44 protein-coding genes, 1 tRNA gene and 2 pseudogenes (1 of these 47 running past the window's edge) are annotated in these 57,671 nt (G+C 66.2%); 22 read left to right on the top strand and 25 right to left on the bottom strand.

What is annotated here, in order from left to right; translation table 11 throughout:
- Positions 1–865 carry the 3' portion of a tryptophan halogenase family protein gene (locus CVUC_RS01785; protein ID WP_096032746.1) on the top strand. It extends 686 nt beyond the left edge of the window, so 865 of the gene's 1,551 nt are visible here — the last part of the coding sequence; the start codon falls outside the window, past its left edge; its stop codon occupies positions 863–865.
- Positions 866–1,123: 258 nt separating this feature from the next.
- Entirely contained in the window at positions 1,124–2,779 is a 1,656-nt protein-coding gene (locus CVUC_RS01780) for a hypothetical protein (RefSeq protein ID WP_096032747.1), read from the top strand.
- 67 nt (positions 2,780–2,846) lie between these two features.
- On the opposite strand, the pseudogene CVUC_RS01775 reads toward CVUC_RS01780, so the two are convergent.
- Positions 2,847–3,212, bottom strand: a pseudogene (locus tag CVUC_RS01775) (acetyltransferase).
- 17 nt (positions 3,213–3,229) lie between these two features.
- Between CVUC_RS01775 and CVUC_RS01770 the strand changes: the two are divergent.
- The gene (locus tag CVUC_RS01770; RefSeq protein WP_164468080.1) at positions 3,230–4,843 is read left to right on the top strand and encodes a leucyl aminopeptidase; all 1,614 of its coding nucleotides are present in this window, start codon (positions 3,230–3,232) and stop codon (positions 4,841–4,843) included.
- 88 nt (positions 4,844–4,931) lie between these two features.
- Here CVUC_RS01770 and CVUC_RS01765 read toward each other — a convergent pair whose 3' ends face one another.
- Both CVUC_RS01765 and CVUC_RS01760 read right to left on the bottom strand, forming a co-directional pair.
- Positions 4,932–8,015, bottom strand: coding sequence for a glycoside hydrolase family 78 protein (locus CVUC_RS01765; RefSeq protein WP_096032749.1), 3,084 nt, complete (start codon positions 8,013–8,015; stop codon positions 4,932–4,934).
- A 69-nt stretch (positions 8,016–8,084) separates the two neighbouring features.
- Positions 8,085–8,702, bottom strand: a complete 618-nt coding sequence (locus CVUC_RS01760; protein WP_010918863.1) for a peptidylprolyl isomerase — start codon at positions 8,700–8,702, stop codon at positions 8,085–8,087.
- A gap of 199 nt (positions 8,703–8,901) precedes the next feature.
- Between CVUC_RS01760 and CVUC_RS01755 the strand changes: the two genes are divergently transcribed.
- The 5 genes from CVUC_RS01755 to ggt all read left to right on the top strand — a co-directional run bounded on the left by CVUC_RS01755 (position 8,902) and on the right by ggt (position 17,545).
- Positions 8,902–10,554 (top strand): MFS transporter, encoded by a 1,653-nt coding sequence (locus CVUC_RS01755; protein ID WP_096032750.1) that lies wholly within the window; start codon positions 8,902–8,904, stop codon positions 10,552–10,554.
- A gap of 86 nt (positions 10,555–10,640) precedes the next feature.
- On the top strand, positions 10,641–11,234 hold the full coding sequence (locus CVUC_RS01750; protein WP_024265652.1) for an RNA polymerase sigma factor: 594 nt from the start codon (positions 10,641–10,643) through the stop codon (positions 11,232–11,234).
- On the top strand, positions 11,198–12,193 hold the full coding sequence (locus tag CVUC_RS01745; protein WP_096032752.1) for a FecR family protein: 996 nt from the start codon (positions 11,198–11,200) through the stop codon (positions 12,191–12,193). Before CVUC_RS01750 ends, CVUC_RS01745 begins: the two co-directional genes overlap by 37 nt.
- A 263-nt stretch (positions 12,194–12,456) precedes the next feature.
- Positions 12,457–15,741 carry a TonB-dependent receptor gene (locus tag CVUC_RS01740; RefSeq protein ID WP_096032753.1) on the top strand — a complete coding sequence of 1,095 codons (3,285 nt, stop codon included), beginning with the start codon at positions 12,457–12,459 and terminating at the stop codon, positions 15,739–15,741.
- A gap of 67 nt (positions 15,742–15,808) precedes the next feature.
- Positions 15,809–17,545, top strand: a complete 1,737-nt coding sequence (ggt, locus tag CVUC_RS01735; protein WP_096032754.1) for a gamma-glutamyltransferase — start codon at positions 15,809–15,811, stop codon at positions 17,543–17,545.
- A 161-nt stretch (positions 17,546–17,706) separates the two neighbouring features.
- On the opposite strand, the gene CVUC_RS20745 is transcribed toward ggt, so the two are convergent.
- Together CVUC_RS20745 and CVUC_RS01720 are read right to left on the bottom strand one after the other, a co-directional pair.
- Complete coding sequence (locus CVUC_RS20745) at positions 17,707–17,892, bottom strand: DUF5808 domain-containing protein (RefSeq protein ID WP_101685776.1); 186 nt, start codon at positions 17,890–17,892, stop codon at positions 17,707–17,709.
- A gap of 426 nt (positions 17,893–18,318) precedes the next feature.
- Positions 18,319–21,179 (bottom strand): annotated as a pseudogene (locus tag CVUC_RS01720) (M14 family metallopeptidase).
- A gap of 106 nt (positions 21,180–21,285) precedes the next feature.
- Here CVUC_RS01720 and CVUC_RS01715 point away from each other — a divergent pair.
- Positions 21,286–21,642 carry a DUF2200 domain-containing protein gene (locus CVUC_RS01715; RefSeq protein WP_096032756.1) on the top strand — a complete coding sequence of 119 codons (357 nt, stop codon included), beginning with the start codon at positions 21,286–21,288 and terminating at the stop codon, positions 21,640–21,642.
- A gap of 18 nt (positions 21,643–21,660) precedes the next feature.
- On the opposite strand, the gene CVUC_RS01710 is transcribed toward CVUC_RS01715, so the two are convergent.
- Together CVUC_RS01710 and CVUC_RS01705 are read right to left on the bottom strand one after the other, a co-directional pair.
- Entirely contained in the window at positions 21,661–22,422 is a 762-nt protein-coding gene (locus CVUC_RS01710) for a FadR/GntR family transcriptional regulator (protein ID WP_096032757.1), read from the bottom strand.
- Positions 22,423–22,528: 106 nt separating this feature from the next.
- Positions 22,529–22,918 (bottom strand): VOC family protein, encoded by a 390-nt coding sequence (locus CVUC_RS01705; protein ID WP_096032758.1) that lies wholly within the window; start codon positions 22,916–22,918, stop codon positions 22,529–22,531.
- A 220-nt stretch (positions 22,919–23,138) separates the two neighbouring features.
- Here CVUC_RS01705 and CVUC_RS01700 point away from each other — a divergent pair, with 220 nt between their 5' ends.
- Entirely contained in the window at positions 23,139–24,455 is a 1,317-nt protein-coding gene (locus tag CVUC_RS01700) for an MFS transporter (RefSeq protein ID WP_096032759.1), read from the top strand.
- The gene (locus tag CVUC_RS01695; protein ID WP_096032760.1) at positions 24,452–26,092 is read left to right on the top strand and encodes a glycoside hydrolase family 43 protein; all 1,641 of its coding nucleotides are present in this window, start codon (positions 24,452–24,454) and stop codon (positions 26,090–26,092) included. Before CVUC_RS01700 ends, CVUC_RS01695 begins: the two co-directional genes overlap by 4 nt.
- Here the strand turns inward: CVUC_RS01695 and CVUC_RS01690 are convergent, their stop codons facing one another.
- From CVUC_RS01690 to CVUC_RS01680, 3 genes are all read right to left on the bottom strand, one after another.
- Complete coding sequence (locus tag CVUC_RS01690) at positions 26,093–26,227, bottom strand: hypothetical protein (RefSeq protein ID WP_096032761.1); 135 nt, start codon at positions 26,225–26,227, stop codon at positions 26,093–26,095. It abuts the gene before it with no gap.
- 562 nt (positions 26,228–26,789) lie between these two features.
- Positions 26,790–29,285, bottom strand: coding sequence for a TonB-dependent receptor (locus CVUC_RS01685; protein WP_096032762.1), 2,496 nt, complete (start codon positions 29,283–29,285; stop codon positions 26,790–26,792).
- Positions 29,282–29,467: a hypothetical protein gene (locus CVUC_RS01680; RefSeq protein WP_024265655.1), complete on the bottom strand. Its 186-nt coding sequence runs from the start codon at positions 29,465–29,467 to the stop codon at positions 29,282–29,284. The genes CVUC_RS01685 and CVUC_RS01680 overlap by 4 nt, the downstream gene beginning before the upstream one ends.
- 179 nt (positions 29,468–29,646) lie before the next feature.
- Between CVUC_RS01680 and CVUC_RS01675 the strand changes: the two genes are divergently transcribed.
- Positions 29,647–30,279, top strand: coding sequence for a TetR/AcrR family transcriptional regulator (locus CVUC_RS01675; RefSeq protein ID WP_096032763.1), 633 nt, complete (start codon positions 29,647–29,649; stop codon positions 30,277–30,279).
- Here the strand turns inward: CVUC_RS01675 and CVUC_RS01670 are convergent.
- Together CVUC_RS01670 and msrA are read right to left on the bottom strand one after the other, a co-directional pair.
- Entirely contained in the window at positions 30,272–30,616 is a 345-nt protein-coding gene (locus CVUC_RS01670) for an MmcQ/YjbR family DNA-binding protein (protein WP_096032764.1), read from the bottom strand. The genes CVUC_RS01675 and CVUC_RS01670 overlap by 8 nt on opposite strands.
- The gene (gene msrA / locus CVUC_RS01665; RefSeq protein WP_096032765.1) at positions 30,616–31,269 is read right to left on the bottom strand and encodes a peptide-methionine (S)-S-oxide reductase MsrA; all 654 of its coding nucleotides are present in this window, start codon (positions 31,267–31,269) and stop codon (positions 30,616–30,618) included. The genes CVUC_RS01670 and msrA overlap by 1 nt, the downstream gene beginning before the upstream one ends.
- A gap of 267 nt (positions 31,270–31,536) precedes the next feature.
- Here msrA and CVUC_RS01660 point away from each other — a divergent pair.
- From CVUC_RS01660 to CVUC_RS20740, 6 genes are all read left to right on the top strand, one after another.
- Positions 31,537–31,626: transfer RNA gene (locus CVUC_RS01660), tRNA-Ser, on the top strand.
- Positions 31,627–31,872: 246 nt separating this feature from the next.
- Positions 31,873–34,584: a TonB-dependent receptor gene (locus CVUC_RS01655; RefSeq protein WP_096032766.1), complete on the top strand. Its 2,712-nt coding sequence runs from the start codon at positions 31,873–31,875 to the stop codon at positions 34,582–34,584.
- Positions 34,585–34,773: 189 nt separating this feature from the next.
- A complete protein-coding gene (locus CVUC_RS01650) occupies positions 34,774–36,402 on the top strand; it encodes an ABC-F family ATP-binding cassette domain-containing protein (RefSeq protein WP_010918882.1) in 1,629 nt (542 codons plus the stop codon).
- Positions 36,403–36,847: 445 nt separating this feature from the next.
- Positions 36,848–39,955 (top strand): TonB-dependent receptor, encoded by a 3,108-nt coding sequence (locus CVUC_RS01645; protein ID WP_096032767.1) that lies wholly within the window; start codon positions 36,848–36,850, stop codon positions 39,953–39,955.
- Positions 39,956–40,044: 89 nt separating this feature from the next.
- Entirely contained in the window at positions 40,045–40,767 is a 723-nt protein-coding gene (locus CVUC_RS01640; RefSeq protein ID WP_096032768.1) for a SapC family protein, read from the top strand.
- Positions 40,692–41,474, top strand: coding sequence for a cupin-like domain-containing protein (locus tag CVUC_RS20740; protein WP_101685775.1), 783 nt, complete (start codon positions 40,692–40,694; stop codon positions 41,472–41,474). The genes CVUC_RS01640 and CVUC_RS20740 overlap by 76 nt, the downstream gene beginning before the upstream one ends.
- A 105-nt stretch (positions 41,475–41,579) precedes the next feature.
- On the opposite strand, the gene CVUC_RS01630 is transcribed toward CVUC_RS20740, so the two are convergent.
- Positions 41,580–42,869, bottom strand: coding sequence for a glycosyltransferase (locus CVUC_RS01630; protein ID WP_096032779.1), 1,290 nt, complete (start codon positions 42,867–42,869; stop codon positions 41,580–41,582).
- Between the two features lie 154 nt (positions 42,870–43,023).
- On the opposite strand from CVUC_RS01630, the gene CVUC_RS01625 reads away from it, so the two are divergent.
- Complete coding sequence (locus CVUC_RS01625; protein ID WP_096032780.1) at positions 43,024–44,559, top strand: class I SAM-dependent methyltransferase; 1,536 nt, start codon at positions 43,024–43,026, stop codon at positions 44,557–44,559.
- 688 nt (positions 44,560–45,247) lie between these two features.
- Here CVUC_RS01625 and CVUC_RS01620 read toward each other — a convergent pair.
- The 8 genes from CVUC_RS01620 to CVUC_RS01585 form a co-directional block, all read right to left on the bottom strand.
- Complete coding sequence (locus CVUC_RS01620; RefSeq protein ID WP_010918902.1) at positions 45,248–45,997, bottom strand: DUF599 domain-containing protein; 750 nt, start codon at positions 45,995–45,997, stop codon at positions 45,248–45,250.
- Between the two features lie 40 nt (positions 45,998–46,037).
- Positions 46,038–47,471 (bottom strand): MFS transporter, encoded by a 1,434-nt coding sequence (locus CVUC_RS01615; protein ID WP_096032781.1) that lies wholly within the window; start codon positions 47,469–47,471, stop codon positions 46,038–46,040.
- Positions 47,472–47,645: 174 nt separating this feature from the next.
- Positions 47,646–47,801 carry a DUF3309 family protein gene (locus CVUC_RS01610; protein WP_012640118.1) on the bottom strand — a complete coding sequence of 52 codons (156 nt, stop codon included), beginning with the start codon at positions 47,799–47,801 and terminating at the stop codon, positions 47,646–47,648.
- 103 nt (positions 47,802–47,904) lie between these two features.
- Entirely contained in the window at positions 47,905–48,297 is a 393-nt protein-coding gene (locus tag CVUC_RS01605) for a DUF983 domain-containing protein (protein WP_096032782.1), read from the bottom strand.
- 60 nt (positions 48,298–48,357) lie between these two features.
- Complete coding sequence (locus CVUC_RS01600; protein ID WP_012640119.1) at positions 48,358–48,495, bottom strand: entericidin A/B family lipoprotein; 138 nt, start codon at positions 48,493–48,495, stop codon at positions 48,358–48,360.
- A gap of 86 nt (positions 48,496–48,581) precedes the next feature.
- Positions 48,582–49,022, bottom strand: a complete 441-nt coding sequence (locus CVUC_RS01595; RefSeq protein WP_096032783.1) for a beta/gamma crystallin family protein — start codon at positions 49,020–49,022, stop codon at positions 48,582–48,584.
- A gap of 11 nt (positions 49,023–49,033) precedes the next feature.
- Complete coding sequence (locus CVUC_RS01590) at positions 49,034–49,645, bottom strand: beta/gamma crystallin-related protein (protein WP_012640120.1); 612 nt, start codon at positions 49,643–49,645, stop codon at positions 49,034–49,036.
- 85 nt (positions 49,646–49,730) lie between these two features.
- On the bottom strand, positions 49,731–51,833 hold the full coding sequence (locus CVUC_RS01585) for an acylase (protein WP_096032784.1): 2,103 nt from the start codon (positions 51,831–51,833) through the stop codon (positions 49,731–49,733).
- A 163-nt stretch (positions 51,834–51,996) separates the two neighbouring features.
- Between CVUC_RS01585 and CVUC_RS01580 the strand changes: the two genes are divergently transcribed.
- Positions 51,997–52,749 carry a class I SAM-dependent methyltransferase gene (locus CVUC_RS01580; RefSeq protein ID WP_164468082.1) on the top strand — a complete coding sequence of 251 codons (753 nt, stop codon included), beginning with the start codon at positions 51,997–51,999 and terminating at the stop codon, positions 52,747–52,749.
- Between the two features lie 22 nt (positions 52,750–52,771).
- On the opposite strand, the gene CVUC_RS01575 is transcribed toward CVUC_RS01580, so the two are convergent.
- Positions 52,772–52,948: a hypothetical protein gene (locus CVUC_RS01575; RefSeq protein WP_012640123.1), complete on the bottom strand. Its 177-nt coding sequence runs from the start codon at positions 52,946–52,948 to the stop codon at positions 52,772–52,774.
- Positions 52,949–53,011: 63 nt separating this feature from the next.
- Here CVUC_RS01575 and CVUC_RS01570 point away from each other — a divergent pair, with 63 nt between their 5' ends.
- Both CVUC_RS01570 and CVUC_RS01565 read left to right on the top strand, forming a co-directional pair.
- Positions 53,012–53,575: a hypothetical protein gene (locus tag CVUC_RS01570; protein ID WP_096032786.1), complete on the top strand. Its 564-nt coding sequence runs from the start codon at positions 53,012–53,014 to the stop codon at positions 53,573–53,575.
- A gap of 45 nt (positions 53,576–53,620) precedes the next feature.
- On the top strand, positions 53,621–54,400 hold the full coding sequence (locus CVUC_RS01565; RefSeq protein WP_096032787.1) for a protein NO VEIN domain-containing protein: 780 nt from the start codon (positions 53,621–53,623) through the stop codon (positions 54,398–54,400).
- A 24-nt stretch (positions 54,401–54,424) separates the two neighbouring features.
- Here CVUC_RS01565 and CVUC_RS01560 read toward each other — a convergent pair whose 3' ends face one another.
- The 3 genes from CVUC_RS01560 to CVUC_RS01550 form a co-directional block, all read right to left on the bottom strand.
- Positions 54,425–55,450: a hypothetical protein gene (locus CVUC_RS01560; RefSeq protein ID WP_096032788.1), complete on the bottom strand. Its 1,026-nt coding sequence runs from the start codon at positions 55,448–55,450 to the stop codon at positions 54,425–54,427.
- A 219-nt stretch (positions 55,451–55,669) separates the two neighbouring features.
- Entirely contained in the window at positions 55,670–55,993 is a 324-nt protein-coding gene (locus CVUC_RS01555) for a hypothetical protein (protein WP_105212843.1), read from the bottom strand.
- Positions 55,968–57,539: a type ISP restriction/modification enzyme gene (locus CVUC_RS01550; protein WP_096032790.1), complete on the bottom strand. Its 1,572-nt coding sequence runs from the start codon at positions 57,537–57,539 to the stop codon at positions 55,968–55,970. Before CVUC_RS01550 ends, CVUC_RS01555 begins: the two co-directional genes overlap by 26 nt.
- Positions 57,540–57,671 lie beyond the last annotated feature (132 nt).

Raw genomic sequence — 57,671 nt, 5'->3', positions numbered from 1 at the left:
CAAGACCCTGGACGTGCCGTTCAACGACTGGTCCGACATGCTGTTGTGCGACCGCGCCGTCGTGGTGCAGACCGAAAACGTCGGCGCGCCGCACCCCTACACCGTGTCCAAGGCCGAAGACGCCGGCTGGCGCTGGCGCATCCCGCTGCAGCACCGGGCCGGCAACGGCTATGTGTTCAGCTCACGGCATCTGAGCGACGATGCGGCCCGCGCCACCCTCGTTGAGAACGTCGAGGGCCAGATGCTGATGAACCCGATGTTCATCGCCTTCAAGACGGGCATGCGCCAGCGCCTATGGCACAAGAACGTCGTCGCCGTGGGCCTGGCCGGCGGCTTCATCGAGCCGCTGGAGTCGACGGCCCTGCACCTCATCTATCGCGGCATGGACTTCCTGCTGCGGTTCTTCCCCGACCGCGACTTCGACCCGGCTCTGGCGGCCGAGTACAACCGCCGCATGACCGCCGACTACGAGGAAATCCGCGACTTCATCGTGCTGCACTATTGCACCACGCAGCGCGACGACACCCCGTTCTGGCGCGACGTCCGCAACGCCCCGATCCCCGACAGCCTGAAAGAGCGCATGGCGCTGTTCCAGGCCCAGGGCGTGCTGCGCGAAGGCGTCGACGACATGTTCCGCAACCCGTCCTGGCAGTCGGTGATGGAGGGCATGGGCGTGCGCCCGCGCCGCTACCAGCAACTGGTCGACACCGCGCCCTACGACGTCATCACCCAGACCCTGGACCAGTCCGCCCCGATCCTGGCGGCCCAGGTGGCGGGCCTGCCGAGCCATGGGGAGTTTCTGGAGAAGCACTGCCCGGCGCCGAAGCCGGAAGCGGTGGTCGCGCCGTTTGGGGCGGTGGCTTAGGGGGGCATCCCTTCAGCAAGCGGACCTTCAGCCCGGCTGCTTATGTCGAGCAGGGTCTAAGGAAGAACCGCTATGGCCGATTTCTACCTGTAGAGTTCGGTTCAGTAGCGACAATCAGCGCCCGGGACACTGATCAGGCTCTTCCGCAGACCGTTCACAAATTCGTTGCGGGCTGGACGAGATCAGAGCTTTGCCGACTGATGTCAGTTCAATGGAGTCAGGGGACTGGGGCCACTAGAGCGGGCGAAAGGTGCGGACATGTCTATCAAGCTGGCCTCTGCGGAGATTAGCCGGTTTTTGGCCTCATCGGACCCCGAGGTCCTTTGCATCCGCGGGCGATGGGGTGTCGGAAAGACGTTCGCTTGGAACCACTACCTGGACATAGCTGCGAAGATGAATGCGGTCTCGGTCGCCCGTTATTCGTACGTGTCTCTCTTCGGTCAGAACTCGCTATCAGACGTTCGCAGCGCGATTGTCGAGAACACCGTGCCGGTCGGTGACAAAAATGGTCCGAACATGGACTCGCTTGGCAAGATGGCGGAACAGGGAGCGCGCGGCCTCGCGAAACTTGCGAAGTTGATCCCTCAGGCGAAGGACTACGCTCCCCTCGGTGAACGCCTCATGTTCGCGATGCTCAAAGAGCAGATTATCTGCATCGACGACTTGGAGCGTGCCGGAACAGGGCTGTCCAAAATTGATGTTCTGGGACTGATCTCCGAGCTGAAGGAGCAGAAGCGTTGCAAGGTCGTCCTGCTTCTGAACTACGAAGAACTTGGTGCCGACCAGTCTAGCTTCGACGCCCAGATCGAGAAGGTGGCCGATACCGTCATTTCTTTCGACCCGACCCCCGAAGAGGCCGCCGACGTCGGCGTCGACCCCACGACGAGTTTTGCCGGCGACCTGTCGAAGCACTGCGCACTTCTCCGCATCACGAATATCAGGGTTATCAAGCGCATCGAGCGGCACGCACGCAGGCTGGAGATCCTAATCGGGGATCGCGATGCTCGAGTGCTCAAACAAGCTATCCACTCGATGACGCTCTTCGCATACGCGAAGTACCAGCCCAACATAGCGCCAAGCTTGGCCTTCATTCGCAAGTACAATCAGGTCGAAGATATTGCAGGGGGCGAGGGCCCAGTGAGCGACCCCGCTTGGCGTGGGCTGCTGACAGACTACGAATTCGGTAGGGTTGACGAGTTTGATCTACCCATCTTGGATGGTGTTGAGCGCGGCTACTTTGACGAAGTAGTGCTGCGCGAAAAAGGGCAGGCTAAAGAGGCCCAGCTGCAGCTTGAGGATCAGGACAGCTCGTTCAGCCAAGCATGGCGCCGCTATCATGACTCGTTCGACGACGACGCAGAGGCCGTGCTCGACGAGACGTACGCCGCCTTTAAGTCTTCAATCGCAGCGATTAGCCCACTTAACGTGGATGGAACGGCAAGGCTGTTTAAGGATCTCGGCCGGCCGGAGCAGAGTCGCGAGCTCGTCGAGTACTACGTCGCCAATCGAAATGAGCGTCGCGATTTCTGGAATATCCAGGAATACCCGTTCGGAGGTGATCTACGGGACCCGGACGTTTTGGCCCTTTTCGCGCAGAGATACGCCGCGATGGGTCCTGAGCAGTACGACGCTGGGGAATTGTTGGTACAAATCAGCCGCAATCGCGGCTGGAGCGAAAGCTACGTAGCATACCTCGCGACGCTTTCTGCGGACGATTACTACAATCTCTTCAAGGCCCTACGGGGGGACGATCTCGACCGAGCCACCCGCGAGGCTTTGCGCTTTCGGCATCGCGGTCCTGTAGGAAGCCCGGAGCAGACTATTGGAATCCGTGCCGATGAGGCGCTTGAGCGCATTGCCGCCGAGTCCGCCATAAACGCACGTCGCGTGCAGCACCGGCGAAGCCAAGCCTAACTTCGATCCTAGACTTGCCAGTATAGCGCCGGAGCCAACCGGAACTACACCCTGCACCAACACCCACCTACCCAAACGCCGCCGCCGCCGTCTCAATCGGCAGGTACAGCGTCCGGCTCTCCTCCGGATATTCCTCGAACTCGGCGCAGCGCAGGTAGAAGCGCCTCGCGGCACCGTCCTTGGCCTGGACCGGCGCCGCGCCGATGCCGATGCTCTGGGAGGCCACGGCGATCCGCCGCAGGGCGTCGGCCAGGAGGGCTGCGCCCAGCTCTCGCCCGGCAAGGGCGAGAAGTCGGCGCGCGATCCGATGAACGCGCAACCGCACACCTTGTGGCGGGCTTGGCAGGAGCGTCGCGCGTCTCCATCTCAGTTTGAAGTTCTGCCGTTCCGCAGCCTGTTAACCGTATCCTCTGACCCAGTTCACCCGCCCCATCACCGGAGATGAAGTCTGTGACCTCTCGCACTCGCGCGCTCGCCGTATCAGCCATCGCCCTGATGGGGGCCTTCGTCGTGACCGCGTCCGATGTGGCCGCCGCACAGACCTTGTCGCGTCCGGCTGAGGCCCCGAGCATCGCGCCGCGCACGGTCAACTTCTCCAACAGCGCCGTTAAGGCCGCGGGCGTGCTGGTTCTCCCCCTGTCAGGGGCGGGCGATCTCGCCAAGCGGGGCGCAGGTCTGGAGGCCGCGACACGACAGGCCATCGAACGCGCCTTGCGTTCGGCCGCCTTCGGCTATGGCGCGCGTCAGACCCTGACGCTGCGCGGTCTTGGTGATTGGGACCGCATCGTCGTCGTCGGCTTGGGCGCATCGGCCGCTGACCCGCAGTGGAGCGGCGCGGTCGTCGGGCGCGCCCTCGTCAGCGATCCCGCCCCGGTCACGGTCCTGACGGGCGGCCTGCCGGCTGAGACTGTGGCGGCCTTCGCCACCGGGATGGGCATTGGCCACTATCGCTCCGACCTCTATCAAGCGGGGCGTCGAAGCGCCGCTCCGGGTGGTCCCGTCACCCTCATCACCGACGTTCCGGACGCGGCGCGGTCTAGCTTCCAGGCGCGCGGCCTAGCGCTGGTCGAGGCCATGACATGGGCCCGCGATGTGTCGAACGAGCCCGCCAACGTCATCTATCCGGAAACCTTCGTTGATCGCGCGCGGGCGGCCTTCGCCGGCGTTCCGGGCGTGCGGATCGAGGTTCTGGACGTTCCGGCCATGGCGCGTTTGGGTATGGGCGCGCTCCTGGGCGTCGGCCAGGGTTCGGAGCGCCCGCCGCGTCTTTTGGTCGTCCGCTATCAAGGGCAAGGCGCCCCCGAGGGTGGTCCGATCGCCTTGGTCGGCAAGGGCATCACCTTCGACAGCGGCGGCATCTCCATCAAGGCGGCCGCCGGCATGGGCAATATGAAGATGGACATGTCCGGCGCGGCTGCGGTCACCGCTTCGGTTCTGGCGCTGGCCCGATCCAAGGCTCCTGTCGACGTGGTCGCGGTCGCCGCGCTCGCCGAGAACATGCCCGATGGCCGCGCGATCCGGCCGGGCGACGTCCTGACGGCCATGAACGGCAAGAGCATCGAGATCATCAACACCGACGCCGAGGGGCGACTGGTCCTGGCCGATGCGCTGGTCTGGACCGAGCGCAATCTGAAGCCGGCGGCCGTGGTCGACGTCGCAACCCTGACCGGGGCTGTCGGCGGGGCCTTGGGCGATGACTATGCCGGGCTCTTCAGCCGACACGACGCCTTGGCCGGGCAGCTCGAGGCTGCGGGGCGGGCCACGGGGGAACGCCTATGGCGACTGCCGCTCAACGCGTCTCATGGGACTGACATGTCCTCCACCATCGCCGATCTGAAGAACACCGGCGAAGGCGGTGGGGGCGCCAGCACCGGCGCTTGGTTCATCGGCGAGTTTGTGAGCCGAGACATCCCTTGGGCGCACCTGGATATCGCCAATATGGCCTGGAGCGGCGCGGGCGACTGGAGCGCGCCTGGCTCAGCGGGCTTCGCGGTCCGTCTGCTCGAACAGTTCGTGCGCGACTGGCGCCCCGTCGCTCGCGAGCCGGGCGCCGGGGGCGGATGACGTCGCTTTTGACGGGGCGCCGAAGCAACCTTCGGCGCCGCGTTTCCAGTTTCGGCGGTCCGCGTCCAGGCCTGGGACAGGGGCGGCGTCACTTGGCCAGCGGAACCGACAGGGTGTGATCGCCCGCCCCGAGGGACCGCGTCAGCGTCGGCAGGACGACCTCGGCGCGACTGTTCGCCGGGACGCGAACCTTCAGAACCGCCTTATCGCCCGTGACACGCCAGTCCGTCTCGATCCGTCCCCGGACGCTGTCGACGGTCGCGCCGGCCGACGGGAGGCGAGGATCGATCAGTGGGGCGACGCGGAACGCGCCAAAGCCCGGGGTGATGGGCTCGACGCCCGCCACCCGCCTGTACAGAAAGCCGCAGATGGCCCCCAGGGCGTAGTGGTTGAAGGAGTTCATCGACACATCGCCGGTGTCGCCGTTCCAGCGCTCCCAGGTCGTGGTCGCGCCCCGACGGACCATGTAGCCCCAAGACGGATACTCGGTGCGGAGCAAGAGGTCGAAGGCCAGGCCGGCATGGCCGTGATCGGCCAGGGCGTCCAGGGCCAGCGGCGTTCCCAGAAAGCCCGTCGACAGCAGGGTCCCACGGCGGCGAATGTCGGCGGCCAGGTGTTCGCCGGCGGCCTTCCGCAGAGGCTGGGGCGCCAGTCCAAGCCGAAGGGCCAGGATGTAGCCGGTGTGGCTGCCGTTGCCGACCGTGCCGTCGGCGCGGACGAAGGCCGAGGCGAAGGCGGCCTTGATCCTGTCGGCTTGGCCGCGCCAGGTTTTGGCCTCGGCGCTTCTGCCGGTCCAGGCCGCCATCTGGGCCAGTTGATCGACTGACCTGGCCAGCATCGCCGTGGCGATCAGGTCCTTGGGCGTGGTCTCGTCGCCTGGCCATTTGCCGTCCAGGGCCAACCAGTCCCCGAAGTCCGCGCCGCGACCGCGCCGCCACAGACCATCGGGGTTCTCGGCCAGCACGCCCGAGACATAGGCGCTCATGGCCGCCCAGTTCTCGTCGACGATGGAGCGGTCGCCCGAATGCAGATAGGCCACATAGGGCAGCATGACACCGCCGTCCGCCCAGCCCGGCGTGGGGGTCGTGGTTCCCCAGCCCAGGCCCCGAGGCGAGGGCGACCACATCGGATAGGCGCCGTTAGGGGCCTGATCATCACGCAGGGTGCGCGCGAAGCCTCGGGTGAAGCCGCCCACGTCCATGTTGAAGGCGGCGGTCTCCCAGAAGACCTGCGCGTCGCCGGTCCAACCCAGCCGCTCGTCGCGCTGGGGGCAATCGGTGGGGATCCCCATGAAGTTGGATCTCTGGCTCCACAGCGAATTGAGCCAAAGGTTCTGAACGAGCGGTTCGGCGGTGCGGAACACCCCGATCTCGGGCAGGTCGCTGGACAGCACCACGCCGTCGATCATGTCCCGGTCGAGCCCGGCGACGCCTTCGATCTCGGCGTAGCGGAAGCCCTGATAGGTGAAGCTCGGCTGCAGGGTTTCGGGGGCGTCGTCGCCGTTCAGGATGTAGCGATCCTCGGCCCTGGCCACCCGAAGGTTGCGGCGATCCAAGGCGCCCTGGCCGTCCAGGATCTCGGCGTGGCGAACAGTGACCTGGGCGCCTTTCGCTCCCTTGACCCGCAGGCGGACGCGCCCGGCGAAGTTCTGGCCAAAATCGACGATATGGCGGCCCGGTCCTACGGCGCGGATGGAGGCCGCCTTCAGGACGCGGGTTTCCCGAATGGGCTCGGACAGCAGCGCGCAGGGCGCGCCTTCCGGCGGCGGCGCCGTCCAGACCTTGCTCCACCCGCTGTCGTCGAACCCCGGCTCGGCCCATCCGCGCGGCCAGAGGCGCAGGTCATGGTCTTCGCCGGCATAGATTTCTGACATCAGGACCGGTGAAAGCGCATGCCGCCACTCGCCGTCGGTGGCGACGCGCTCGACCCGGTCGCCGCTGTCGCGGCTCTCAAGGAACAGCCGGACCCGGCGCGGGCCGGGACCATAGGCGTATCGACCGTCGGGAGCCTGGTAGCTGGCGAACGTTCCGTCCCCGACTATCAGACCCACGACGTTCTCGCCGTCGCGCAAGAGGTCGGTCACGTCGTAGGCGCGATAGGGAACGTGGCGGCGATAGGCGGCGGGTTCCGTCTGTAGCTCATCGTCCCCGACGCGGCGTCCATTGAGCCAGATGCGATAGCCGCCCAGAGCCGACACATAGAGCCTGGCCTGGGTCGGCGGCTTCGCAAGGGTGAAGGTGCGACGCAGCAACCGCGCGGGCGTGGGCGGCCAGGGGAAATGCGGTTGCGCCGTCCGGACAACGGCGGGCGTCCATGCGCCCGCCGCCTCGGTTTCCCAGCCGTCCACGATGCGCCGCGCCGCGCCGTCGGCGGCGAGCACGCGGACCTGGGCGCCCAGCGCCGCGCGTCCAGGACCCTCGCCTGGCCCCGTTGAGGTCACTTCGGCGATCAGTTCGTGGGCCCCGGCCTCCAGCTGGAGCGGGAAGCCGAGGGCTGGAGGGTCGCCATAGCCGTTGGGATCACGCCAAGGCAGCTCGATCGAGCGTCCGTCCAGGACGAGCTTGGACAGCTTGCCCTCGGCCATGATCGCCAGCCGTCCATCGCCGGCCCCGGACCGAAACGACAGTCGAAAGCGGCAGGTCTCGTGGGGCTTGGGCGTCTGGGTCTCCACCCAGCGCACGCCGGCCACGCGATCATCGCGCTCGTCGGCCGCCTCGACAGCCAGCCAGTCGCCGATCCATTCGGTTTGGTCGATGAGGCCCATCTCCCAGGTCGCCGGAGGGCTCCAGTCGGAGGCCCGCCCCGCCACGTCCCAGGCTCTCACGCGCCAGACGCAACGCTGGCGCGGCTTCAGCGGCGCGCCGCCATAGCGCACGCCGACCGACTCCGAACTCTTGACCCGACCGCTGTCCCAGAGGTCGGCGACACCCGCGTGAAGCTTCTCGGCCGTCGAGGCGACCATGATCTGGTAGGCGGACTGGACGGCGCCCGCCGGCCCTTCGAGCCGCCAGGACAGCATGGGTTGCGGGTCGTCGATCCCCAAGGGCTGACGCCGCATCGCTGTCCGCAAGCCGACGGCTCGCCAGCGAGAGGTCTGGCTCGCGCCGTCGGCCAGGGCGCCGCTCGTGACGGGCAAGCCCAGCAGAAGCGCTCGTCTATCGAGCTCGAACATGACTACGCCTCTCCCAGATCATGCCGCGCGCTCTGCCCGTCGCGGGTAAATCTCTCAATCAGCCCCGACTCACACCCGCTTCATGCTGATGATCTTCACCGGCGGGTTCAGGATTTGGCCCTTCATCGACGGCACGTTGGTCGGGCCGTCCGTCCGGCCGCTGAGGATCTTTTTCACGACGTCCATGCCTTCGACGACATAGCCGAACACCGCATAGCCCTGGGCGGCGTCGCTCTTGCCGGGCTTGGCGTCGAGATAGGGCTGGGGGCTGGCGCAGATGAAGAAGTCGGCGGTGGCGCTGCCGGGGGCGTCGCGGCCCATCGAGATGGCGCCGGTCTTGTGCTTGAGGCCGGTCTTCAGCGTGCTCTCGTGGGCGATCGGCGGAGCGCGGCGGGAATAGGGCTTGGGCTGGCCCTGGATCGAGCCCTGGCCCGGCGCGCCCTTGGCCCGGTTGGCGCGGAAGAACTGGCCGCCGTCGAAGCGGCGCTTGTCGACATAGTAGAGGAAGTTCTCCGCCGTGATCGGGGCCTTCTTGTCCTCCAACTCGACGACGATGGTCCCCTTGTCGGTCAGGATCGCCACGCGCGGCTTGCCGGCGGCGAGTGCGGGGGAGGCGGCTGCGACGAGCAGCGGGGCGGCGGCCAGGGCGCCGATCAGGGCGCGGCGGACGATCTTCGAAGCGGTCATGGCGGCTCCCTTGGTGTCGACGGGTGATCGCACGAGGGACGAAATTTGTCTCGCTCCCCATCACGGGGGAAGGGCGGCGCAGAAAAAAGTGACCGCTACCATAATTCCCCATCGCAAGACTGGCGTTCGCTGAGCTAGGGTTCGCGGGTTGGGGGCGACCGCAGATCACATGCGGCGTTTAAGAGGGAAGGGAAGGCGTATGGGGGCCAAAGGCCAAGCCGCTCCGGCCAAGGGGCGTGACACCATGGTCGTGGGGGCGTCGTCGCTCGGCACGGTGTTCGAGTGGTACGACTTTTATCTCTACGGCTCGCTGGCGCCGATCATCACCAGCCACTTCTTCTCGGGCGTCAATGAGACCACGGGCTTCATCCTGGCCCTGCTGGCCTTCGCCGCCGGTTTCGCGATCCGGCCGCTGGGGGCGCTGATCTTCGGGCGTCTGGGCGACCTGTGGGGCCGCAAGAACACCTTCCTGATCACCATGCTCCTGATGGGGGTCTCGACCTTTGTCGTCGGCCTTCTGCCGTCCTACGCCCAGATCGGCGTGGCCGCGCCGATCGCTCTGGTGCTGATGCGCCTGGTGCAGGGCCTGGCGCTGGGCGGCGAGTACGGCGGCGCGGCGACCTATGTGGCCGAGCACGCCCCGCCGGGGAAGCGCGGCTTCTACACCAGCTGGATTCAGACGACGGCGACGATCGGCCTGTTCCTGTCGCTGGCCGTGATCCTGGTCGCCCGCATCCAGCTGGGCGAGGAGGCGTTCAAGGCCTGGGGCTGGCGTATCCCGTTCCTGGTCTCGCTCCTGCTGCTCGGCGTGTCGCTGTGGATCCGCCTGAAGCTGCACGAGAGCCCGACCTTCGAGCGCATGATCGCCGAGGGCAAGGGCAGCAAGAAGCCGCTGGCCGAGGCGTTCGGCAACTGGCCCAATCTGAAGATCGTGCTGCTGGCCCTGGTGGGCCTGACCATGGGCCAGGCGGTGGTCTGGTACACCGGCCAGTTCTACGCCCTGTTCTTCCTGGAAAAGACTCTGAAGCTGGACGGGGCCCTGGCCAACACCCTGGTGGCGGTGGCGCTCTTGATCGGCACGCCGTTCTTCGTGATCTGCGGCTGGCTGTCGGACAAGATCGGCCGCAAGCCGATCATCATCCTGGGCTGCCTGCTGGCGGCGCTGACCTATTTCCCGATCTTCAAGGCGATCACCACCTACGCCAACCCCGCGCTGGCCAAGGCCGAGGCCACCGCCCCGGTGGTGGTGACGGCTGACACCGCCACCTGCGCCTTCCAGTTCGACCTGATCGGCAAGGCCAAGTTCAACACCCCCTGCGACGTGGCCAAGGCGTATCTGGCCAAGTCCGGGGTCAGCTACAGCGTGCAGGCCGCGCCAGCGGGAACGCCCACCGCGGTCAAGGTCGGCGACGTCACGCTGGAGGGACTCGATTCCAAGGGCGCGACCGGCCAGGCCTTCGCCGACGCCCGCAAGGCCTGGGAGGCCGACCTCGGCGCCCAGCTGAAAGCCGCCGGCTATCCGGCCAAGGCCGACGCCGCGCTCGTCAACAAGCCCGCCGTGATCGGGCTGCTGGCCCTGCTGGTGATCTACGTGACCATGGTCTACGGCCCGATCGCGGCGATGCTGGTCGAGCTGTTCCCGACCCGGATCCGCTACACGGCGATGTCGCTGCCCTATCACATCGGCAACGGCTGGTTCGGCGGCTTCCTGCCCACCACGGCCTTCGCGATCGTGGCGGCCACCGGCGATATCTATTCGGGCCTCTGGTACCCGGTGATCATCGCGGCGATCACGGCGGTGGTCGGCGGCCTCTTCCTGAAGGACACGCGGCACAACCGGCTCGAAGATTAGGCGAACACCCGAAAGCGCCCGGCGATGCGTCATCGCCGGGTTGCCATCGGCCGCCCTTTCGGCTTCGCTGAAGCTTGAGGGGAGCGTTGATGGCGCAAGAAGACGACGACCGGCGCGCCTGGTTCCGGCGGGAGATCCTGCCGCTGGAGCCCGATCTGCTGGCTTATGCCCGGCAGTTCTGCCGCGACGGACAGACCGATCCCGAGGACCTGGTTCACGAGGCCTTCGCCCGCGCGATCGCCTGTAAAACCTGGCGCGAGGTCGGCAATCCGGGTGCGTTCGCCACCCGCATCCTGCGCAACTGCGCGCTGGACGCACTGCGTCGTCGCAAGGTGCTGACCATCACAGCGGTGGCCGACTTCGACCGCATCGAGCCGCTGGACGAGGCGCCCAGCGCGCACGCCGTGCTCGAATCACGCGAGGAGCTTCGCCTGCTGGCCGACGCGATCGCGGAGCTGCCGACGCAGTGTCGTCGCGTCTTCACGCTGAGAAAAGTTTACAGCCTGTCGCCTGACGAGATAGCGGTTCGGCTGGGTCTGTCCGTCTCTACAGTCGAGAAGCATTTGGTGAAGGGTCTCCGATACTGTTCCGAAAAGTTGGGACGGCGTATCGGGCGTAAGATTAGAGTTGACGAAGGACGCTCATGGAGCGCGAGACGGGATCACGACGCGAAGCGGTAAGGCAGGCCGCCGCCCTCTGGGTGGTCCGGCTTGACGACGCTGCGTGTTCGGCCGCTGATCGCGCCGCCTTCGAGGCTTGGCGCGACGAAAGCCACGAACACGAAGCCGCCTTCGAACGCGAGGCCGCCGCCTGGACGCGGCTTGAGCGCCTGCGCGCCATGCGCCCGCCGGCCGAGCGGCCCGACCGCGACCTGCTGGCGCCCGAACGGCGCCCCGTGCTGTCGCGTCTTGGCCAGTCGACCTGGGCGCGGGGCATGGCCGCCGCCGCCGTGCTGGCCCTGTCGGTCGCGGGGGTGACGACCTTCGGTGGCGGTACGGCCTACGCCACGGCGATCGGCGAGCGCCGCGTCGTGGTGCTCAGCGACAACAGCCGGATCGAGCTGAATACCGACAGCAAGGTGCTGGTCCGCTACCGCCATGGCGTGCGCGAGGTGCGTCTGGTGCGTGGCGAGGCGGTGTTCGAGGCGGCCCGCGACGCTCGCCCCTTCGTGGTTCGCGCCCAAGACGCGGTCATCCGGGCCGACGAGGTCTCGGAACTGGCGGTGCGCTTGCGCGGCGACGGCGCGGCCGTGACCGTCAAGAAGGGCGCCGTCGCGCTCGATCCGCAGCCCGCCGAACCCAAGGACGAGATGCGCCTGAAGGCCGGCGTCGCTGCTGTCTACAATTCCACCGGAAGCCGCGCCCGCGCCATCTCCGAGGGCGAGATCGACCGCGTTCTGGCCTGGCGCCAGGGCGCGATCGCGCTGAACGGCCAATCGCTGGAGCAGGCCGCCGCCGAGTTCAACCGCTACAACCGGCAGCAGGTGCGGATCGTGGATCCCGCGATCGCGGGTCTGCGTCTGGCCGGCTATTTCCAGACGACCGAGCCGCGCAGCTTCGTCGACGCCGTCACCAACGCCTTCCCGGTCAAGGCGTGGGAAGATGCGGACGGTGATATCCGGTTGTCGCGCAAGGGATAGATATCTCGCCTCATAACCGGGTGTCATCCCGGAAGCCTCGGAGAGGCTATCCGGGACCCAGGGGGTGACGGAACGCTAGGCGCGCCGCCCCTGGGTCCCGGCTCTACCCCCGGCTTTCGCCGGGGTCCGGCCTGGATGACACGGTGAGATTCAGGCAAAAAAAGGTTCCTTCGGCACTGGCGGAAACCCGACATGCGTGCGTCGATCCTTCGAAGGCGGTCCTCCACGGGGATGGAGGCCGCTCCCGAGGGGTACATAAGAAAATGACCATCAACACTCGTCGCCGCGCGGTTCGCGGTTTCCTGATGGCGTCGGCCGCCGTCATGGTTCTGGCTGGTCCGGCGCTGGCGCAAGACGCTCGCCGCACCTTCAACATTCCGGCCGGTGACGCGGTGACCGCGCTGCAGGCCTTCGCCAAGCAATCGGGCAAGCAGGTGCTGTTCCCGTTCGAGGCCGCCTCGGGCAAGCAAACCCCGGCGGTGACCGGCGATCTCGCCGACGCCGACGCTCTGGGCCGTCTGGCCAAGGCCGCCGGCCTTGTCGTGCAGTCGGACGACGGCAAGACCATCACCCTGCGCCAGGCGCCGGCCGAACGCCCCCAGTCGTCTGGCGCGGGGGCCGGCGCGACGAGTGAAGAGGCTCAGATCGTCGAAGCGGTGATCGTCGTCGGCTCGCAGATCGAGGGCGCGCGCACGACGGGCGCCCTGCCGGTCACGGTGGTCGGCGAGCAGGACATCATCGCCACGGGCGCGGTCTCGGGCGATGAGCTTTTCCGTTCGATCCCGCAGGCCGGTGACGTGCAGTTCCAGGAAGCCCGCACGACCGGCAACCTGAACGACGCGCGCGGCGATGTGGCCTCGCTGAACCTTCGCAGCCTGGGCACCGGCAACACCCTGGCCCTGCTGAACGGCCGTCGCGCCGTGCTGGCGCCGGGCACCCAGACCGAGAACCTGGTGCCGGTCCAGACCGTCAACACCAACGCCTTCCCGGTCGCCGGGATCAGGCGCGTCGAGGTGCTGCTGGACGGCGCGGCCGCCATCTACGGCACCGACGCCGTCGCGGGCGTCGTCAACACCGTGCTCGACACCAAGTTCCGCGGCCTGCGGGTCGAGGGCCAAGTCGGCGGCTCCGAAGGCACCAGCTATCGCGAAGGGACCTTCAACGTGAAGGCCGGCACGCGTCTGGAAGACGGCACGCGCCTGACCTTCTTCGGCTCGTACACCGCCCGCAGCCGCCTGATGGCCAGCGAGCGCGACTACTCGGCCAGCGAGGATCACCGCGCCGCCATGGCCGGCACCGCCTGGGCCAATGACACCGCGTTCGACAACCGCTCGACCTCGAGCCCCTGGGGCGCGTTCACGCTGATCCCGGCCACCACGGCGCCGCGTCAGAACGGCGTGGCCCTGACCACCACCGGGGTGTTCCACATCGAACCGGTGTCCAACACCGCCGCCGGCTGCTCGTCGGTCACGCTCGCGGGCGACACCTGCATTCGGGCCGGGACCATCACGGGCGCCAACAGCCGCGTACTGCGCTACGACGAAAACCCGCAGCGCTCGCTGAAGGGCGGCCTTGAGCGGACGAACCTGTTCTCGACCGTCGAGCACGACTTTGGCGAGATCACCGCCTATGGCGAGGTGGGCTACTACCACGCGCTGTTCACCGGCAATCGCGAGCAGTCCGCGCCGCTCAGCACGGCCCCGATCAGCATCGCGGCCAACGCCTACTGGAACCCCTTCGGTCCGACGACCCTGGCCAGCGGCGCGGTCAATCCGAACCGCCTGTCGGGTCTGACCGGCGTGGCGACCACCGGCGTGGCGATGAACATCACCAACTACCGCCCGGTCGACGCCGGCGGCCGCACCTACACCGTGACCGACGACAGCTATCGCCTGTTGGGCGGCCTGAAGGGCGACTGGAACGGCTGGAAGTGGGACAGCGCGCTGCTGTACTCGCAGGCCCGCACCAAGGACATGACCCACAATGCGATCAGCAATACGCGCTTCCAGGCGGCGCTGAACCGCACCGACGCGTCGGCCTACAACCCGTTCAACGGTGGTTCGCTGACCAACTATTCGGGCGCGGACGCCACGCCCAACAGCCAGGACACGATCAACTCGTTCCTGATCAACGTCTATCGCATCAGCAAGACCTCGCTGGCCCTGGCCGACTTCAAGGTGTCCAAGAAGGACCTCTTCCAGCTGCCCGGCGGCGACGTCGGCTTCGCGGCCGGTGTCGAGGTTCGCCGCGAAACCTACGACGACAACCGCGACAGCCGCCTGGACGGTACGATCAAGTACACCAACACCGTCACCGGCCTGACCTACGCCACCGACGTGATGGGGGCCTCGGGCTCGCCCGACGTCTCGGCCGATCGCACGATCGCCTCGGCCTTCTTCGAACTGGCCGTGCCGGTCATCTCGCCCGAGATGAACATCCCGTTCGTCGAGGAGATCAGCCTGCAGATCGCCGCCCGCGACGAGCACTATTCGGACTTCGGCAACGTGCTGAAGCCCAAGGGCGCGATCCTGTGGACGGTCGGCCAGGGCCTGTCGCTGCGCGGCTCGGTCTCGCAGAGCTTCCGCGCGCCCAACCTGCCGCAGTTCTACAGCGAGGGCGCTTCGGTCTCGAACACCCGCACCGACTGGGCGGCCTGCCGGATCAACACCCCGACGGCCGCCACCTGCCCCAGCGCCAGCACCATCGAGATCCGTAGCGGTAACGACAACCTGAAGCCGGAAGAGGTCGACAACGCCAGCGTGGGCTTCGTCTATCAGCCGCGCTTCATCCCGGTGGAGTACGGCAAGCTGACCCTGACCACTGACTTCTGGTCGATCCGCCAGAAGGGCGTGATCGGCATTCTGGGCGGCGCCAACCAGATCGCTCTGGACTGGCTGCTGCGCCAGCAGGGTTCGTCCAACCCGAACGTCGTGCGCGACGCGCCGGTCGGAACCAATACGGTGGGGGCGATCAGCGCCATCAACGACACCTACATGAACCTGCAGCCGCGCATGGTTCAGGGCGTCGACTTCTCGCTGAGCTACGATCTGGACGACACGGCCTGGGGTGACTTCGCCCTGAACCTCAACGTCGCCAAGCTGCTGAAGTTCGACCAGTCGCCCAGCGCGACCGAGGCCCTGCTGCAGCAGGCCGTGGCCGCCGGCAAGCTCCCGGGCGTGACGGTCACCAGCGCCGGCAACCAGATCGGCCTGGGCGGCGCGCCGGAGTTCCGCGGCAGCGCGAGCATGACCTGGCGCAAGGACGGCTGGGGCGCGGGCGCCTTCGTGAACTACATCAGCGAAGTCTACGACACCGGCTCCACCCTGACCGGCGGCGAGTACTACCAGATGCCGCCCTGGATGACGGTCAGCCTGTACGGCCAGTACGCGTTCAAGGAAGGCCGCCTGGACGGCTCCACGGTGCGCGTCGGCGTCCGCAACATCGCCGACAAGGATCCGCCGGTTTCGTCCAACAACTTCGGCTACTACGGCTCGCTGTACAACGCGACCGGCCGCTACTGGTACATGAACTTCTCCAAGCGGTTCTAACCCCTGTCAGCGGGGCGGCCTTACGGTCGCCCCGTTCCTTCGCGCGTACCGTCTTGCGAGGTTCGACTTGAAACCCTTCCGCCTTCTCGCCGCAGCCGCCAGCGTCTTCGCCCTGGCGCTTTCGCCCATCGTCTCGTCCGAGGCGCTGGCCCAGAAGAAGCAGCTGCTGGAATATCCCAGCATCCGCTCACCGGTGGTGGGCGAGCGCGGCATGGTGGTCAGTCAGAACGCCATCGCCACCAAGGTCGGGGCCGACATCCTGCGTCAGGGCGGCAACGCCGTGGACGCCGCCGTCGCCACCGCCTTCGCCCTGGCCGTGACCCTGCCGCGCGCCGGCAATATCGGCGGCGACGGCTTCATGATGGTGCACCTGGCCAAGACCGGCGAGACCATCTTCATCGACTATCGCGGAACCGCGCCCAAGGCCGCCAAGCTCGAGACCTTCGTCGATGCGAACGGCAAGGAGATGGACGACGTGGCCTCGCGCGGCTATCGCGCGCCCACCGTCCCCGGCACCGTCGCGGGTCTTCATCTGGCCCACCAGAAGTATGGCCGCCTGCCCTGGAAGCAGGTGGTCGAGCCGGCCTATCGTCTGGCCGCCGACGGCGTGGTGCTGACGCCCGACGAAGCCTTCGTCTTCAGCTGGGGCAAGGAGCGCCTGTCCGAGAGCGAGGCGGGCAAGAAGGCCTTCTACAAGCCGGGCGGCGAGCTCTATCGCGCCGGCGAGATCCTCAAGCAACCCGAGCTGGCCTGGTCTCTGCGCCAGATCGCCGACAAGGGCGCCGACGCCTTCTATCGCGGCGAGATCGCCCAGCGCTTCGCCGCCGACATGAAGGCCCATGGCGGCCTGATCACCCTGGAGGATCTGGCGTCTTACAAGGCCGAGATCCGCCAGCCGCTGGTCGGAAGCTATCGCGGCCTGACGGTCAAGACCTCGCCGCCCGCCAGCGCCGGCGGCGCGACCCTCCTGGAAATGCTCAACATCCTGGAGACCTTCGATCTGAAGGCCACGGGGCTGGGCTCGGCCAAGACCCTGCACCTGCAGGCCGAGGCCATGAAGATGGCCTATGCCGACCGCTACAAGTATCTGGGTGACACCGACTTCGTGAAGGTGCCGCTGCAGGGCTTCACCTCCAAGGCCTATGGCGTCCAGCGCGCCAAGCTGATCGATCCGGACAAGGCCAGGCCCGCCAAGGAACTGGGCGCCGGCGATCCCTGGGCCTTCGAGAGCCCCAACACCACCCACTTCTCGGTGGCCGACGCCGAGGGCAATGCGGTCTCCAACACCTACACCCTGGGCGCTGATTTCGGCTCGGGCGTGATGGTGGCCGGCGCGGGCTTCGTGCTGAACAACCAGATGAACAACTACGCCCACGAGGCGGCCTGGCGGGCTCAGAAGGCCGGCGGGACGCTGCCGCCCAACGCCCTGCAACCGGGCAAGCGCGTGCTGTCGACCATGATGCCGACCATGCTCTTCAAGGACGGCAAGCCGTGGCTGATCACCGGCACGCCGGGCGGCAGCACGATCATCGACACGGTGCTGCAGGTCATCGTCAACGTCGTCGACTTCAAGCTGAACGTGGCCGAGGCCACCCACCAACCCCGCATCTTCCAGGACGCCAGCGACACCCTGCGCGTCGAGCCGAACTTCAATCCCGACACGGTGGCCATCCTCAAGGCGATGGGCCACCCGATAACCTCGGACGAGACCATGGGCTCAGCCCAATCGATCATGATCGAAAACGGTCTCTTCTTGGGCGGCGCCGATCCGCGTCGCCCCGGGGCCGAGGCGATCGCGCCCTGAGGGTCTACCTCCCCCCCTGATCCAGGGGACGCGATCCGTCGGCGCCGGAGCTGCCCCTCCGGCGCCGATCTTGTTTTTGGGGGGTAGGGCCGCAGCGAGCTGACGTGCCGGAGTCGCGGAAGGGTGGAAAACGGCCCGAGCCATTTGGCCCGAGGGGGTTCTCAGCGCAGAAAAACCGATCCCGCAATGCCGCCAACTAGGACGATGGCCATCATAACCAAGGCGTGGCGTGAAGAAGGGTGAGCCACATTAACGGTCCATCCAAGCGCTGGATTGAGCTTCGGAACAACCAGCCTCGGATCAGCGGGGTCGTTGTAAAATCCCCAAGCGGTGTATTTGTGCTGCATGGTCGAACAGCCTCATTCAGCGAGTGCTGCACCAGCACGCCTTAAATGGATCATGCGCGATCTTGTGCAACTGTAAATAGCTTTGTGGCAGGTCGTCCATCGCGGACGATCGTCCGCAATGGGTCGTGACCAGTCTCCACCACTCCTTCAGAAACCCGACCTTCCCGGCGAAGGCCGAGATCCAGATCGAGCCCATAGCCGCTTGCAGCCTCCCTGCGTCCTTCGAGGCTCGCCTGCGGCTCACACCTCAGGATGAGGAAGTCTGTTGCTGAACACCTCATCCTGAGGTGCGCGCTCTTGAGCGCGCCTCGAAGGACGCAGGGCGCCAAGGTCTGACTAGGGGCGTGAGCGTAGCTTGGCTGCTTTCCCACCGCGCCGACCTTCCTGGCGAACGCCGGGTGGCGGTGCGGTGGATGGCCTTAAGCTCTACTTCCGGCTCACCGCCGGCCCATACAGCAGGCCGTTGAACAGGAACTTGAACGTCCCCCACGACTGGGCGCGCTGGGTGATCTCGGGGCCGAAGGCGAAGAGCTTGCCCTTGCCGAGGGTGATGTCGAGCATCGCCGTCGAGCCCTTCAGCTTCTCCTGGCCGACCGCCCAGCCGCTGCGCAGGGGCTTGTCGCTGTCGAACCACGAGACCCGCGAAATCCCCTTGGCGTCGCTCTTGATCGTGAAGGTCGGGCTGCGGTCGAAGAACACGTCGACCTCGTCGCCCGCGCCATAGGCCAGCGGCTGTTTCGGATCGACCTTGGCCCGCAGCACCGCGCCGGGGATGTAGAGCTCGCGGGTCGAGAAGGCCTTGAGCTGGCCGTTCTCGGTCTTGGCCGTGGCCACCTCGACGGGTGCGCCGAGCGCGGTGGCCAGGCGCGTCGAGGCGCCGATGGCTACGACCGTGCCGCCGCCCTTCACGAACTCGGCGATCTTCGGCACCGTCTTCTCGTCGGTCACCCGGCCCAGCCATGACCGGTACTCGGCCGGAATGTCTTCGGCCTTGGGTTGGGCGCCGCCGCGACCGGCGCGGAACGGGCCGTCGGCGGGCGCGGGCGCCACGCCGTCGGCGAAGACCAGCACGTCGAAGTCCTTGCCGATGTCGCCGGCGTCCAGGCGCTGAGGATAGACGACCTGGAAGGGCGCCTCGAACTGCTCGAACATCCAGCGGTTCCAGCCCGACGGCATCGAGCCGCCATAGACGTCGACCAGACCCACGCGGATCGGCTTCAGCGCGATGGTCGCGCCCGAGGGCTTGGCGGCCACGGCAAAGGCGTCGACGCCCAGATCCTTGACGCTCTTGTCGATCACCGCCTTGGCGGCGGGCGAGGCGGGGACCCAGATCGCGCCGGGGCCGAAGGTCTTGCCGCCCGCCTTGGCGCCGTCCTTGACCCACTGGACCTTGGCGCCGGCCTTCAGCAGGCGGTTGGTCAGGGTGAAGCTGGCGTTGGTCTCGTGGCTGATCAGCCACCCCGCGCCGCCCGCGCCCTTCACCGAACCCGGCGTGACCTTGATCAGGTCGGGAACGCGCTTGGTCGGAGCCTCGAAGGCGTCCAGCACGCGGTCGAACTTGACGCCCATCTGGTAGGCCAGGGTGTAGCCGGTGACGTCATAAGGCGCCTTGGGCGGACCGCCCGGATACTCGGTGTCGTGCGGATGGTCCTGCGGCTCGAACATGTCCATCACGTGCGGGCGATAGGCCTGGGCCGTGCGCACCACGTAGGAGCCGGCCGGATAGGCCTTGCCGGCGACGGTGAAGGCCTTGTCGGCCACCTCGACGTCGACGCCCGCCTTGATCAGCGCGTTCAGGAAGGCGACCACGGTGGGCATGTCGGCCTGGTCGGCGGGCAGGATGAAGCCGCGCGGATCACGCTGCTCGGGCGCCTGCATGATGGTCTTGTAGAGCGAGGGATCCGCCGATCCGCCGCGCGCGCCCGCCAGGGGCTTGTCCTTGCCGGCGGCGATCAGCGCCTCGACCTTGGTCGGGGTGATCGTCCAGGTGTCGCGGCTGCCGCGCTTGATGCTGTTGTCGCCCATCTTCCAGATGTTGAAGAGCAGGCGCTCGCGGTTGCGCGAGGCGTAGTCCAGCACCGAGCGGTTCAGGCTGGTCTGGTAGTCGAGCGTCTGCTGCAGGCGCCAGGTCTGAGGCGCGATCGGCGCGGGCCGGTCATTGCTGGGCAGTTGCACCTCGGGCACCAGATTGATCGTCGTCGGGGTCGGGCCGCCGGCGATCTCGGTCAAGAGGCCGATCGAATTGTGGAAATAGGCGATCGAGCGCTCCATCCCGTTGTGCCAGGTGGAGTAGGGGGCGGCGCTGCGCGCGCCCGTGCCGGGCTTGTCCTCGGCCACCAGGCGGCTGTGCATGGCCATGCCCACTTCCTGCAGCATGGTCATGACCAGCGGGTCGTAATTGTGGTTGGCCGGATCGCGGAACGGCGGCACGAACACCACCATGCCGTTCGGCGCGGTCTGGTGCTGGTTGTAGACGATCTGCGGGAACCACTCGCGGAACAGCTGGCGGTTGATGTTGGTCGTCTCGGCCATGGCCGACATGAAGCTGTCGCGGTTGTTATCGTGGCCGATGTACTTGTGGTACAGGCGCGGCAGCGAGCCGAACTCCCGCTTCTTGGGATCCTCGTGGCGCATGTACCAGTCGGAGATCATCTCCATCCCGTCGGGATTGTCGTGCGCGAACAGGATGATGCAGTCGTCCAGGAACCGCTGGGTCTCGGCGTCCGTCGCGGTCAGCATCTGGTGGATGACCTGCAGCTGGCCTTGCGAGGTGACGGTCTCGTTGGCGTGCAGGCCCGCATCGATCCAGACCACGGCCTTGCCTTCTGCGGCCAGCTTGCGCGCCTCGGCCTCGCTGACGCCTTCGGCCTTGGCCAGCTTGCGGGCGATGGTCTTGTACTGGTCCAGCTTGGCCAGGTTGGCGGGCGACGAAACGATCGCCATCCACATCGACCGGCCTTCCTCGCTCTTGCCCATGTCGACCAGCTTCATGCGGTCGGACTTGGCGGCCAGCGCCTTCAGATAGGCCTCATAGGCGGTGTAGTCGGCCAGGAAGTAGTCGCTGCCGACCGGCTGGGCGAAGGCCGTGGCCGGGGAGGGGAGATCGTCCGCCCAGGCTCGCGCCGTCCCGCCGCCTATCGCGCTGAACGCCAGCACCACCCCGAGGGCCGCCCCGGCCATCGCTGCATGTCGCTTCATTGGTCTCGCCCCATCCATCAGCAGCGCAGCTCTGCGCGCTCATCCTCGCTAGTTGACGAAGGAGGATCGGATTTCCGCCTGCTAGGCAACCAAAGCGCTCGCCCATTTTTTGCCTGATGCGCCGGGCTTGCGGGGAGGCAATTTGGCCGTAACAAATATCGCGGCCAAACGAACCGCTCGCCCGAGACCGCGCCAGTGACCCAGCACCGCATCTACACGACCAGCTTCGCCAGCGTTTATCCGCTCTATGTCGCCAAGGCCGAACGCAAGGGCCGCACCCGCGCCGAGGTCGACCAGATTCTGCTGTGGCTAACCGGTTTCAGCGCCGTCGAGCTTGAAGCTCAGATCGCCGCCAAGTCTGACTTCGCCACCTTTTTCGCTGTGGCCCCGATGCTGAATCCGGCCAGGTCCGAGATCAAGGGTGTCGTGTGCGGCGTGCGCGTCGAAGCGGTCGAGGAGCCGCTGATGCGCGAGATCCGCTACCTCGATAAGCTCATTGACGAGCTGGCCAAGGGCAAGGCGATGGACAAGATCCTGCGGCGGCCGGGATAGAGGCGGCGGCGGAAGGGCTCAGATCGCCGAGCGCCTGGCCAACTCAGTCCGGCGCGCGGCCACCTCGCTGCGGGCGCGTTCGAGCGCGTCGATCTCGGTGGCGGTCAGCAGGTTGTCGATCACCCGGCCCAGGTGTTCGCGCATGGCGTTGCGGGCGCCGGCGGGATCGCGCGCCTTGAGGGCCAGCAGGATTTCCTGGTGGTCGTCGATCCGGGGGCGCACGCCCACCTGACGAGCGCGCTCCAGCATGGCGCGGCAAAGGGGCGACTTGTAGCGCAGGTCCCAGAGGTTCTCGACCACGGTGACCAGGGCGCTGTTGCGGCTGGCGCGAGCGATGGTGACGTGGAAGCGGCGGTCCGCGCGCTCGCCCTTCACATTGGCGTCGTTCTCCACGACCATCTCGTCCATGATCTCGGTCAGCTCCGCCAGTTCCTGGTCGGTGATGGTGGCGGCGGCCAGGGCGGCGACCTCGCCCTCGATCAGGCGGCGGGCCTCGGTCAGCTCGAAGGCGCCGATGTCGAGCTCGGGCGCCGGGGTCTCGGGACGCGGCGCGTCGGTGACATAGACGCCCGAGCCGTGGCGGGCCTCGACCAGGCCGCGGATCTCGAGCGCGATCATCGCCTCGCGCACGGTGGGGCGACTGACCTTGAAGTCTTCGGCCAGATCGCGTTCCGACGGCAGGCGCTGGCCGGGCTTGTGGGTTCCATCGCGAATGGCGTCAGCGATGGCGTTTGCGACCTGCTGGTAGAGTTTCTTTGTTTCGGCCGTCGATGTCGTCATGTGTCCGCGATCCCACCAACGCAACGTCGGCGCACGCGAATCCTATTGTATGACCGGGCGCGGCGCCACCGTTGGCGCGCTCGGCTCACGCCCGGCCGCCACAGGATCAGGCCGGACCTACCCGGAATGCGCACAGCTTGTTGCCGTCGAGGTCGCGGAAATAGGCCGCGTAGAAGGCCTGGGGACCGTCATCGCCGCGCACGCCTGGGGCGCCTTCGCACTGGGCGCCCAGGCTGATGGCCTTCTCGTAAAGCGCATCGACCTTGGCGCGCTCGTCGACCACCAGGGCGATCATCGTGCCGTTGCCGAAGGTGGCCGCTTCGCCATTGTAGGGCTTGCCCACGCCGAACATCGGCTTGGTCCAATCGGCGCCCCAGGCGCAGCCGCCGGTCGGAAACTCCATCAGGCGCTTGACCCCGATCGCGGCGAACAGGTCGTCGTAGAACGCCTTGGCCTTGTCCAGGTCGTTGCTGCCCACCAGGGTGTAACCGATCATGCCGCTTCCTCCATCGCGTCGCGTTGCTGGAGAGTGACCCAGGCGAGGCTTTGCAGCCACAGGAATTTGCGCGCTCGAAGCGGGGGCGCCCGGGGCTGATGATGGCTGGTCCGTGTTGGGCAGGGCGCGGCCGGGTCGCCCAATCCGTCGCTAAGGTCGATCCGGCGGCGACTAAGACTGAAGTCTAGGTCTGACCTTAGATGGTGGACGTCTGACCTCTTTGGCGGTAGCGGTACCAGAAAGAGCCCCTGAAGGCTCGCCCGGGGGAGCCGCCATGCCGAAGTTGAAAGCCCTGCGCTGGTGGATCATCGGCCTGGTGACGCTGGGCGCGGTCATCAACTATCTGACGCGCTCGACCATGGGCGTGGCGGCGCCGACCCTGCTGAAGGAGCTCGGCATCTCGGTGACCGAGTACTCCTGGATCACCAGCGCCTTCCAGCTGGGGATCATGCTGCAGCCCATCTGCGGCTATGTCCTCGACACCCTGGGCCTGCGCACCGGCTTCGCGGTCTTCGCCGTCGCCTGGTCCTTGATCGCCATGGCCCACGGCCTGGCCAACAGCTGGCAGGGCTTTGCGGTGTTGCGCGGGTTCCTGGGCCTGGCCGAGGGCTCGGCCCAGCCGGCGGGGATGAAGACCGTCGCAATCTGGTTTCCGGCCAAGGAGCGCGGCTTCGCCGGCGGCGTGTTCAACATCGGCGCCTCGATCGGCTCGGTCCTGGCCCCGCCCCTGGTGGTCTGGGCGGTCCTGGTCTGGAACTGGCGCGCGGCCTTCGTGCTGACCGGGGTCATGGGTCTGGTCTGGGTCGTCCTGTGGCTCGCCTTCTATCGCTCACCCGAACAGCATCCTTCGATGACGGACGCGGAGCGAGCGGTGATCGCGGCGGGGCAGGAGGCCCATCTGGAGGCCGTCGCGGCGCGTCCCTCGGTCCTGTCGATCCTCAAGCAGGGACAGTTCTGGGGCATCGCCCTGCCGCGCTTTCTGGCCGACCCGACCTGGGGCACCCTGGCCTTCTGGGTGCCGCTCTATCTGTCACAGACGCGCGGCTTTGATCTCAAGCAGATCGCGCTCTTCGCCTGGATGCCGTTTGTGGCCGCGGACCTGGGCTGCATGGCCGGGCCGGTGATCGCGCTCTTCCTGCAAAAGCGCGGTGTGACGCTGATCAACGCCCGCCGCATCGCCTTCACCCTGGGGGCGGTGCTGATGACGGGCATGATGTTCGTCGGCAAGGTCGAGAGCGCCTACGCCGCCATCGCGCTCTTGTGCCTGGGCGGCTTCGCCCACCAGACGCTGTCGGTGACGGTGATCACCATGGCCTCGGACCTGTTCCGGCGTAACGAGGTCGCCACCGTGGCCGGGCTGGCGGGCATGATGGGCAATCTTGGCCTTTTGCTGTTCTCGCTGCTGATCGGCGGGCTGGTGGCCAAGGTCGGCTACGACCCGTTCTTTATCGCGCTGGGCGTGCTGGACATCCTGGGCGCCATCCTGCTGTGGACCCTGGTCAAGGACCCCGCCGCCCGCGCCAAGGCCGCCGCATGAGCAACGACCTGATCCGCAACCCCATCCTGCGGGGCTTCAATCCCGATCCTTCGATCGTGCGGGTCGGCGAGGACTACTATATCGCCACCTCGACGTTTGAGTGGTTCCCAGGCGTGCAGATCCACCACTCGCGCGATCTGCGGAACTGGCGTCTGATCGGTCGGCCGCTGCGGCGACCCAGCCAGCTGAACATGATGGGCGACCCGGACGGCTGCGGGGTCTGGGCCCCGTGCCTGACCCACGCCGACGGCCGGTTCTGGCTGATTTTCACCGACGTGAAGCGCTATGGCCGGACCACGGTCGGCGGGGCCTCGGGCGCGTCGCTGCGCGACTTCCACAACTATCTCGTCACCTGCGAGACCATAGACGGCGAGTGGTCCGACCCCATCCACCTGAACAGCTCGGGCTTTGATCCGTCGCTCTTCCACGATGACGATGGCCGCAAGTGGCTGGTCAACCAGTTCTGGGATCACCGGCCGGGCCGCAACCGGTTCGCCGGCATCGTCCTTCAGGCGTTCTCGGTCGCCGAGCAGCGGCTGGTGGGCGAGCGCAAGGTGATCTTCGCGGGCACGCCGATCGGCCTGACCGAAGCGCCGCATCTCTACAAGCGCGACGGCTGGTACTATCTGCTCACCGCCGAGGGCGGCACGGGCTGGGGGCACGCGGCGACGCTGGCGCGGTCGCGCGCCATCGACGGGCCGTATGAGCTGCACCCCGACACCTACATCGTCACCGCGCGCGATCGCCCGCACGCACCGCTGCAACGCGCCGGCCACGGGGATCTTTTCGAAACCGCCGACGGCGAGACCTACATCGCCTATCTGTGCGGGCGTCCGCTGCCGGGGCGCGGGCGCTGCGTGCTGGGTCGCGAGACGGCCATCCAGAAGCTGACCTGGGGCGCGGACGGCTGGCCGCGCACGCTGGACGGTTCTGGAGATCCCACGCTGGAAACGCCGGGCGCGGGCTTGGTCGATCAACCCTGGCCGACCACGCCGGTTCGAGAGGACTTCGACGGGACCATGCTGCCGGTCGATTTCCAGTGGCTGCGGACCCCGTATCCCGAGACGATCTTCAGCCTGACCGCGCGGCCCGGCTTCCTGCGCCTCTATGGGCGCGAGAGCCTGGGCAGCGTCTTTACCCAGGCGCTGGTGGCGCGGCGCCAGCAGGCGCACTGCTATTCGGCGGCGACGCGTCTGGACTTCGAGCCCGCCCATTTCCAGCAGGCGGCGGGCCTGGTCTGCTACTACAACGGCTCCAAGCTGCACTATCTGCACGTCACCCACGACGATGAGGCGGGCAAGCATCTGCGGGTCATGACCTGCACCCCCGACAGCCCCCAAGGCGACAGCTTCACGGCGCCGATCCCGTTGGGGGCGGGGCCGGTCGACCTGCGCGTCGAGGTCGATTTCGAGCGACTGCGCTTTGGTTTCAGGCAGGCGGGCGGCGACTGGCGCTGGCTGCCCGAGGTGTTTGACGCCTCGATCCTCTCCGACGAGGCCACCGCGCCGGGCGCGCCCAACTTCACGGGCGCTTTCGTGGGCATGGCGTGCCAGGACATGTCGGGCATGGCCACGGCGGCGGATTTCGATTGGTTCGACTATCAGGAGCGCGACTATGTCGCGCAATGGCCCGCCTGATCAGAGGGGCAGATGCGTCAGCCGCAACGCGTTGACCAGTCCCATCCACAGATACAGCGTCAGCGCCACCGGCAGCAGGCGCCGCATCAGGAAGCCGTTGAGGTCAAAGCTTTGCGCGAAATCGGTGGGAAGCATGATCGCGGCTTATGTGCTCGGGTTCGAACGGGCGGGTCAAGGGTGAAGGAAAGACAGACAGGACGCTGAACGAATATCCAAGCCGCACCTTTGGCCTGGAGACGCGATGGCGTGGGCCGGAAAGAGAACCGGCTGACCCGATCCGAGGGATGTCGTCAGCCGGTTCCACATAAAGGTGTCGGACGCGGTGGGGTGCGCCGAGTAGGCGACACATCCAACGAGTCAGGCCGCATAGCAACGCTCCGTACTGTCACAGGACTGCGACAAACCGGCGCAGGCGCCGCTCTTTTGGGCATCTGCGCCCTCAAGCGACGGAAACCGGTGTCGCAATCGCGGCGGGAGGGGTTTCGCTCCACCCGTCGATGTCGATCATGAACGCGGCGCGGCTGCGAATAGCGGCCGACGAGGCGCCGACCATCAGGTCGATCCGACTCCGGATCGCGCGCCACGTCGACGCCCTCAAGCTGGTGCGGTGGTGTGGGGATCACGCTGAGGCTGGGGACAAAAGAAAAGCGGCCCGATCGTGTGATCGGGCCGCTCGTCTCTGGCTTGTCGCGAGACCTTAGAAGGACTTGCGGACCGTCACGCCGTAGGTGCGCGGGGCGTTCGGATAGCCGCTGTAGCTGCCGTCCTGAGCCACGGTCGGGAAGGTCGAGATCAGACCATCGTCGTTGGTCAGGTTGCGCGCCCACAACATGACTTCCAGCTCCTTGGCGGTGTTGGTCACGCCGACGCTGGCGTTGACCAGGTTCTGACCCCAGGTGGAGAGGTTCGGCGGGGTGGTTTCGGTCAGCTGCGTCTTGCTGGTGTAGTCATACTCGACGCGCGCATAGGCCTCGTAGTCGCCGAACGAGTGGTTGACGGTCGCCGAGGTCGAGAACGTCCACTTCGGGATACCGGCCGGAGCATCGCCCGTCAGGTCGCGGAAGTTCGGACGGCGGCCGGTGGTCGGATTGACCGGGCAGCGCACGGTGTCGTAGTTCACGCAGGCCGCGCCGGTGAAGCTGTCATACTTCGGGTCGAGGTAGGTGACCGCGGCCGTCAGGTTCAACCAGCCGGTCGGGCGCCAGGCGCTGTCGATTTCGAAGCCGCGAACCGACTCCTCACCGGCGTTGACCAGGCTATAGCCCAGGCCCGTGAAGGCGTTGGACTGGAAGCCCTTGATCGACTGCTTGAACACCGCGAGGTTGGCGTAGCCGCCCGGGAAGTTGGCCTTCACGCCGGCTTCCAGAACGTCGACGTCTTCGGGGTTGGCGCTGCGGCCGACGCCGTTGGCGTTCGGCGGACGGCTGTCCGACGACAGGTTGTAGGCGCCGGCCTTCCAGCCCGTGGAGTAGCTGACATAGGCGTTGACGGCGCCGAAGTCGTAGGCCGCGCGGACGGCGTAGGTGATCTTGTCACCCTTCAGCTGACCCGACTCGGTGGCGTTCGGATAGTTCACCGGAGCATGGTTGGTGGTGTTGCCGTAGAAGAACTGCAGCGCGCCCAGAGCGCTGTAGATGTTGCCCGGCAGGCCCAGAGCCGTGAACTGCGGCACCGCGCCGAGGTCCAGCGACGAGAAGGGGTCACGCAGGGTGACGAACGACTTGGCCTTCTTGCTGTCCTTCAGATAGGCCAGACCGCCCGTCAGGGTCAGGTTTTCGGTGACCTCATAGTCGAACTGGCTGAACAGCGACACCGAGCGCTGGTTCATCTTGTAGTAGTCGTCGATGCCTTGGCCGGCCTGGAAGTAGGTGGCGCCCGGACGGATCGACGGCGTCACGAGGCTTTGCAGGAACTCGATCGCGTAGAGGTTCGAACGACCGGTCAGGGCCGGGCGCAGCGTCGCGGGCAGGGCGCCGAGCAGGGTGGCCGGAACCGCGCCGGACAGGACGTCGGCATAGGCGCGGATGTCGGTGCCGTAGCTGACGGTGCGGCCGGTATCCAGGCGCTCGTCCTGGAAGAAGCCGCCGACCAGCCAGTTGAACGGACCTTCGCTGCTCGAAGCCAGGCGGATTTCCTGGGTGAACGTCTTGATCTCGTTGGCGGTGCGGTTGTTGGAGATGTCGGCGCCGGTGAAGTCGATGTCCTGGAACGACGCGTTCTTCTGTTTGCGATAGGCCGTGATCGCGGTCAGCTTGGCGAAGCTCAGATCATAGTCGATCTGACCCGAGAAGCCGCGGCCCGACAGGTCGTTCTGCGGGTCGGTGTTGAAGATCACGTTGCGCTCGAAGACCTTGGTCGTGTCGCTGATCGGCTTACGCAGAACGCCGCCGATGGCCAGGGTGGCGGGGCCGTTGAGGATCGAGCTGACGCCGCAGCAGCGCTCGGAGATCTCGTTGTAGTCGGCGATGAAGCGCATCGACAGCTTGTCGGTGGGCTCGATCAGCAGGTCGCCGCGCACCGACCAGCGGTTACGGTTGTTGACGTCGCTGCCGGTGGTCAGGTTGGTGAACAGGCCATCGCGCTTGTTGTAGCTGCCCGAGACGCGCACGGCGACGGTGTCGCTCAGCGGACCGGTGATCGTGCCCCGCAGCTGCTGGGCGTTGAAGTTGCCGTAGGTGCCCTCGATCTTGCCGCCGAAATCGTACTGCGGCTTCTTGGTGACGATGCTGATGGCGCCGGCCGACACGTTCTTGCCGAACAGGGTCGACTGCGGGCCGCGCAGCACTTCGATGCGTTCCACTTCCGGCAGGTCGTCCAGGGCCGCGGCCGAGCGCGAGCGATAGACGCCGTCGATGAACACGCCCACCGAGCTTTCGATGCCGTCGTTGCCGTTGCCGTTGCCGAAGCCGCGGATCACGAAGTTCGTCTGGCCGGTGGCGTTGAACTGCGAGACCTTCAGCGACGGAACCACCGACTGCAGGTCGATCAGGTCGCGCACCTGGGCGCGTTCGATCGTCTGTTGACCGGTGACGGCGACCGAGATCGGCACGTCCTGCAGCGTCTGTTCCCGCTTGGTGGCGGTGACGACGATTTCGGCGACGGAGTTATCGGGCGTGGACTGGCTCTGGGCCAGGGCGGGCGAAGCGATGGCGAGCGCCAGGGCCGACACCCCCAGCAGGTGGACGTTTCTCATGAGATACTCCCTGATTTTTTATTATCTGCCGCACGGCTTCCCATCCCGCCTCGAGCAACTGCGGGTTTCTTTTGGGGAAGGGTGGGCGTGTTGACGTTGGGGAAGGGCGATCCTGACCAACCGAGCGCACCGTTCAAGACGGTCGCCTTGGCTTGGCCGTGGATGAGGACGCTTTGCGTCATGTTATCGCCCCAGCACGCGCGAGCTTGCATCCCGCGCGTTGCAGATACGAACTTAACATGGTCTCGATATTCTAACGCAAGTTAGAATTTATCGGATTGATCCCCGACGCGTTACAGCGGAGGTTGGATATCGATGTTCAGCTGGCGCAGAACCGGCGGCGTCGCGGAGGAGAGCGCGGTTGTCGAAGGGCGGAGACCCTGGCCTCCTGACCGACGAGGTCAGGCCGCTGGCGCAGAGCCAGAAGTCGATGAAGAAGCGCGAGGAGATCCTGCGCGCGGCCATCAAGATCATCAACACCAAGGGTTTCGCGGCGGCCACCATGACCGAGATCGCCGCGGCGATCGATCTGCGCGATGCGGCGCTCTACTACTACTTCCCGAACAAGCAGGCGCTCGCCTATGCCGGCCACCAGCGCTCGCTCGAGCGTTTCGAGGCCATCCTGATCGCCGTCGAGGCGGGGGGCGGGACGGGGCTGTGCAAGCTGCGCCGGTTCCTGCGCGCCGTGCTGGAGGACGGGGTCGTCAACGGCCCGCAGCTTTATTTCGGCGACCATTCCTATCTGGACACGGCGCAGCAGCGCGCGATCGACACCTGGACCGTACGCTTGGCCAAGCGATTGGAGCGGTTCCTCGAGGAGGGCATGGCCGACGGCACCATCGCGACCTGCGAGCCGCGGCTGGTGGTGCAGCTTCTGGTCGGCATGCTGATCTGGCTGACCAAGTGGACGCCGACGACGCCGGGTCTGACCAACGAGCGCCTGCTGGAAGCGATCGAGACCACGGCTCTGTCGGGCCTGGCCAAGCCTAGCTGATCCCCAGCGCGGCTTTCGTCTTGCGGGTCAGCTTGGCGGCGACGAGGGCGTGGGCGCTGGCCAGCCAGCCGGCCACTTCCGCCTCGTCTTCAGCGGCCATGTCGGCGAACCACACCCACTGGGCGCGCGCGAGATAGGGCGCAGGCTTGGCGCGCCCCGACTCGGTCAGAACCTCGAAGGCGACGTCCGAGGCCTTGAACGAGAAACTGTCGCCGGCCGCTGCGCGAACCGCGAACATCTTCTCGCCCACCTTGAAGACGTGGTTGTCGCCCCACTGGATCGAAAGGGTGGCGCCCGGCAGGGCCAGGCACGCCTTGTCGAACGCCTCGGGCGTCATCAGCCCTCGACGCCTAGACCGATCGGGCAGACCACGCCGGTGCCGCCGATGCCGCAGTAGCCGTTCGGATTCTTGGCCAGGTACTGCTGGTGGTAGTCCTCGGCGAAATAGAACGGCCCGGCGGGCGCGATCTCGGTGGTGATGGTTCCCAGCCCGCGCGCCGACAGAGCCTGCTGATAGGCCGCCTTCGACTCCGCCGCCGCCGCCGCCTGTGCGTCGCTCGTCACATAGAGGCCCGAGCGGTACTGGGTGCCGATGTCATTGCCCTGGCGCATGCCCTGGGTGGGGTCGTGGTTCTCCCAGAAGGTCTTCAGCAGCGCCTCATAGGAGACGATCTTCGGATCGAACACCACCAGCACCACCTCGGTGTGGCCGGTGCGGCCGCTGCACACTTCTTCATAGGTCGGGTTGGGCGTGATCCCGGCGGCATAGCCGGCGGCGGTCACATAGACGCCCGGAACCTGCCAGAACACGCGTTCCACACCCCAGAAGCAGCCCATGGCGACGATGGCCGTCTCCAGGCCCGCAGGATAGGGCCCCTTCAGCGCGTTGCCGTTGACGAAATGGGTCTGCGCCGTCGGGATCGGCGCCGCGCGGCCGGGCAGGGCGGTGTCGGCGGAGGGCATTTCGAGGGTCTTTTGGAGCGACAGCATGGCGGGCCTTTCGCGGCGGAAAACGCTTTGGCGCTAGAGCCTTCTGCTTCAAAACGGAAGCGTTTTGAAGCGATAAGAAGGCTCTAAATCAAATACATAGAGCGTGACTAGCGCCGAAACCGGTTCCTACTTTCGGCGTCACGCTCTAGATATAGGCGCGGTCGTCGACGGTTTCATCCCGCAACGTGCTTGCTACCGGCGAGCCCCTGAGTATATTGCGCGCCTTCCCGCGCCGGGGGTCTCAACCACCCCCGACTCGAGTGCGCTGGTGAGGTGGCCGAGTGGTTGAAGGCGCACGCCTGGAACGCGTGTATAGGGGAAACTCTATCGAGGGTTCGAATCCCTCTCTCACCGCCACTACTCTCAGCCCAAGATCCTGAAAAGTATCGGAATTTCGCTGTGAGGGCGGCGTCGCGCCGTCAGATGCGTCGTCCCCAGAACGGTTGTGCGGACAAGCGCCCAGGTCGCTGCCGGCGGCGGGCAGTCTTGAAACTGACATGAAAGTGCGATCCATCCGTCACGGGACTGTCGTCTCGCCGTGATCCCCTGCAGTTACACGCCCCCCACAATGAAGCGTCGCCATGACGCCAAACGGGGGTATCCATGTTCAACCGCTCGAAAGTGGCGCTGCTGCGCCGCGCTAGCCTGTTGGCGCTGTCGGCCGTCGCGATCTCCGGCGTCGCCCATGCTGCCGACGTAGTGACCGACGACCAGGACGCCGTCAGCGGCGTCGTCGTCACCGCCCGTCGTCCCCTGGCTGAGAGCCAGGCCGCGGCGATGCAGATCCAGAAGAACTCCGACTCGCTGATCAGCGTGCTGTCGGCCGACGCCATCGGCGACCTGCCCGACCAGAACATCGCCTTCGCCGTCGGCCGTCTGCCCGGCGTGGCGATCGAGCGTGACCAGGGCCAGGCCCGCTATGTCAACCTGCGCGGCGCGCCGGTCTACTGGACCACGCTGTCGTTCGACGGTCTCAGCGTCGTCAGCCCCGAGGGCCGCGCGACCCGCTTCGACAACATCCCGTCGGCGATCGCCAGCCTGATCACCGTCGAAAAGGCCATCGTGCCCTCGATGCCGGGCGACACCGTCGCGGGCAATGTCGACATCCGCACCCGCCGCGCCTTCGACTACAAGGGCCAGAAGCTCACCGGCAAGCTGGGCGTCGGCCGCGTGAAGCTGGGCGGCGGCGATGAGCTGGACAGCAACCTCGTCTATTCGAACGTGTTCGGCGACAAGCTGGGCATCGTGGCCCAAGCCTCGTACTATTCGCGCGAGATGGCGACCGACAACTGGGAGACCGATCCCTACCTGTCGAACACGGTCGCGCCCGAAAAGCGCTTCGCCCGTGAGCACGAGAACAAGCACTATCGCCTGACCCGTCGCAACATGTCGGCCTCGATCCGCGCCGACTACAAGTTCGACGACAACAACTCGATCTTCGTCAGCACGATCAACACCTATTATAACGACGACGAGCTGCGCGATAACTTCATCTTCCGCCTGGATCAGGGCACGGACGCGGCCGGTAACGGCTACACCAGCACCGCCTATGTCAGCGCCAACAACCCGACCTCGGGTACGGTGTTCGGCGCGCGCATCAACGCCCGCATCGACTACCGCAACACCAAGGAAGGCATGTCCACCAACACGGTGGGCGGCGAGCACAAGTGGGACAAGCTGAGCGCCTCCTGGCGCCTGAACTACACCTACACCCAGGACGGCCGTGACACCCCGGTGACCATGGCCTTCCAGAGCCCGTCGACCTTCTCGCTGCGTCCGACGATCGAGTACGACTTCCGCAACGGCGACGTGAACACCGTGCGCCTGTTCCAGACGGGCGGTCTGACCGCAGCGCGCACCAAGGGCGCCCAGGTCACCAATATCGAAGACTTCCAGTTCCCGCTGCAAAGCGCGGGCATGCTGAAGGGCGGCGACTTCACCGGCGCCTACACCGCCAAGGCCGACTTCGATTACGAGAGCGAACTGTTCGGTCGCGAGACCAAGTTCGAGTTCGGCGGTCTGTGGACCTCGCGCACCAAGAAGTCGCGTGAAAGCAGCTTCACCCGCGCCTATTCGGGTACGGGCGTGCCGGCCTGGGGCCAGTTCGCCACCAACATCGAATATCTGGGCAGCCAGAACCTGAACTACACCTTCCGCTACACCAACAAGGACTACACGACGAACTTCGTCGAAGACCTGGTGAAGACCGGCCAGGCGACCCGGAACGACACCCGCGCCAACTACTGGCGCGTGGGTGAAACGATCACCGCCGGCTATGCGATGGCCACCACCCGCTTCGACTGGGGTAACATCGTCTACGGCGCTCGCGTCGAGCATATCGAGAACGAAGGTCAGGCCTTCGTGAACTTCCCGGCCTCGGGTTCGACGCCGGCCGGCCAGCGTCTCGTGAAGGTCGCCAGCGACGATACGCTCTACTATCCGAGCGCGCACCTGAACTGGAACCTGCGCGAAGATCTGAAGCTGCGTGTCGGCGTCACCACCTCGGCCTCGCGCGCCGACTTCGACGATCTGCGCCCGAACTTCACCTTCAGCGACTCCAACCAAACGATCTCGGGGGGTAACCCCGACGCCAAGCCCGAGCGTCAGGTCGGTCTCGACACCTATCTGGAATGGTATGCCGGTCGCGAGACCTTCGTGTCGGCGGGCGTGTTCTACAAGGATCTGAAGGACGTTCTGGTCCAGACCTCGAAGGTGTTCGGCGACACCTCGCTGAACAGCGGCGGCGTCGATCGCTCGGGCTACGCCTATTCGAGCATCGGCAACGCCGGCGAAGGCCACATCAAGGGTCTTGAAGTCTTCTTCACGGGCACGGCCGAGACGTTCGTCCAGTCGCGCAACCTGCCGGCCTGGCTGGGCGGCTTCGGGACCCGTCTGTCGGGCACCTGGACCTCGTCGGAAGTCACCCTGCCGTCAGTCGGCGGCGTGCCGGCCCGCACCATCTCGGTGCTCGGCACCTCGGACGCGGTCTATAACGTCCAGGCCATCTACGAGAAGTACGGCCTGACCATGCGTCTGGCCTACCAGTACCGCACGCCGTGGGGCCAGTCGGTGGGCGCCTACCGCGTGGTCAACGGCAGCGTCATCCCCTCGGACAACGGCGACATCTTCTGGGACAGCGACGAGGAGCTGGACTTCTCGGCTCGCTACCAGGTCAACAACAACATCGAAGTGTTCTTCGACGCCAGCAACCTGACCAACGCCGGCGCCCGTCGCTACGGCGGCCAGAAGCAGTATCCGATCGAGTACGAGAAGTTCGGCCCGCGCTACGTCGCCGGCGTGCGCTTCAACTTCTAAGATCCGGCGCGCCCACGCCTGGCCCTGGCTTCCAGGGGCGGGCGTGGGCGGCGTCGTCATCGTTTGGGCCGGGGCTCCCTGGCCCGACATGAGCCAAGAGTCTCTCCGGCGGCGTTTCGCGCCGAATGATGCTGAGTTTCGAGCCGGTTTCCCTGGCGTTCGGCGTTCGCGCGCGTTAGCAGGGCGCCCATGATCCGCCTCGACAACATCTCCAAGCAAAACGGCCACCAGATCCTGTTCATCGAAGCCTCGATGGGCGTGCAGAAGGGCGAGAAGGTCGGTCTCGTCGGCCCCAACGGCGCGGGCAAGACGACGCTGTTCCGCATGATCACCGGCCAGGAGCAGCCCGACGACGGCATCGTCTCGATCGATGCGGGCATGCGGATCGGCTATTTCAGCCAGGACGTCGGCGAGATGTCCGGCCAGAGCGCGGTGGCGGCGGTGATGGACGGCGTCGGCCCCGTCAGCGCGCTGGCCGCCGAGATGGCCACGCTGGAGGCGGCCATGGTCGATCCGGACCAGGCCGACCAGCTGGACGCGGTCATGGAGCGCTACGGCGAGGTGCTGGAGCGCTTCCAGGAGCTGGACGGCTATGCGTTGGAGGCGCGCGCCCGCGAGGTGCTGGCCGGTCTCAGCTTCAGCCAGGAGCGCATGGACGCCGATGTCGGCCTCTTGTCGGGCGGCTGGAAGATGCGCGTGGCCCTGGCCCGCATCCTGCTGATGCGGCCCGACGGCATGCTGCTGGACGAACCGTCCAACCACCTGGATCTGGAAAGCCTGATCTGGCTGGAGTCGTTCCTGAAGAACTACGACGGCGCGCTCCTGATGACCTCGCACGACCGCGCCTTCATGAACCGCATTATCGGCAAGGTGATCGAGATCGACGCCGGCTCGCTGATCACCTACTCCGGCGACCTTGATTTCTACGACCAGCAGCGGGCGCTCAGCGAGGCCCAGCGCCAGGCGCAGTACGAGCGTCAGCAGGCGATGCTGGCCAAGGAAATCAAGTTCATCGAGAAGTTCAAGGCGCGCGCCTCGCACGCCGCCCAGGTGCAGAGCCGGGTCAAGAAGCTGGACAAGATCGAACGCGTCGAGGCGCCGCGTCGTCGCCAGACCGTGCAGTTCGAATTCCAGAGCCCGCCCCGCTCGGGCGAGGACGTGATCAGCCTGCGCGGCGTCCACAAGGGCTATGGCGAGCGGCCGATCTACCAGGACCTCGACTTCCTCGTGCGTCGCAAGGAGCGCTGGGCCGTGCTGGGCGCCAACGGCGCGGGCAAGTCCACCCTACTGAAGCTGGTGGCCGGCGACACCAAGCCCGACCAGGGCGTCGTGAACATCGGGGCCAGCGTCAAGATGGGCTATTTCGCCCAGCACTCGATGGACCTGCTGGACGGCGAAGAGACCATCTTCGAGTCGCTGGAGCGTTCGTTCCCGCAAGCAGGGCAGGGGGCTCTGCGCACCCTGGCCGGCTGTTTCGGCTTCTCGGGCGACGACGTCGAAAAGCCCTGCCGGGTGCTGTCGGGCGGTGAGAAGGCGCGCCTGGTCATGGCCAAGATGCTGTTCGACCCGCCGAATCTGTTGGTGCTGGACGAGCCGACCAACCACCTCGACATGGTGACCAAGGAGATGCTGGTCGCGTCGCTGGCCGACTTCGAGGGCACCATGCTGTTCGTCTCGCACGACCGCCACTTCCTGGCGGCGCTGTCGAACCGGGTGCTGGAGCTGACGCCGGAGGGAATCCACCAGTACGGCGGCGGCTACACCGAGTACGTCGCGCGCACCGGTCAGGAAGCGCCCGGGCTCCATCCCGGCGGCTAGAGCCCTCCAGGGCGGTCTGAGTCTGTCCAAGCGGCCGAGTCTGACGGTGTTCAACCGTCGGTTTTAGGCCCGTGCTTGCTCTCATCGCCGCAGGTTGAACTTGGCGGAAAAGCGCCCTGAGCCGCCGCCACAATGCGACGAAATCGGTTACCGGCGCGAAATATCTCGCAAGCGAGCCGCAAAAGCGCGCTGGATCTCCCGCAGGCGGTAGGCGCGCCCCTCATTTATGTCGGCCATTTATCATAAAAATATGCCCAAAAAGGCGCTTGAAAAAAGATTGCCAGCGCTGTCAATTGGCCATTGCTGCGATCCGAGACCGATGTTACCGCTAACTAGTTTCGCGTGCTTCGGTGGCTTGTCTCGGACGCGGGAACGGGAAGAGCGCGCCGGAAATGCTTCCGGTTCGTAACAAAAACATCGCCCCATAGAGGGCTCATTAGGGGGAATGGCTATGAAGCGGCTTCGTCGCTTGCATGCGTCTGCCTCGTGCGTCGCCATCACGGCGGCCATGTTCGCCAGCCCGGTGCTGGCCCAGCAGGCTCAAAACACCACCGTGGACGAGATCATCGTCACGGGTATCCGCGCATCGCTCGAGCGGTCGATCGAGATCAAGCGGACCAATAGCGGCGTCGTCGACGCCATCTCCGCCGAAGACATGGGCAAGTTCCCGGACACGAACCTCGCCGAATCCTTGCAGCGGATCACCGGCGTGTCGATCGACCGGACCAACGGCGAAGGCTCTCAGGTTACGGTTCGCGGCTTCGGCGGCGGCTTCAACCTCGTGACGCTGAACGGCCGCACCATGCCGACGGCCAACGTCGCCACGGTCGGCGGCGACCAGTCGTCGGACACCGCCGGCGGCACCAGCCGTTCGTTCGACTTCTCGAACCTGGCGTCGGAAGGCGTCACCACGCTGGAAGTCTACAAGACCGGCCGCGCGGCGGTTCCGTCGGGCGGCATCGGCGCGGCCATCAACGTCAAGACCCGCCGCCCGCTGGACGGCAAGCCGGGCCTGACGGGCAGCGTCGGCGTCAAGGCCGTCTATGACCAGAGCATGGACAAGAAGGTCGACGACGGCGGCAGCAAGATCACGCCGGAATTCTCGGGCCTGCTGAACTGGGCCGACGACAGCGACACCTTCGGCGTCGCGCTGTTCGGCGCCTATCAGAAGCGCGACTTCACCAGCCGTAGCGTGACGTCGAACGACTGGAACATCCGGCCCTACTCGGACTTCATCAACCCGGCCAACGGCTTTGTCCGCAACGGCGGCGCGACGCAGATCACCAATGCGCCGTCCAGCGGCTCGACCCTGGTCGCGATCCCGAACGACAGCCGCTATCACTTCTCGCAAGGCGAGCGTGAGCGGATCAACGGTCAGCTGACCGCCCAGTATCGTCCGACCGAGAACCTGACCATCACGGCCGACGCCCTGTACGCCGTGAACAAGTCGTTCGAACGCCGCAACGACAGCACCAACTGGTTCAACCGTCCGTTCGACCGCGTCACGTTCGACAATAACCCTGTCGTCGCGACCGCCGTGCTGCTGCAAGAACAACTCAGCGGCACCAAGGACATGGGCTTCGAGCAGCAGTATCGCAGCAACGAAGACACCCTGGAATCCTACGCCCTGAGCGCGGATTGGGATCTGTCCGACCGCCTGCGCGTCAAGCTGGACGGCCACATCTCGAAGGCCGACTCCGGTCCGCACTCGCGCAACGGCACCAGCTCGACCACGGTCTCCATCGGCGCTCCGATCGTCGCGGCGCACTCCGTGGACTACAGCGGTAAGGTTCCGGTCCAGTCGATCACGATCAACGACGCGGCTCCGCGCGGCAACGGCAACGGCGCCCTGGACGCCGGCGACCTGGGCAGCCAGGTGGCCCGCACCTGGACCAACCGCCAGCAGCACGACATCAAGGAAGTCCGCGCCGACGTCACCTACGACCTCGACGACAACGGCAGCCGCTTCGACTTCGGCCTGAACTATCGCACCTCGAAGATGGTCCAGTCGGGCAGCTCGACCCAGCAGGACCTGGGCAGCTGGGGCATCTCCAACCCGCGTGACGTCCAGCAGTTCGCGCCGGGTCTGGTCAAGGCCTTCTGCATGGCCTGCCAGTTCAACGAGTTCGATCTGAAGCAAAGCGGCGCCGGCCTCGTGTCGTTCCGCGCTGACGCGATCGACCTCTACAACGCGATGTCGAAGGCCTATGTGGCGCGTGGCAACCCGGTGAACATCACCGGTCAAGCCAACAACCGCGTCGACGAAGACATCCTGGCGGGCTACGCCCAGGTCACCTGGAAGTCTGAACTGGGCGGCATGCCGGCCACCCTGGTCACCGGCGTTCGCTACGAGCAGACCGAGGTCACCTCGACCTCGCTGGTGCGCACGCCCAGCGCGATCATCTGGACCGCCGACAACGACTTCAGCCTGCAGACCTCGGCGACCTATCAGCCGCTGGCCGGCAAGGGCAAGTACAACAACCTGCTGCCCGCCCTGGACTTCAGCCTCGACCTGCGTGACGATCTCGTCGGCCGCTTCTCGTTCAGCCGCACGATCGCCCGTCCGGACTACGGCAACCTGTTCGCCGCCCAGTCGGCCGGCACGCCGAACCGTCCTGTCGCCAACGGGGCTATCCCGCTGGGCTCGAGCGGCAACCCGGACCTGGAGCCGCTGATCTCGGACAACTTCGACGTCTCGCTCGAGTGGTACTACAAGCCCAGCAGCTACATCACGGCCGGCTTCTTCGAGAAGCGCGTGAACAACTTCGTGGGCACCGGCACCGTTTCGCAGAACCTGTTCGGTCTGCGTGACGTCAGCTCCGGCGCGGCGGGCACCCGTTCGGGCAACGCCAAGGCGATCCTGACGGCCATCGGCGCTGACCAGACCGACGTGAACCTGTTCACGATGACGGCCCTGCTGCAGACCACCGGTTCGGCGGCCGCAGCTCAGGCTCAGTTCCAGGCCAACCGTGGCGTCACGGGCGACCTGAACCAAGCCTTCGTGGACCAGATCCTGGCGGCGGTCGATCTCTCGCCCAACAGCACCGATCCGCTGTTCAACTTCCAGGTCTCCAAGCCGATCAACAACCGGACCGGCAAGATCCACGGCTTCGAAATCGCGGCCCAGCACTTCTTCGGCGACACCGGCTTCGGTGTGTCGGGGGCGTACACGATGGTTCGCGGCGACGTGGCCTTCAACAACGGCGCGAGCCCGTCGCAAGACCAGTTCGCTCTGCTGGGTCTGTCGGATACGGCCAACGCGACCCTGATCTACGACAAGAACGGGATCTCGGCGCGGATCGCCTACAACTGGCGTGACAAGTTCCTGGCGGCCACCAACCGTGGCGGCTCGCGGAACCCGGTCTACACCGCGCCGTTCGGTCAGCTGGACATCAACGTCAGCTACGACGTGACGCCGAAGCTGGCGATCTCGCTGGAAGGCATCAACCTGACCAAGGAAAGCCTGCGGACCTACGCTCGCGACGAGAACCAGCTGTGGTTCGCCCAAGAGCTGGATCGTCGGATCCTGCTCGGCGCGCGCTACCGCTTCTAGTCGCAAGACCGGAAGCAAGGATGGGGTCGCCGCTTGCGGCGGCCCCTTTCTTCCTTTGAAGTAGGCGTATCCAGGGTGGGTCGGCGTCCATGAACCGAGTGCTTCTCAACAATGTCGATCATGCCGACCTGCGCGTGATCGCCGCGCATGGCGTTGCGTTCGGCGACGCCGTCAACCAGACTCTGCTGCTGCCGACCGAGTTCGAGGCCGCGCAGCGCGAATACCCGATCCTGATCCGCAAGGACCCCTCGGGCGGCTACCACGCTGTGGCGCTGCTGGGCCTGGATCGTGACGAAAACCTTTTCCTCGACGAGACGGGCTGGCGCGCGCGCTATGTGCCGGCGGTCCAGCGGCGCGGGCCTTTTTCGATCGCGCTCCAGCGCGACGAACGCGGCGGCGAGCCGCGACCGATGATCCATGTCGATCTTGATCATCCCCGCGTGAGCCAGACCGAAGGCGAGCGCCTGTTCCTGCCGGCGGGGGGCAACGCGCCCTATCTGCAGGCCGTCAGCCAGACCCTGGGCCAGATCCACGAGGGTATCGACATCGCCAACCCGATGTTCGCGGCCTTCGAGCAGTATGGGCTGATCGAGCCCATCGATATCGAGATCAAGCTGGATGAGCACGCCAGCTATGACGTGCCGGACGTCTTCACCATCGCGCCGGATCGCCTGAACGCCCTGAGCGGCGAGGCGCTTGAGCGGCTGCATCAGTCCGGCCTCCTGCGCGCCGCGCAGTGGATCGTCTCCTCGATGGGCAATATCGAGGATCTGATCGCCCGCAAGAACCTTCGCCGGGCCAGCCTGGCGTGACCGCGCTGACGGCGAGACGAACGCTGGAGGTCACGGCGGCGACGCCGGCCGAGATTCCGTTCGACGCCGTCCTCGCCGGCCAGACGCCGATGCTGTTCAAGGGGCTCGTCCGGGACTGGCCGCTCGTTCAGGCGGGCCTAGGCTCGCCCCAGGCCGCGCGCGACTATATCCGCGCCCACGATCGCGGCGTTCCGGTCGTCGGCTATACGGGCGACCCCGCCATCAAGGGGCGCTTCTTCTACAACGACGCCCTGACCGGCCTGAACTTCAAGGCCGAGCGCGCCCCGCTCGAGGCCTTCCTGGGGCGGATCGAGGCGGTCGAGGGGCAGCAGAACGCCCAGATCAATTTCGTCCGCGGGCGCGCCAACGAGTATGTCGGTCGGCTCCAGCTTCTGGCGCAGGTCGGCACGCTTGAGGTCGGCAATCTCGCTCCCGGCGTCCAGCCCTACGATCCCGAGCGTAACTTCAGGAAGGTCCGGTACCGCGGCGCTTTGCCGACGGAGCTGATCATCGGAACCTTCGACAAGATCGCCTTGCCGCTTGAGCCGAAGAAGCCGGCGCCGGGGGACACCTCGCCGATTCGGCCGCCGTCCAGCGAACTGCCGGCCAGGCCTGTTTCGGCCGACAAGGTGACGCCGCCGGCGTCGATGAACGATCTGCCCGCCCTGACCGACGACACGCCGGTCCAGACCGCGCCCCGCAACTAGAGCCCTTTCCGATCGGATCGCCTCAATCCGATCGGATGAAAAGGTTTCTATTTGAGAAGCTTAGAACGTTCTTTGGTCACCGTTTCACACTGATCGGAGAACGCTCTAGGTCAGGGGCAGCAGTGCGCTCGTCATCGCCACCCAGGCGTCGCGGTTGAACGAGACGTGACCGTTCCGCGCCGTCGCGGCGGCCAGGGTGTTGCGCCAGGCGTCGTCGGAGATCATCCGCGCCAGCTTTTCGGCGGCGTCGCCCACATCAGCGTCGGCCCAGCGCCCGGCGCGATAGATGACGCCATCGCCCTCCACGGGAACCAGCCGATAGTCGACGAACTGGCTGGACGCCGGGTCCATGAACTCCACGTTCGATGACCAGCCTGTCGCCAGGGTGGGCTTGCCGAGCCATATCGCTTCGGCGAGCAGCAGGCCGTAACCCTCGGACCGGTGAAGGGACAGCACGATGTCGCTGCTGGCGGTGAGGGCGGCCATGTCCTGCGCCGACAGGTTGTCCGTCAGCAGCTGGATGGACGGATCGTCGGCCACCTCGGCGGCGAGCGCTTGAAAGGTCTCGGGATAGAGGTCCGCGCCGACGACTTTACAGACAAGGGTTGCGGGACGTGTCGCCTTGACTGTGGCGTCCCGAAAGGCGCGCAGCGCCGCGTCGGGATTCTTGCGCTGGGCGGTCGAACGCAGATCGAAGGCCATCAGCACGACGACCCTGTCATCCGGCAGGCCAAAGCGCTGGCGATCGGCCTGCGGGCGCGGATTGAGATAGAGCGGGTAGGGGACCGGCGTAACCTTTACGCCCCGCGGGGCCACGCGACGGATAGCGTCAGCGGCGAAGGCGGAGGGGGTCCAGACCTCGTCGACGAAATCGAAGGCGGGGAGCCAGTCGGACGGGACCTCTTCCAGCTCCCAGGCCCAGTAGCCGATGTGCCGGCGGCCCTCCAGGAAACGGCCTTCGGTCTCCCGCGCCCATCGCAGAAGCTCTGGGGGATTGATGTGCGAGATCGTGACCCCGCGTTCGTCGGGATCCGGCGAAGAATAGGCCGGGGCGATCTCGGCGGCGAAGCCGACGGACGCCGACAGGTCCAAGGCGCGGACCCCAAGGCCCATGTCGCCAAACCCGCGCGCCAGCATCCGTGCGCCTTCGCCCAGACCGTGCACCGCGCCATGGAAGCCGATGACCGTCACCGGGAGCGTGGGTGACAAACCCCTGGGACCGGCGCGTCTGCGGGCGCGCGCCAAGGCGGTTCTTTCCGCACTCCGGTGTCGGTGCTCGGCCAAGGCCTTGTCCAGCGCCTCCAGAGCGGCGCGCGGGGCGCCGGCGACGACGTGCGCCGAGCGCCGGATGGGCGTGGGCAGGCGGCGCCATATCTCAAGCAGGCGTGAGGTCATGGGTGATGCAGGCGGGCGAGACGCATGGGCGACCGTATAGCCGTTCAGGCCGAGCCGACACCAGCAAAGCTGGGCGGGGCCGCGTCAGGCGATCTTGTCATGCGAAAGGTTTGCATGCAGCAATGGCGGCCCACTGCGCCGAGGGGGGGGATACGTGTCGACTGAGTGGAGCGCCGGCTATGTCACGGACGTCAACTATACGTTTGGCTATTACGGCGAGCTGAACCCGCTCCGCTGCCGCCTTCCGCTCCTGACGGTCGGCCGCCACGCTCCCAAGATCGAGAACGCCTGCGAGCTCGGGTTTGGCCAGGGCCTCTCGGTCTCGATCCACGCCGCAGCACAGCCGGGGATCAACTGGTACGGAACCGACTTCAACCCCTCACAGGCGGCCTTCGCCGCAGAGATGGTCCGTCTGTCGGGCGCGGAGGCCAAGCTCTACGACGAGGCCTTCGCCGAGTTCTGTAATCGCAAGGACCTGCCGGACTTCGACTTCATCGGGCTCCACGGCATCTGGACCTGGATCTCCGACCAAAATCGCCACGTGCTGGTCGACTTCATTCGTCGCAAGCTCCGCCCGGGCGGCGTGCTCTACATCTCCTACAACACGCTGCCGGGCTGGTCGTCATCGGCGCCCATTCGCCACCTGATGAAGCGCCATGCCGACGTCATGGGCGCGCCGGGGCAGGGTGTTATCGGTCAGACCGATGCGGCTCTGAACTTCATTGATCAGTTTCTGGCCCTCGATCCGCTGTACGCCAAGGTCAATCCGGGCGCGGTCGAAAGGCTCAAGCAGGTCAAGGCGCAGGACCGGAAGTACCTGGCCCACGAGTACATGAACCGCGACTGGCACCCGATGTACTTCGCTGACGTGGAGAACTGGCTCGGCGACGCCAAGGTCGGGTTCGCCTGCTCAGCCCATGTGCTCGACAACCTCTATGACCTCAACATGACGCCGCAGCAGACGGAGTTCATGCGAGACGTCTCCGATGTTTCGCTCCGGGAGACCATTCGCGACTTCTGCATGAACCAGCAGTTCCGGCGCGACTACTGGGTGCGCGGCGTGCGGGCTCTGGTCGGCCATGAACAGGTCGCCGCCATGCGCGAGGAGCGCGTGGTCATGACGGTCGCCCAAGCCGACCTGCCGACCAAGGTGCGCGGCGTGATCGGCGAGGCGACGTTGAACGACGACGTCTACCAGCCGCTGTTTGAAATCTTGCTCGACCACAAGCCGCACTCGGTTCTTGAGCTCGAGACGCACTTGGCCAGCAAGAGCCTCCACTTTGGTCAGTTGTCGTCGGCGCTGACCATCCTCTTGGGGCTGGGGGTGATCACCACCGCCGCGGCCGCGCAGGATGTCAGCAAGGCTAAGGCTCGAACCCTGGCCTTGAACAAGACGATCGCCCGCCGTTCGCTTTCGGTCGGCGACATCGCCTATTTTGCCTCTCCGATCACGGGCGGCGGGATCACGGCGTCGCGATTTGCCCAGCTCTTCTGGCTCAGCCGTCAGAATGGCGGCAAGACGGCCGAGGACTGGGCGAGCTTCGCCTATCAGGTCCTCCAGGGACAAGGCCAAGCCATCATCAAAGACGGCGCCACGCTTCAGGGCGAGGACAACCTCACCGAGCTCCGCGCCCAGGCCACGCATTGGGGCGCGCACGTTCTGCCGATCTGGAACGCCTTGGGCGTCTGACGGGAAATCTCGCCGCGCGCTTAGCGATAGCTCGGTGCGCGTCACCTGCTGGTGGCGGGAGGGGCTGCGGTCTGATTTCGCCTTTTTTGGAGAGTGATGCACGAAACTCCGAACTTTGTTTCTGTTCGTCACGATCTGCAAAAGTGTATTTTTATGAACCGGAGGCGTTAATCCGGGCTTGTAATGTTTATGGCAGGGGCGGGGATCTTATTTCTTGATGTGGAGCTAGTGTCGGAGAACTCGATAAATTGTTAGATAACTTCCACTCTGTTTGATGGTCGCGGTGTCATCGTTGATATTTTGACCGCTGCGTCAGGAATCTGAGGCGCGCTCCGCAATAGCGTAAGTTGTGCTCTGAATTCACGACTAAGTGTCGGATTCTTGGAGCAGAAAGGTTGCGAACCGGCGCCGGTTAAGATATGAAGAGAGGGTCTACCCACAAGACTTCCCATTAGCCCCGCCGGAGACCGCGTCACCGGCGGGGCTTATTGTATCTGGGATGCATCGTCGGCTCACGGCGTGAGAACGCGACCGCTGCAGCGTTGTTCCTTCCGCCCCGCCTAGAGCCCTTTCCGATCTGATTGAACCAATCAGATCGGATAAAAAGGGCTCTATTTCAAAAGTTTAGAGCGTTCTTCGATCCGATCACCGCTTCACACTGATCGGAGAACGCTCTTGGGCGCTCCAATCAGATGCGATCCTCGGGCGGCGTGGACGACGTGCGGCTCAGGTGAGGGCCGTGCACGACCGGCTGCCGCTCCAGGATCTGCCGCACCTTGCGGACCGCCACAGACGCGCTGCTTCGACGCTGTCGCCACAGCAGCAGCAGCATCGCGCCGAGCGTGGCGGTCAGGAAGGGCAGGGGGCCCAGCAACCAGACCGCCGCCGCCAGAGCGAAATAGTAGGCCCGCACGCCCGCATTGAACGCCGACAGCGCCGGGTTCAAGATCCCGCCGGCGGCTTCGGCATATTCAGCCAGAACCGCGTTCGGCGCCCACATCGGCGTCGCGCCGATCGCGGCCAGGCAATAGTTCATCTGGCGGATCGACCAGATGAAGTCGAGCAATCCTCGCGCCAGGGCCACGAGGACAAGGCCCAACTTGATCTGGAACATCAGCGGCGTGGTCTTGGCCAGCACGGCCAGGCCTTCGACGCTCTTGAGCGCGTTGTCGCCCCCGAACAGCACGCCGGCGGCGGCCGCGATCAGGATCAGGTTCGAGGAGGCGAAAAAGCTCGCCGAATTGATCGCGTGCCCCAGCAACTGACCGTCCAGCAGCGCGATCTCGCGCACCGCCATTTCCTGCATCCACCGGCGGCGGATCACCGTCATGTCGGTGTTGAGCACGGCGCCGCTCTCGCCGATGCGCTTGAGCATCGGTTCGTACAGCAGCCAGCAGCAGGCGAAGACGGTCACGGCGAGGATGTCGAGCAAGGGCATGGAGGAACTCTAGCCTTGGGCGGAGAGTCGGAAAAAGGGCCTAGTCCTCGTGGATCAGGCTATGGCGACCGGTGTCCTTCAGGATGATCGAGCAGATCAGACCAATGGTCATCACCGCAGCGACATAGACATAGAAGGTGCTTTCCAGATTCTCGTGCTTGAAGGTCAGGGCGACCATCTCGGCCGTGCCGCCGAACAGCACATTGGCCAGGGCGTAGGGCAGGGCCACGCCCAGGGCGCGGATCTCGGCCGGGAACATCTCGGCCTTCACCACGGCGCTGATCGCGGTGTAGCAGGACTGGAACGCGACCCCCACGAGGATCAGGGCCAGAGCCACGCCGACCGAGTTCGTCTGGCTGATGGCGGTCATGATCGGCCAGATCGTCAGGACCCCGCCGCCGAAGGCGATGATCAGCATCGGCTTGCGACCGAAGCGGTCCGACAGCCAGCCCGCCAGGGGCTGCATGAGCATGAAGGCGATCAGGCTGAGCGCGCTGATCTCCGAGGCCTGCGCCTTGCTGAAGCCCGCGGTGTTGACCAGGAACTTCTGCATGTAGGTGGTGTACACATAGAAGGTCAGCGACCCGCCGGCGGTCAGGCCCATGATCAGCAGGCTCTCGCGCGGATGGCGCCGGATCAGCGGCACGATCAGCGACACGAAGAACAGCACCAGGAAGGCCGCGCCCAGATACTGGCCTGCCTTGGCCAGCGGACCGCCCATCAGGCCGACGACACCCGAGGCTATGGTCAGCGACAGGAAGGCGCCGGCGCTGATGATCTGCCCGCGCGACAGGGTCTCGCTTTGCGCCGGGCGCTTGAAGGAGACGCTCTCCTCCAGGCCGCGCCGGATCCAGAACACCACGACCGCCAGCAGGGCGCCGATGATGAACGGCACCCGCCAGGCCCATTCCTTCAAGGCTTCTTCGCCCAGGGTGCGTTGCAGGATGATCAGCACGCCCAGCGCCAGCAATTGGCCGGCGATCAGGGTCACATAGTGGAAGCTGGACCAGAAGCCGCGCCGCGCCTTGCCGGCCATCTCGCTCATATAGGTGGCGCTGGCCCCGTACTCGCCGCCGACCGACAGGCCCTGCAGCACGCGGGCGAACAGCAGGATCGCCGGCGCCCACAGGCCGATGGTCTGGAAGTCAGGGGTGATGGCGATGATGAAGGCGCCGGCGCACATCAGCGACACCGACACCGACAGCGCCGCGCGACGGCCGGCGTGGTCGGCGTAGAGGCCCATCATCCAGGCGCCGATCGGGCGGGCGACGAACCCCAGAAAGAAGACCGCCGCCGCCTGCAGCAACTGCACAGTCTGGTCGCCCTTGGGGAAAAAGGCAGGCGCGAAATAGAGGGTGAAGGCGGCGTAGGCGAACCAGTCGTACCATTCGACCAGGTTCCCGGCCGAGCCGCCCAGGATCGCCCGGGCCCTGGCCACGGGCGTCAGGCGCGTGGCCTCGGTCGTCGCCGTCATGAAATCTCCCCCTTCGCTAGAGCGTGACGCCGAAAGTGGGAACCGGTTTCGGCGCAAGTCACGCTCTAAGTGTTTGATTGAGAGCCTCGTTATCGCGTCAAAACGATTCCGTTTTGACGCGCGAGGCTCTCGAAGGGGGAGATTAGGCGAACGCCGGGTCAGGGCAAGGCGGGGTTAGAGCCTGCCCATCAGAACCAGGATGATCAGGATCACGAGGATCAAGCCAAGGCCGCCGCTGGGGAAATAGCCCCACGACCGGCTGTGCCCCCAGGTGGGCAGCGCGCCGACCAGGGCCAGGATCAGAAGAATAATGAGAATCGTGCCGAGCATGGTCCGAAGGTTCCCGTTGAGCCCGCGTCAGCCACCGTGGCGCGCGAGGTCATGGGTTCGGAATTCGCGGCCTGGCTTGTCGGTTCCGAGCCAAAAGGTTCCCTCAAGAGGGCGCGTCTTCAGCCTTGCGGATCTTGATGGCCCACAGGGTCCCGATCACCGCGCCCTTGACGCGCGGCAGGGTCAAGAGCGTCAGGGTCGTCAGCGGGATAAGGGTCACCGGGACCACGAGCCAGGGCGAAGCCTCCCAGATCCAGGAGAAGAACAGCATCGGCGCGATGATGATGTGGCCGACGATGAAGATCGTGAAATAGGCCGGACCGTCATCGGCGGGATAGAGACCCAGCTCGTGGCCGCAGGCCTCGCAGACAGGCGACACCTTCAGATAGCGACGATACAGCCGACCATCGCCGCAGTTCGGGCAACGGTGGCGCAGACCGCGCTTGAGGCCTGTCAAAACAGACGGGGAGGGCTGGGGTTCGGACATGGCGTCCATATGCGCTCGCAGCGACGGCTAGAAAAGGGCGACCAGCCGTCGCATGAGGCGGTAGAGGCCTTAGTGCTTGGCGTCGCGCGCGGCGCCGCTGACAGCCTTGCCGGCCGCCGACACATCGCGGCCCACGCCCTCGATCGTGTTGCACGCCGAAACCAGCAGCGCCGAGGCGGCCACGGCGAGGACGACGAACTTACGCATGCGGGAACTCCACTCAATCCACGAGGTCTGCTGAATCTTAGCCGTGCGCCGCGCCGAGCTTCAAGGGCTTGGCGCGGCGGAGGACTTTAGCGAAGCCGGCGGACGGAGCTGAAGCGGTCGTTCTGCCGGTTGGGCAGCACCCCGACATCATAGTCGTAGACCCAGCAGCGCCCCTGGAAATAGGCGTGCTCGCAGAACTGCCACGCCCCGCGCGAAATCCGCATCGACGACACCCGGTCGTTGAAGCCGATCCGGGCCAGATCGGGCATGTCGCCGCGGACCGGACGGGCGTCGCCATAGAAGTCGCGGTGCTCGAACAGCACGATCCCGCCGCCGCCCCAGCGATCACGCCGGTCATCGCGGCGATCGTCACGGCGGTCATCACGCCGATCGTCACGGCGGTCGTAGCGATCGTCACGCTGCTCGTAGCGATGGTCGCGGCGATCCCAGTCGCGGTCCTGGGCCAGGGCTTGGGTGGCCAGCAGCGTCAGCGCGCCGCCGGCGATGAGGAAGGTGGTCTTGCGCATCGAAGACCCCCCTAGCGAACGCGACGGATCGAACTGATGGCGTCGTTCCACTCGCGGGGCAGAACGAACTGATCGGCGTCCAGGCGGCTGCAGCGGCCCTGGTAGTTGGCGTGCTCGCAGATCTCCCACTGACCGCGGACGATGCGGATCGACGAGGCCCGGTCATTGAAGCGGGCGATGTCGAGATCGGGCGTGTCGCCCACAACCTCGTAGACACGCCCCTGATAGCCGGTGTCCTCGAACATCAGGATGTCGCCCCGATAGCCGCCACCGCCACCACCGTAGGGCGGACGACCGCCGCCGCCGTTCCAGCCGCCGCCGCCCTGGCCCGGGCCGACGAAGCCGGCGCACTGCAGGCGGCCGTCGCGGTTCTCAAGGCCCTGAGCGCCGCATTCGCGGACGCGGGCGCTGCTCCATTCCCAGCCGCCGCGATCGGTCTGGCAACGCGCCCAGACCTGGCCGTTGAAGGCGGTGATCTCACGGCACGAGCGGGTGTAGGAGCCGCGCGGCGGATCGTCATAGCGGCCGTTCCAATAGGGGGCCTGGGCCGCAGCCGAGCCGGCCATACCCAAGGCGGACAGGGCCAGAACGGACAGGGCGGCGAGCGCGAAGGTCTTACGCATGATGTTCCCCCAACTGAGGCTTGATCGTTGAAGCGAGATAACCGCTCGCCAACTGAACGGCGGCTGAACGGCTCAGCTCAATCGTTCATCGTTCCCCGGGGCGATAGTCGACCTTGATGTGACCTTGCAACTGGTCCTCGGTGAAGCGCACCGGCTTGGTCTTCATCGCCACAAACAAGGGCGTCTGGTCGGCGTAGTGCGGCGAGGCCGCGTCCAGCGTCGCCGAACCGAACTGGTGAATGCTGTCCGACCGCAGGGCGCCCGCCTTGTCCCAGGTCACGAACATCACGAAGGTGTCGCCCCCGTCGGCGGTGGTGGTCCCGTCCTTCTGAGGCTTGCCCCAGACCGAACGGAAGGTGTCGGCGGCGCCGTCGATCGGAAGGTCCACCGTTCCGCGCCGGATCCGATTGACCTCGCCCCATTCGGGATCGAGGCGACCAAAGTGGGTCTTCAGGGTCTTGATCGCCGCGCGCAGGCTGTCGATCGGGGCGGGGGCCGGATCGCCGTTCGTATTGGCGAACAGGATCGGCTGGCTCATCAGGGCGGCCAGGGGCGCGCCGCGATTGGCGCGGTCGGCCTTCTTGTCCCAGGCGCGCAGGATGCGCTGGGCCTCGGCCAGATCGGCGTCGCCCTTGGGATCGACTGCCAGCACCTCGCCCACCATCGCCATGACGCTGGAGCGGTCGCTGAAGGCGACGTCGAACTTGTGAGCGCGGAAGCTGGCGTCGGTGAGCGCGCGGTCGGCGCCGTAGGTTTCCAGGGCCCGCCAGGCGCGGTTGGTCATGTTGGTCTGCAGGCCCATGGACGCGGGGAAGTCCGCCGGCTTGAGGTTGTCGGCCGCCTCGCTGGCCTCGAAGGGCGTGTTGTTGGAATTGAACACCAGGCCCGACTTCGGATTCCACAGCTGCGGGCTGTTCTCCACCGGCAGATAGCCTTGCCAGATCAGGTCGGAGCGATCGCCCGGCAAGACGCCGCCCCAGTCGGCCTTGGCCTTGCGGTTCGGATACTGGCCATTGTGCACGAAGCCGATGTTCCCGGCCGCGTCGGCATAGACATAGTTCAGGCTGGGAATGGCGTGGGTGGCGATGGCGGCGCGCCAGTCCTCGACGGTCCGGGCCCGGTTCAGGCGCCAGTACTGCAAGGGCTGACGCCACTCGCCCATGCCCGCATAGCGGATGGCGAAGACGCCGTGATCGGTCTCCAGCACCGGCCCGTGCGCCGAGCGCAGCACGGCCTTGCGCACCGGCAGGACGATGGGGCCGAGCAGCTTCGCGCGCAGGGTGACATAGCGCTTGTCGAAGTCCTTCCACTGGCCGTCCAGCCGGTACTGGTTCTTGTTCGCCGGGTTGAGGGTCAGGCGATAGACGTCGACGAGGTCGGGCTTGGAGACCGTGTTGGCCCAGCCCAGCGTGGCGTTGTGGCCGTGCAGCATGAACGGCGAGCCGGGGAAGAAGCCGCCGGCGACATGCCAGCCCTGGCCGCTCTGCACCACGGCCTCGTACCAGGCGACCGGACCGGTGTAGGGCTGGTGAGAGTTCACCAGCAGCCGCGTGGCGCCGTCGACGCTGCGCGACGGCGCGGTGGCCAGACCGTTGGAGCCCTTGGGCGGTGGTCCCTTCGTGGCGGGCGCGGTGATCCGGCGAAGCTCGCCGTCCAGCCCGTAGAAGAACGGCTGCTTGAAGATGAAGCCGGCGGCGACGTCCTTACCGGTCACCGGCAGCAGGCCGGGCTTGGCCTTCTCCGGATGCTTGGCGACATAGAGGCTGACCCCGTCGGCATAGGCCTCCATGATCGCGCGCAGCTCGGCAGGCAGCTCGGCGTAATGCTTGTCTACGGTGGGCCAGACCTCCAGCAGCGAGACCACATAGTCGGTGGGCGCGGCGCCGGCGCCCTTGTCGCGGGCCAGGACGCCGCGCGTCGCCAGCACCACGTCCTGCAGGGTGTCGAAGTCGTCCTCGCTCTGCGCATAGCCGAGGCCAAAGGCGGCGTCGGCGTCGGTGCGTCCCAGGATGTGCGGCACGCCCCATTCGTCGCGCCGGATGCGCACGTCATAGGCCTTGGCCTTGTCGAGCAGGGCTTGCCGGCTGGGGGCCTGGGGCAGGCTGGCCCGGTCGATGGCGATCAGGGCCAAGGCGGCGATCAAGACAAGCGCCAAAAGCCCGCCGATCCCGCGCAGGATCCACTTCATCCCAGTCTCCCCCCATCCCTTGTTCGTTGGTGTGGATCATGCGGGGAGGGATTGGTCGTGGAAAGAGCCGGGTTCGACGAAAGCTTGCCGAAACTTCATGATAACGCTGTTCGCCGAATGGGCCTTGCCTGCTACGACAGGGCAAGCAACAGGGAGGCGCGCGATGGCTCGCAAGTTCATGGTCCCGGCCTTGGCCGTTCTGGCGTTCGCGATCGCCGCACCGGCGTTTGCGCAGGTTCCCGCGAACATCGCCAAGGCGGTCGCTGATCCGTCCCGTCCCGCCGCCGACACCGCCCGTGACGCCGCCCGGCGTCCGGGCGAGATCTTGGCCATGGCCGAGCTCAAGCCGGGCGACACTGTGGTCGACTACATCATGGGCGGCGGCTACTTCACCCGCATCATCTCGGGCGCTGTCGGGCCCCAGGGCGTGGTCTATGCTTACCAGCCCGCCGAGTTCATCCGCTTTGCGGCCCGGTATGGCGAGAGCTTGAAGGCCGTGACGGCAGCCCTGGCCAACAGCAAGCCTCTGGACGGCCCGATCACCGCCCTGGACCTGCCCGACAATGTCGACGCCGTGATCACCGTCCAGAACTATCACGACATGCACCTGAAGCCGTTCCCCACGGACACGGCCGCCAAGGCCAACGCCGAGATCTTCAAGTCGCTGAAGCCGGGCGGGGTCTTTCTGGTCATCGACCATTCCGCCATCGCTGGATCCGGGATCACCGCCGCCGACACCCTGCACCGCATCGACATCGCGGCTGTGAAACAAGAGGTCGAGGCGGCGGGCTTCAAGCTGGAAGCTGAAAGCGGGCTGCTGGCCGATCCGGCCGACGCGCGCACGATCAACGTCTTCGACCCGGCCATTCGCGGCAAGACCGATCAGTTCATCCTGAAGTTCCGCAAGCCGAAGTAGCGGCTCTGGAGGCGGGGAGCCCCTATCGCGTCATCCAGGGCTTGGACTTGCCGGTCGGCGCGGCGGCGCTGGAGCGCTCGACCTTGCCGCTGGAGGCTTTCGGGCCGTGTCCGTGGCGGCCCTGGGCGGCCTTTTTCAGGCGCAGGGCGCGCTGCATCGGCGTCTCGCCTTCGGGGGCGGTGTCGGTCTTGTCAGTCATCCCTGCGATGTAGGCCTGCAAGGGCGCCTTGAGAAGGCCGCGCTCGCAGGTCAGTCTGGAAACATGTCGCTTCGTCACCGGGTTCCCGTCACCGTCCTCCTCGCCGCCTTGAGCGCGGGCAGCGCCTCCGCCCAGGCCCAGAAGCCGCCGGCCGAGGCGCCGAACGCGGTGTCGCCGGTGCTGATCCTGCCGCCGACCTCGCCGCCCAGGCTGGTCTCCTCCTATCCCGCCCAGGACCAGGTGGTGGCCCCCGGCGTGCTGATCCTGAAGGTCGCCTTCGACCAGCAGATGTCGCCGACCGCCTGGAACTACGCCCCCGCCGCCGCCGCCGAGCCGCTGGACTGCGTGAAGACGCCGCGCCGGCTGGCCGACCAGAAGACCTTCGTCCTGCTGTGCCGCGTCCAGGCGGGCCGGACCTACGGCGTCACGCTCAACGCCGAGCGGGCGGGGGGCTTTTCCAACCTCGGCGACAACCCCGCCCAGACCGCCGTCCTGACCTTCAAGGTCGGCGCCGAGGCCCCTGTGACCACCCTGCGCCGCGCCATGACGGCGGCGGGCCTCAAGGACGACGAGACCCCCGTGCAGGACGCCCCGCCCATGACCATGGCCACCGGCGCAAGCCGCTGAGCTTCACCGCTGGCGCCGCGCGCCCGGCTAACGCATCATCGTCCCATGACGGCGGAATCGGGCGGACGCGATTGGACGGGGGCGGACCTCGCGGTGGTGGTGGGCGACTATGTCGCCCAGCTGGAAAAGACCCTCGCCGGCAAGCCCGTCGACCGCGCCGCCCACGACCGCACCGTCCGCTTTGTCACCGGCAAGGCCGACGGCCCGATCAGCTGGAAGCAGGGCGAGATCTCGGCGGTGCTGTCGCTGATCGGCGTGCCGATCCTCAAGGACCAGCCTCCGCGCTGGGCCTATGACAACGCCCTGCTCGACGCGGTCGAGGAGCAGCTAGCCGCCAAGCCCGCCCTGCTGGCCGCCGCCGTGCGCCCCGCCGCCCTGTTCACGGCCCCCAGCGCCGTCCCGCTGATCGAGGCCGCTCCGCCCAAGCCGATGCCGATGACCGAGCGCCTGATCCAGGCCATCCAGCGGTTCGACATGGGAAGCCGCGAGGCCGAAGATCGCTTCCTGAAAGGCCTGGGGATCGCCAGCATCGTCGCCCACGAGGCCCGCCGCCTCTCCGATCGCGGTCGCCCGGACCTGGCCGGCGCCATCCGCCCCGCGCGCGGCGGCGACCCCGAGGGCTGCGACGTGATCAGCTTCGGCCTCGACGAGATCCCGCGCCTGATCGTGGTCAAGACCACCCTGGCCGGCGAGGTCGCCCCCTTCGGCCTGTCCCAGGCCGAATACGAGCTCTCCAAGACCCAGCCCCACGCCTTCCGTATCCGCCGCGTCTACGACCTCCTGGGCGAGGCGCGGTTCTATCGGCTGAAGCCGCCGTTCGGGTGAGGCGAGGGCGGGGCGGCCGGCTCTCTAGCGCCGCCGCCCATACCGCACCGCCCCGGGCGGCGGCTCGGCCGGCGGCAGGGGCGTGGCCTCCTTGGCCAGGTCCTTGCGTGAGGGGTAGGGCGGTCGCGGCGGCGGCCAGGTGCGGGCCGGCAGCTTGCGGGCCGGGCGGGGTTCGCCGCCCGTGAAGTCCATGGCCACCAGCTCCTGCTCGCGCAGCAGCGCCTCGGTGATGATCTCGGCGGCCTCCATCGCCTCGGGATCATCCTCGCCCAGATAGTCGCGGCGAAAGCGCCTGACCCGCCGCTTGAACAGGCCCGGCACGGTGTCGGGCTTCACCAGCATGGCCAGGGCGATCAGGTAGATCGAGCGGAACATGTAGGCCGTCTCGTGCTCGACCTGGGCCCGCGTCGGCCGCCAGTCGACGAAGCCGGTCATCAACAGGCGCGCCCGCTCGGCGTCATAGGGCTCATCGCCGTCGGCCGCGCCGCCGCCCGGAAACGACCCCAGCCCTTCCTCGTCCGCCGAGGCCAGCCGCGTCAGCCGGTCGGCCAGGGTGGCCAGCCTCAGCGCCTCCTGGTCACGTCCCGACTGGATCGCCGCCGCCAGCCGCGCCAGCGTCGCGGCCTTCAGGTCAGACGGATCGGTCGACAGCGGCGGCGGCGGTGGAGGCGGCGACGGCGCCCGGCCCGACGCGGCGGCGAAGGCCGGGTCAAAGGCGTTGAGGGTTTCGGCGTCGGCGTCCTCATCGCCGGTCAGCCACAGCTCGCCGGGCAGAGGCCCCGCGCCGCCCAGCGCCGCCCGCCGCGCGGCTTCGGCCTGCGCCTCGAAGGCCGCCGCGTGCTCGCGCGCCACCGCGTCGCCGTGCGCCTTCTTGGTCCAGCCGCCCAGGCCCGCCCGGCGATAGATCGTGCGGGCCGCGACCTTCCACTTGGCCGACAGCGCGTCGGCGGTCGCGCCGTTCTTGTACTCATCGGCGATCTGGGCCCACGAGTCGTCCGAGAGGCGGAACCAGGTGGGGCGGGCGTCGGGGTGCGATCTGCTCATGCCCACAGGATACGGCCGTTCCAGAGACCGGGGACGGAGCGGGGTGTTGGGCGGGGTCGGAGTGAGGGAATTCAGGGGGTTAGGGGCGGGGAGGGGTGGGGGTAAACGTCTTTGCCCCGATAGCAGAAAGGCCCCCGAGAAACCCCAGGAGCCCTACGCCGACCAAGAAACCCCAGTCCATTTACGCAAGAAGATAAAACGGCGGCCCGCAGTTGCAAGGCGACTTCAGGCCGCCTTCAAACGGGCAATCTGTTGATCGAATTCAAGCACCATTTGCCGAGCTTCCTCCTCCGGAAGCCAGTTCGCCATCTGAGGAAACACAGTTTGCCACATGCGAACGTCACGATCCGACCATGGCATCTTCTGCGCCCGCCTAACGAGCTCAATCAGCGCCTCAAGCTTCTCTCTCGCCCGCACAGCGTGGTCGATCTTTGGTTGTTCCGGAGCCTTTAGCCTGTTCTCGCCCTCTCCGAAGAGATTGAGTTGGTTCGCCCCGGTAGGATTGCCGAACAGGTCGGTCTGATCATTCATCGGCGGCAGCAGGCTCAACAGGGGCAGAGTTTAGGGCGGCTAGGCTGAGCGCGGCGCGACTCAACGGATCAGCCAAGGTTCGTAGGAGAATGCTATCGGCGGATGCAAACAGGTCAATCAATTCGGCGATGCGTCCGGCAACATCGCGCAACTGCGGCACGAACTCAGCATCGATCACCTGACCTTCACGCGCCGAAATCCAGCGCTGCAAAACGCGGTAGCCGCTCACGGCGAAGGACCAGACAGGCTCCGGAATCCCCGTGATCTTACCCGATCCGTCGGCACAGAGAGCGATCGTGCCATCCTCGTAGGTCACCGACGCCAGAGGTCCTGTCGCCGCCGTCTCGTTCATCGCCAGCCCCTTCATCACGCTGGCAGCAGGGGCACGCGCGAAGGTTTCTACCGCGCGGATTTCGGCGCCGAGCTTAGCGGCTTCATCAAACAACGTCCGCGCCGCAGGGAACGGGACGTGCGGGAAAACGTCCTCCAGATCCTCGGCGAATCGGGTCGTGTATGAGGATGCCGACAGCAGGCACAGGATGGCGTCGAAGACCGCCTCTGGCTCGACAGTGGAACCATAAGCCAGTTCCAAAGCAGCGATCAGGTCGGCGTTAAGATTGAATGGTCCATGGCCGGGGCGGCGGTCATAGAGCGGAAAGGCGTAGCCGCCGTTGTTACCCCTTAGCGCATGGTAGTCAGGTAGCAGCCCGTGACACCAGACTGCGGGGCCTTCCCCAGTCGCAGCGGGCAGAGCGTAGAGGCCAACGTTGTTATCTCCCCAAACGCTCTGCATTTGAGGGCCGCGCCTGTTTAGAAGGGTTGGATCGTTGTAGAACCACCGCCTGTCCAAAGGTCTATAAGAGTAATAAGTTTCGCGCGCATCAATATACGTCGTTATTTTATCTTTTATGAATTCCTCTACAGATTTGCGTAGCTTTATTCTATCGAATCCGACGAGGGCGTCATCATTTCCAGATTTCATTCCAGATTTAGCGAATGAAAAGGCCTCTCTCACAGAAATTAGATCGCCATTCATAAAGGGCAGTGGTCGCATGTCTTCCAGTGCGTTGCGTTCCACATTCACACTATCCGGCAGCACACCAGCTTCTTCGCCCTCCAGCATCCAGTCGAGTTTCGCCCTCCGCGAAACATGCTCGTGCATCCAGGCATCATTGTAGATCACGTCAGCAAGCGTTCCCTCGGCCTTGGAACCATCCGCTATGGCCAAGGTGATGCAGGTGCCGACCTGAATATTGAACACACCTTGATCGCGCTCTATGTCGCCACGGGCTCCGCGCCGCACATCTCCGCGTAGGTCGATGATCTCGATGCGGTCGAAACGCTCTCGCATCATCTTGCGCAGCCCGGCATAGGGCCAGCCGGTCAGGTACTTGCGGTTCGAAATGAAGGCGATCACCCCGCGCTTAGGCGCATTCTCGCTCTCGAACATTTTCCAGATCGACCAACGCCAGAAGGCGATGGACAACTCCGGAAAGGTATTCAACTGGTTGCCTTTCTCGGCGTCTCTGACCGGCTTCTTGAGGTCATCCCACTTTTCGTCCATCCATCGACCGACTAGGTGGTGTGGACTCTAAGGATTCCCAGGATCGCTGATGCGTGATTCAAGGCTGTCTTTTGGAGGCGGTCTTGGGTGTGATGGATCGGCTAGTGCTGAGCGACGCGGCGTGGGATCGGA

It is taken from the genome of Caulobacter vibrioides (assembly GCF_002858865.1).
Lineage (GTDB): Bacteria > Pseudomonadota > Alphaproteobacteria > Caulobacterales > Caulobacteraceae > Caulobacter > Caulobacter vibrioides.
The sequence above is the reverse complement of the archived record's forward strand: the minus strand, read 5'-3'. Positions and strand labels throughout refer to the sequence as shown.

Excerpts from the sequence above, each read along its gene's own strand:
- CVUC_RS01670 (WP_096032764.1), bottom strand. The coding sequence starts at position 30,616 with ATGACGCCCGAGGCGTTCGACAAGGCGTGCCTGGCCCTGCCGGGCGCC.
- CVUC_RS01565 (WP_096032787.1), top strand. The coding sequence starts at position 53,621 with ATGACGGCGGAATCGGGCGGACGCGATTGGACGGGGGCGGACCTCGCG.
- CVUC_RS01740 (WP_096032753.1), top strand. The coding sequence starts at position 12,457 with ATGACCATCAACACTCGTCGCCGCGCGGTTCGCGGTTTCCTGATGGCG.
- CVUC_RS01630 (WP_096032779.1), bottom strand. The coding sequence starts at position 42,869 with ATGACCTCACGCCTGCTTGAGATATGGCGCCGCCTGCCCACGCCCATC.
- CVUC_RS01575 (WP_012640123.1), bottom strand. The coding sequence starts at position 52,948 with ATGACTGACAAGACCGACACCGCCCCCGAAGGCGAGACGCCGATGCAG.
- CVUC_RS01610 (WP_012640118.1), bottom strand. The coding sequence starts at position 47,801 with ATGCTCGGCACGATTCTCATTATTCTTCTGATCCTGGCCCTGGTCGGC.
- CVUC_RS01760 (WP_010918863.1), bottom strand. The coding sequence starts at position 8,702 with ATGACCGCTTCGAAGATCGTCCGCCGCGCCCTGATCGGCGCCCTGGCC.
- CVUC_RS01780 (WP_096032747.1), top strand. The coding sequence starts at position 1,124 with ATGTCTATCAAGCTGGCCTCTGCGGAGATTAGCCGGTTTTTGGCCTCA.
- CVUC_RS01650 (WP_010918882.1), top strand. The coding sequence starts at position 34,774 with ATGATCCGCCTCGACAACATCTCCAAGCAAAACGGCCACCAGATCCTG.
- CVUC_RS01690 (WP_096032761.1), bottom strand. The coding sequence starts at position 26,227 with ATGCTTCCCACCGATTTCGCGCAAAGCTTTGACCTCAACGGCTTCCTG.
- CVUC_RS01680 (WP_024265655.1), bottom strand. The coding sequence starts at position 29,467 with ATGACGCAAAGCGTCCTCATCCACGGCCAAGCCAAGGCGACCGTCTTG.
- CVUC_RS01640 (WP_096032768.1), top strand. The coding sequence starts at position 40,045 with ATGAACCGAGTGCTTCTCAACAATGTCGATCATGCCGACCTGCGCGTG.
- msrA (WP_096032765.1), bottom strand. The coding sequence starts at position 31,269 with ATGCTGTCGCTCCAAAAGACCCTCGAAATGCCCTCCGCCGACACCGCC.
- CVUC_RS01570 (WP_096032786.1), top strand. The coding sequence starts at position 53,012 with ATGTCGCTTCGTCACCGGGTTCCCGTCACCGTCCTCCTCGCCGCCTTG.
- CVUC_RS01685 (WP_096032762.1), bottom strand. The coding sequence starts at position 29,285 with ATGAGAAACGTCCACCTGCTGGGGGTGTCGGCCCTGGCGCTCGCCATC.
- CVUC_RS01695 (WP_096032760.1), top strand. The coding sequence starts at position 24,452 with ATGAGCAACGACCTGATCCGCAACCCCATCCTGCGGGGCTTCAATCCC.
- CVUC_RS01595 (WP_096032783.1), bottom strand. The coding sequence starts at position 49,022 with ATGCGCAAGACCACCTTCCTCATCGCCGGCGGCGCGCTGACGCTGCTG.
- CVUC_RS01605 (WP_096032782.1), bottom strand. The coding sequence starts at position 48,297 with ATGGACGCCATGTCCGAACCCCAGCCCTCCCCGTCTGTTTTGACAGGC.
- CVUC_RS01580 (WP_164468082.1), top strand. The coding sequence starts at position 51,997 with ATGGCTCGCAAGTTCATGGTCCCGGCCTTGGCCGTTCTGGCGTTCGCG.
- CVUC_RS01585 (WP_096032784.1), bottom strand. The coding sequence starts at position 51,833 with ATGAAGTGGATCCTGCGCGGGATCGGCGGGCTTTTGGCGCTTGTCTTG.
- CVUC_RS01765 (WP_096032749.1), bottom strand. The coding sequence starts at position 8,015 with ATGTTCGAGCTCGATAGACGAGCGCTTCTGCTGGGCTTGCCCGTCACG.
- CVUC_RS01645 (WP_096032767.1), top strand. The coding sequence starts at position 36,848 with ATGGCTATGAAGCGGCTTCGTCGCTTGCATGCGTCTGCCTCGTGCGTC.
- CVUC_RS01710 (WP_096032757.1), bottom strand. The coding sequence starts at position 22,422 with ATGACGACATCGACGGCCGAAACAAAGAAACTCTACCAGCAGGTCGCA.
- CVUC_RS01620 (WP_010918902.1), bottom strand. The coding sequence starts at position 45,997 with ATGCCCTTGCTCGACATCCTCGCCGTGACCGTCTTCGCCTGCTGCTGG.
- CVUC_RS01590 (WP_012640120.1), bottom strand. The coding sequence starts at position 49,645 with ATGCGTAAGACCTTCGCGCTCGCCGCCCTGTCCGTTCTGGCCCTGTCC.
- CVUC_RS01745 (WP_096032752.1), top strand. The coding sequence starts at position 11,198 with ATGGAGCGCGAGACGGGATCACGACGCGAAGCGGTAAGGCAGGCCGCC.
- CVUC_RS01550 (WP_096032790.1), bottom strand. The coding sequence starts at position 57,539 with ATGGACGAAAAGTGGGATGACCTCAAGAAGCCGGTCAGAGACGCCGAG.
- CVUC_RS01705 (WP_096032758.1), bottom strand. The coding sequence starts at position 22,918 with ATGATCGGTTACACCCTGGTGGGCAGCAACGACCTGGACAAGGCCAAG.
- CVUC_RS01615 (WP_096032781.1), bottom strand. The coding sequence starts at position 47,471 with ATGACGGCGACGACCGAGGCCACGCGCCTGACGCCCGTGGCCAGGGCC.
- CVUC_RS20745 (WP_101685776.1), bottom strand. The coding sequence starts at position 17,892 with ATGCAGCACAAATACACCGCTTGGGGATTTTACAACGACCCCGCTGAT.
- CVUC_RS01655 (WP_096032766.1), top strand. The coding sequence starts at position 31,873 with ATGTTCAACCGCTCGAAAGTGGCGCTGCTGCGCCGCGCTAGCCTGTTG.
- CVUC_RS01755 (WP_096032750.1), top strand. The coding sequence starts at position 8,902 with ATGGGGGCCAAAGGCCAAGCCGCTCCGGCCAAGGGGCGTGACACCATG.
- CVUC_RS01600 (WP_012640119.1), bottom strand. The coding sequence starts at position 48,495 with ATGCGTAAGTTCGTCGTCCTCGCCGTGGCCGCCTCGGCGCTGCTGGTT.